We start from the raw sequence: 57671 nt of genomic DNA, 5'->3' as shown, positions 1-57671 counted from the left end.
GGCGCACTCACCGTCAAGGCCCTGCGCCAGTACGTCAAGGACCTCGCCGGCCGGCTCGACGCGATGACCGCCTGGCAGCGGTTCCGTCAGCTGTGCGCCGAGCGCTCCGGTGCGGGCATGGCCCCCTACGCGGGCATCGCCGAGGACGCCCGGGCGCTGATCAAGGCCGCCGGGCTCGACCAGCGCGAGCAGGAGCAGGCACTGCTCGCCGAGCTGCTGCCCGTCCCCGCCGTCGTCCGCGCCCCCGCCGCCCTCTGGAAGTCCTGGCGGCCGGCACTGATCGAGCTGGCCCGCCGCGACGAGACGGTCCGGGCCCGGCTGCTGGAGATCCTGCCCACCCCGCCCGGCGGCGGGGACCATGCCGCCGTCGACGAGGGCTGGCTGGCGATCCTCCGCGAGAGCGGCGCGGACCGGCTCCTGACCGACCCGGCGGCCGCGGCGGCGGAGCCCGCGGCCCGCTGGCTGCAGCGATGGCTCACCCACCTCAACCGCGGCTGGCACTCCCGCCCCAGCTGCGCGGCGACACTGGAACTCGCCGCGCAGATGGCGGACCGGCTGCGCGCCGAGGCCGTCCCGGTGGAGATCTCGCAGAGCCACCCGACCGCGCTCAACCTGCTCGACCTGCTGCTCGCCGAGCGGGTGCCGGTCGCGGACCCGCCGTCGGCCATGTCCGTCAACCTCGGTGTCTGGCTGGCGCACGGCGGCCCCGGCCGGCGCGACCTGGCAGCCGTGGCGGCCGACCCGCGCTTCTGCCGGATGCTGCAGGACGCCATCGCGCCGGTCTGGGGATCGGCCGACGCCGGCAAGCTCAGCGGGCTCATCACCCGGTACCCGGTGCTGCAGGAGCAGTTCGTGCGCTGGGCCGACGACCGGGCCGACGAACTGCTGACCGCGCGCGGCCTGGCCGGCGCCCACAAGCTGCTGCTCTCGCTCGGCCCGGTGCGCCACGCCATCATCGACGCCAGCCCGGCCGCCGCCGCCAGGATCGCCCGACTGGACGTGGCCGCCCTGCTCGGCCGCACCCTGCGGGCCGGCATCCTCGACGAACTGGGCTGGCCCGCCCTGGAGGACGGGCTGCACCGGCTCGGCTACGACCTCCCCGGGGCCGCCCCCGGCCGGTCGGCCAAGAACGAGCTGCAGATCGAGGACGCCTGGCCCGCGCTGATCCTCTCCCGCGGGCGCAAGGCCGTGGTGGTCGGCCCGGACGGCGTCCTCCTGGAGCACGAGCTGCGCCTGCCCGCCGACCTGCCCAAGTGGAACCAGCCGCGGCTGCGCTACGTCGACGGCGAACTCCTGGTCGCCTGGTACGAGGACGGCGAGCAGCGCGGCTACTGGTCCGGGCGGCCCGCCGAGGTCCTCACCCTGACCGGCGAGCGCCTGGTCGGCGGCTACTACGGCGTCCGCGAACTCGCTCCCACCTCACTGCCGCTGCCCGGCGGCGGCCGGGCCACCGGCGCCCGGGCCCTGCACGCCGGCGACACCACCCTGCCGCACGAGCGGACGATCATGGGCGACGGTACCGGGTACTGGACGCTCCACCGCACCGGCGACCGCCTCGCCCTGGCCGAGTACGACCCGGCGACCGGCAGCCACGGCCGCAGCTGCGTCCCGCCCGCGTTCGCCTCCGCCGGAGACCAGGCGGGCCCGCTCCGACCGGAGCTCTCCCGGCTGCTCCCGCTCCAGCCCGGACTCGAACACAGCCCACTGGGCACCGACGGCACCACGCTCGGCGGCTCGGTGCGCGGCGACGGCAGCACGATGACCTTCCACGGCACCGACGGCCGGACGGTCACCCTGCCGGTCACCCGTTCCCGCTACGACCGGTACCCGGCCGGCCGCCTCGTCCTGCCCGGCGGCGCCTGTCCGGCGCTGATCGCGGAGAACCGCGACCTCGCCCTCGGCCCGGCCGACGGCACCGGTGCACAGAGCGAGGTGTACACCGAGCTGACCAGCGGCGGCCCCGGCCAGCTGCATGCCGCAGGCACGTCCCTGGTGCCGCCGCTTGACCACTGGCACGCGCTGCGTCCCCGCGACGTGGAGAGCTCCCGGCTGCTGCGCGCCGTGACGGACCGGCAGGCAGCCGAACTGGTCGACGCCGCCTGGCCCGTGGACGACGAGGACGCCACCCCGCCGCACCACCCCGAACTGCTGCTGATCCAGGGCAAGCCCCGGCAGGTCGCGGGCGCCAGGGCGAGGGAGGCCACCCCGGCTGAGGCCGTCGCCCGGGTGCTGCCGGGCCTGACCCATCCGCTGCTGGTCCTCGGCGTGGCCGGCCTCGCCCGGCTGGCCACCGACACCGCCACCCGCGCGGCCCGCTACACGCCGCTGCCACAGCCCGCGGCGTCCACCCGGGCCGACGCGGCCGACAGCGCGATGCCCGCCGCCTACCAGCCGGAGCACGGGCACGACGAGCTGCTCCGGGAGGCACTCCAGGGCGTCTTCGGCTCCGTCGACGGCTTCGGCAACAGCTGGAGCGGGAACCAGTCCCGGCACTGGCACGTGCTCGCCAACCTCAGGGCCGTCACCGGACTGCTGGCCGCCGGCCGGGAGGCCGGCCCGGCCGAATGGACGGCCGAGCCCGAGCGCCTGAAGCTGCACGGCGACAGCCGGCACCACGGCTGGCTCCAGCTACTCGGCCGTACCGCTCCGCTGGTGCTGGCCGCCGCCTCACCCACCACCGGCGAGCCGGCCAGGTCCGCGCTCGCCCTGCTGCTGACCGAGCTGACCCGCGGCTGGCTCGCCGACCGGGGCCCGGCGCTCCGCCAGGTGACGCTCACCGAGAAGCAGGAAGGCACCCGCGACAGCTCCGCCCGGGTGGGCCAGGTGCTGCGGTGCGGCGAGCGCACCGTGGTCGTGGTGGCCTGCCAGCGCCACTACGGCGAGGGCCGGCAGGTGGACTGGCTCGCGCTGGACCACGACCCGTCCGGCGAGTTCACCCGGGTCGCCCACTTCGGCGCGTGCGAGGAGCAGCGCGTCAGCGACGACCTGCCGGCCGACTGGGTCACCGGCTTCACCGCCCGGCTCGAGCAGCACGGCCCGCTCGCCTGGCGGCCCGAGCAGGTTGAGGAGTTCGGTGCGGCCACCGGGATCGGCCGGGCCCGAGCAGCCCTGCTGCTGGCCAACCCGCCCGGCCTGTACGGCTGGTCCGGCGACTTCCTCGGCGCCGAGCAGCTCGGCCTGCTCGGGCTGAAGACCGCGCAGGCCAAGGCCGCCCGGCAGTGGCTGCGCGCGGTCGACCGGGCGGACCGGGACGCCGCCTCGGCGGCCCTGCTGCCCGCCGAGCCGGCCGAGCTGTGGCGCACCGGCCTGGCGACGGCCGCCGCCGCGAAGGCCTGGACGCGGCGGCGCGGCCGGCTGGTGACCCTCCCCGACGAGGCCCAGGCCACCGTCAACGGGACGACCATCGGCGCGATCGAGGACATGCTCAACGCGGCGACCACCCCATGGCTGGCCCGCACCACCACCATGCGGCTGCGCCAGGTGTACGACGGCCAGGAGCTGCTGCCCGACGACCCGCACGCCATGCCCGACGGACAGAGCATGACCGAGGCGGTCAGCGCCCTGCGCTGGCTGGCCTACCACCTTCCGTACGGGGACGGGCTGCGCCCGCTGTTGCCGGCCGCGCTGGCGGCGATCCGCAAGCGGCTCGCCGACCCGCAGCTGCTGCTCAACCTCGAACTGCACTTCACCGCGGGCAAGCCGCTCGCGGCCGTGTTGCGCGCCCACTCAGGGCTGCCCGAGCAGGGCGGTGCGGGCAGCGACGGCCTGGTGGCCTGCGGCGAGGCGATCGTCCTGGCCCCGAGTCGCTACGGCGAGACCGCCTTCCTGCGTCCGGCCGCGCTCACCGGCGCGAGTGACCCGCTGGTGGACCTGCTCTCGGGCCTGGTCGGCGGCTACTACGTCAGGCAGGAGCTTCCCGCCCTGCGCGCCCTGCTCGACGACGAGCTGGCGCAGTTGGTGGCCGCCGACTTCCCGCCCGGTGAGCCGGCCGGCTGGGCGCAGGACCCGCAGCGCAGCGCGCCGGCACTGGTCACCGAGGTGGCCGAGGCCCGCGGGCTCGGCGCGGACGCCGCCGCCCTCTACCTCCAGTTGCTCGCCCTCCCCGACCCGACCGACCGCAACACCGCCCGTTGGACGGGCTGGAAGCCCGCGAGACTGAAGCAGGCCCGCGCCGAACTCGCCGCCACCGACCTGGTCCTGGAGGCCAAGCGGGCCCGGGCCGGTCGCAGCCTCTTCCTGCCCGGCGGCTGGCAGGAGGCCAAGGCCCCCGGGCTGCCGGTGGAGACCTGGAAGTCCGGCCTGTACGACCTGCCGGCGAACCACGCGATCCTGCCGCACCTGACGGCACCGGCACTGTTCGTCCGCGCCTGGCAGCGGATCACCGAGGGCGACCTGCCCGGCTACGAAGAGCTCAAGACCGACAACCGCAGGAGAGGCCGCCGATGAGCACCCCCGCCACCCCGTCCGACCACAAGACCACCCCGTCCGACCGCAGTACCGCCAGGACCGCCCCGTCCGACCGCAGGACGGCCAAGGCCGCTCCGGCGGACGGGGCGGCCACCCGGGACCGCCAGATCGTCCCGCCCGAGCAGAAGTACGCCGCCGAACTGGAGTTCCTCGCCGCCTACGACTCGGGCCCGCGCCCGCCCGGCTGGCGGCTCACCCCGCGCGCCGTGGTGACCTTCGTCCTCGGCAGTGACGGCGGGAAGCTCAGGTGCGGCCGGAAGAGCATGGCCATCGAACCGAAGTTCGTCGGCGAGCGGGCGCTCGTCGAGCGCTGCGTCGTCACCCTGGCCGGTGAGCGCGGCCTGCTGCTGGTGGGCGAGCCGGGCACCGCCAAGTCCATGCTCTCCGAGCTGCTCGCCGCCGCCGTCTGCGGCACCAGCGCGCTCACCGTCCAGGGCACCGCAGGCACGACCGAGGACCAGCTGAAGTACGGCTGGAACTACGCCCTGCTGCTCGCCAAGGGCCCGAGCCGCGAGGCCCTGGTGCCCTCGCCCGTGCTCACCGCGATGACCACCGGCGCGGTCGCCCGGATCGAAGAGGTGACGCGCTGCCTGCCCGAGGTGCAGGACGCGCTGGTCTCGCTGCTCTCCGAGCGGCGGATCGCCGTCCCCGAGCTGGCCGCCGGCGAGGACGGCCAGCTGCACGCCGCACCCGGCTTCACCCTGATCGCCACCGCGAACCTGCGCGACAAGGGCGTCTCCGAGATGTCCGCCGCCCTCAAGCGGCGCTTCAACTTCGAGACGGTCGGCCCGATCGCCGACCTCGCCGCCGAGGTCGAGCTGGTCCGCCGCCAGTCCACCGCCGCCGTCGCCCGGGCCGGCGCGCCCTACGCGGTGGACGACACCGTGCTGGAGGCACTGGTGACGGCCTTCCGGGACTTGCGCACCGGCCGGTCCGTCGAGGGCTGGGACGTCGAGCGGCCGTCCACCGTGATGAGCACCGCCGAGGCCGTTTCGGTGGCCACCGCGCTCGGCGTCACCGCCGCCTACCTCGACGGCGACGGCGACCTGCTCGGGCGGCTGCCCGGACAGCTGATCGGCGTGGTCCGCAAGGACGATCCGGCCGACACCGCCCGGCTGCTCGGCTACTGGGACGGTGCGGTCCGCCGCCGGGCCGAGCAGGGGGCCGCGACCTGGCGCACCCTGTGGGACCTGCGCTCGGCGCTGGAGGGCTGAGCGCCGTGACCACCGACGTCCGCCCGCTGGTCGAGGCCGAGACCAGGGAAGGCCGGGACAGGCTCGCCTCCTCCGGCCTCGGCACCCCCGGGCCGTACCTGATCGGGGTGCGCCACCACGCGCCCTCGATCGCCGCGGCGGTCCCCGCTCTGCTCGACGCGGCCCGCCCGCAGGTGCTGCTGGTCGAGCTGCCCGAGGACTTCCAGCCCTGGCTCGGCCTGCTGGCCGACGAGCGCACCACAGCGCCGGTGGCCCTCGCCGCCGCCACCGGGGAGGAGAGCGCGGCCCCCGCGTTCTACCCCTTCGCGGACTTCTCGCCGGAGCTCGCCGCCCTGCGCTGGGCGGCCCGCCACGGGGTGCCCGCCGTCGCCTGCGACCTGCCGCTCGCCCGGCGCGGACCGGAGGCCCGCACCGGCGGCCGGGAGACGCGCGGCCTCGCCGAGGCGCTGCGCCGCCGGCTGACCGGCAGGCCGGACGAGGACCTCTGGGACCGCCTGGTCGAGGCCCCGGCGCCCGGCTGCACACCCGAGCAGGTGCGCCGTGCCGCGCTGCTGGTCGGCTGGGCCATGCGACAGGACGCCGGCACCGGCATCGATCCGCTGGACCTGCGCCGCGAGGCCTGGATGCGCGACCGCATCCGCGCCGCGTCGGCGGACGGACAACGCGTCGCCGCCGTCATCGGGGCCTTCCACGCACCCGCCCTGCTCGACGACCCGGCCCGGGGCCCGGAGCCCGGCGCGTCCGCCGGAAGCAGCCCCGGCCCGGGCGGCGCGGAGCCCCGGCGTACCGAGCGTCCCGGCCCCGGCGAGCGGCCGTCGCCGGGCGACGGCCCGGCGCGGCAGGTCATCTCCCTGATCCCGTACACCTACCCGCTGCTCGACGCCCGCTCCGGCTACCCCGCCGGGATCCGTGATCCCGAGTGGCAGCACACCGTGCTGGCCGCCGCCGGGGATCCGGAGCTCCTGGCCCAGGAGCTCGTCCGGACGGCCGTCCGGATCTGCGAGGCGCTGCGCGGCCAGGGCCACCCGGCCGGACCCGCGGACGCCCGGGAGATCGTGCGGCTGGCCGGCGACCTGGCCCGGCTGCGCGGCCTGCCGGCAGCGGGCCGCGGCGAACTGGTGGAGGCCGTCCAGACGGTGCTCACCCAGGGCGAGCCGCTCGGCCGGGGGAGGGCCGTCGCCCAGGCCCTGGAGCGGGTCCTGGTCGGCACCCGTACCGGCAGCCCCACCCCGGCCGCCCCGCGCACCGGCCTCGGCCCGGCCGTGGAGGCCCTGCTCGCCGAACTCGGCCTGCCGGGCCCGGCGGACACCCCCGGGCAGGCCCAGCGCGAGCTGCGGCTCGACCCGCTGCGCTCACCGCTCGACGCCCGCCGCGAGCTGCTGCTGCGCCGACTCGAGGTCTGCGGCGTGCCGTACGGCGAGCGGCTTGCGGTCAGCGGTGCGGGCGGCACCGACGCACTCGGATCGCGCTGGCGCGTGCAGTGGACACCCGCCGTCGCCGCCATGCTGACGGTCGCCGGCATGCGCGGCGTGACGCCGGACCAGGCCGCCGAGGGCGTCCTCGGCGAACGGCTGCGCCGCGAGCAGGAGGCCGGCGGTCCGACCGCCCGGCAGATCATCGACGGCCTCGCCGACGCCGCCGGATGCGCCCTCGCGACGCTGACCGCCACCCGGCTGGCACAGCTGGCCGAGGTGCTCCCGGCCGTCGCCACTCTCACCGAACTCCTCGACGGCCTCGCCCTGCTCGACCGGCTGACCGCCGGGCACATCGCAGGCAGAGAGGCGGTCGCAGACCTGCTCGGCCCGGCCGCCGAGGCCACCGAGCTGCTCACCACCGCCGCCGTACGGGGCCTGGAAGGGCTCACCGGCTCCGACGACCCGGCCGACGCCCGGGCACTGGTGGAGTTCGCCCGCCGGGCCGACACCCACGGCGGGATCCGCCTCGACCACACCCTGCGGCGCCTCGCCGACCAGGGATCGCCGCTGGTCAGGGGCGCAGCCGGAGCCGTCCGGGTGCTGCTGGGCCACCAGGGGACCGCCCGGTTCGGCGAACGGGTCGCCTCCTGGACGGACGCCGCCACCACACCCGACGGCCGGGCGGCCCTCGGTCGGGCCCTGACCGGTCTGCTGACCGCCGCCGAGGGCCTGCTCGCCACCGCGCCGGCCGCGCTCGAACCGCTGCTGGGGCGCGTCACCGAACTCCCCGACGACGCCTTCCTGGACCGGCTGCCCGCCCTGCGCGCCGGTTTCGACACGCTCAGCCCCGCCGCCCGCGACCGGCTGCTCACCCTGATCGAGGAACGCCTCGGCGAACAGGTCGACACCCTGCCCATCGAGGTTGCGCCGACAGCCCTCGCCGCCTGGGCCCGGGCTGACATGACGGTGCGTCAAATACTCGCCGAAAAGGGCCTGTTGCCGCCGATGTCGGCCGACGGTGCGATCGAGGGGCCGATGGAGGCCGCGGCCCACGTGCCGACACCCGCCCTGCCGTCGTCCCTTGCCGTGCTGCGCCCGGCGCCCGAGCCACCGCCCCGCTCACCCCAGGAGTCCGGACACCCCGCGTCCGCCCCCGCGCTCCCGCCCGCCGACCGCTGGCGGCTGGTGCTCGGCCGCCCGGGCAGCCGCGCCCTCACCGGGCGTGCGGCCCGCCTCGCCACGGCGCTCGACGAGCTGTACGGCACCGGCCGGGGTGAGGGCTGCGGCCCCGAACTGACCGGCGGCGGGCGAGGCGGCCGCGAGGCGCCGTACCCGGGGGTGCGGGAGTGGTCGGAGGAACTGGCCGCGCTGTTCGGGCCCGGGATCCGCGAGGAGGTGCTCGCCGCGGCCGCCGGCCAGGGCCGCACCGACGTACTCGCGACGCTCTCCCCGGAGGCCGCCCGGCCCTCCGTCGAACTGCTCCGCACCGTGCTCCAGCACGCCGGAGGGCTCCCCGAGTCGCGGCTCGCCGCCCTCCGCCCGCTGGTCAGGCGCCTGGTGGACGAGCTGTCCCGGCAGCTCGCGACCGCCCTGCGGCCAGCCCTGACCGGCCTCACCCTGCCCCGGGCGGGCCGCCGCCCCGGCGGCCGGCTGGACCTCGCCCGAACCATCCGGGCCAACCTCGCCACCGCACGGCCCGGCGCGGACGGCTCCACCGTCATCGTCCCGGAGCGGCCCGTCTTCCGGACCAGGGCCGCCAGGTCCAACGACTGGCGGCTGATCCTGGTGGTGGACGTCTCCGGCTCGATGGAGGCCTCGACCGTCTGGGCCGCGCTGACGGCCGCCGTCCTGGCCGGGGTGCCGTCCCTGACCACCCACTTCGTGGCGTTCTCGACCGGCGTGGTCGACCTCAGCGGCCGGGTGGACGACCCGCTCGGGCTGCTGCTGGAGGTACGGGTCGGCGGCGGCACGCACATCGCGGCCGGCCTCAGGCACGCCAGGGAGCTGGTCACCGTGCCCTCCCGGACACTGATCGCGGTGGTCAGCGACTTCGAGGAGGGCTACCCGCTCGGCGGCCTGCTCGCCGAGACCAGAGCCCTGATCGGCGAAGGATGCCACCTGCTCGGCTGCGCCGCGTTGGACGACACCGGGAAGGCGCGCTACTCGAAGGCGGTGGCCGGGCAACTCGTCGCGGCCGGAATGCCGGTGGCGGCGCTGAGCCCGTTGGAACTGGCCCGTTGGGTGGGGGAGAAGATCCGTTGACAGACTCTCAGACGCTTGCTCCGGCACAGTGGCCCGCCGTACGGGCCGAGGCGGTCGCGGAGCTGGTCTCCGCGCTGTCGCCCAGGCTGCAGAAGCGGCTGGACGGCGCCGCCGCCAAGCTCGCCGACCGGCCGGCCGTCCGGTCGTCCGTCCGCGCGGAGGACGGGACGGGTGATGGGACGGGCGACTCGGCGCGCGACGAGTGGCGCATCCAGGTCGACGAGGAGGTCGTACTGGTCCTGCACGCCCCGGACGGCGTGATCCGCACCGCCGCCGACGTGCGCTGCAGCTGCCTGCTGGCCCCCGCCTGCCTGCACCGGGCCGCCGTCGTCACGGCCGCACCGCTCGCCGCAGCCGACACCGACCTCGCCGAACCCGGCCCCGCCGCCGAACCCGACGGCGACGGCGCCGGCCCCGGAACCACCGCGTCCACGGGTGCGCCACCGGGCCCGGACACACCGCCGACCGGTACCGCGAAGCCCGACGAGGCAGCAGCTACCCCCACCCCGGCGACCGGTGAGCGCCCTGGGGAAGACCCGGGTGACCGGCTCACCCCGGCCGAGACCGAAGCCGTCCAGCGGCTGCGCCGTTCCGCTGCAGCCGCGCTGGCGGCCGGCGTCAGCGGAGCCGGCGGTGTCCCGCAGGCCGAGCTGCTGCGCACCGCCTACCAGGCCCGGCTGCTCGGCCTGCACCGGCCCGCCGTCCTGGCTGCCACCGTGGTCACCCGGCTGCGCGCGGCCCGCGCCGGCGAACCCGATCACCGGCTCGCCGACCTGGCCACCGCCTACCGCGAACTGCTGGCGGTCACCACCATCGGCACCGGGGGCGAGCTGCGCGGTACGGCTCGCCAGACCTACCAGGAGGCCGGATCGCTGCGCCTCTACGGGCTGTTCGCCGAACCGCTGGTGAGCGCCACCCACGCCGGAGTCACGGTGTGGACGGTGGACGCCGACGGCCGGCTCTCCACGGTCTCCGACATCACCCCGCACAGCGATCCGGTCGAGGCCGCGCAGCTCGCCCAGGCAGCGGCGACCCGGTCGGTACGGCTGGGCGACGCCACGCTCTCCCACCGGGAGCTGGCCCGGGCCGGCCTGGTCGTCCAGGGCGCCACCCGGACGGTCTCCGGCCGCCTCGGCGCGGGTGCCAAGGTCCGCGCGGTGCGGGCGGCCGGTGCCGACTGGCACCAGCCGCCCGTCGCCGGGCTCTGGCAGCAGCCGCCGGCGGTCCAGGCCGAACGTGCCCTGGCTGCCGAACGGACACCGTACGAACTGCGCCCCGCCGGGACCGGACTGCTCTTCCTCGACGTCACCCTGCTCGGCCCCGGGGCGGTCCCGGGCTTCACCACCCCGCAGCTGCTGGCGGACTGCGCAGGGCTGACGGTCGCCCTGCTCCCCGCCCAGGACCATCCGAAGCTCGCCTTCCGCAGCAACCTCGCGCTGCTGGCCGCCGCGCCCGGCTTGCGCCTGCGTGTGATCGGACGCCTGGAGCGCGCCGCCCACCCGCGCATCAGGCTGCTGGCGGTCGGTACCGCGCCGGGGGAGGACGCCCCGACACTCGGCCTGTCGAACGAGCGTCAGCACCGGGTCAGCCTCGGACTGGAGCGGCTGCAACGGGCGGATCTGCCGCCGGACGCCGACGCCGAGCGGCCGACGCCGTCGCAGGCCCTCGAAGCCTCGCAGCCGCCGGTCCACCTGCTCACCCGTCGGCTCGAACAGGTCGTCACCAGCGGCCGCCGGGCCCTGACCGCAAACCTCACCCAGGGCGCGGCCGAGGCCCGCCTGCTGCGCGAGGCCGGGCTCGGTACGGGCGAGCAGCTCCTCGCTGGACTCCGGTCGGCGGCGGCGGAACAGGAGCGCGACGTGTTCGGTCGGCTGCGCGCCGACGACCATGTCGGTTTCGCACTGTCATGGCTCGCCGTAGCCTGCTACCAGGAGGAGCTGGCCACCGCCCTGTGCGCGGCGGCCTGGCAGGGGCGGCCGGCGGGGTGACCGGGTTCCGGGCGGCTGCCGTGCGCGGCGGTTGTCCAGGCCGCCCGCCGCGACGGGATTCCCCTCCCGGGCCGGCTCCGTCAGGACCGTGGTTCGACGGGTGTGAGTACCCCGAGCCGTGCCTCGATCGCGGCCGCGGCCCGCAGACACAGGTCCTCCCGGTACATCCCGCCGATCACCTGGACGCCCAGCGGCAGCCCGCCTGCGATGCCGACGGGCACCCCGACCGACGGCACCCCGACGAAGGTGCTCGCCCGGCACAGCCGGGCCGCGGCGAAGGTCCGGGTGTTGTCCTCGACGTCGCGCAGCAGGGTCTTCGGCGCGGGCGGCAGCCCGGCGTACGCCGGGCCGAGCAGCAGCGGGAACCGTTCGAGGAGGTCGGCCCAGTCGCGCTGGATGCCGAGGCGGAGGCCGGGCAGCGCGATGTACTCGGAGAGGCCGACCGGCGGTCGCTCAGCCAGCGAGTACTCGATGTGCCGGCTGCTGTCATCGGTGAGCAACTGCCGCACGGTCGGCCAGATCAGCGCGAACTCGGTGTAGATCAGGTCGCGGTAGCCCTCCACGGCCTCCTGCAGCCGGGGCACCTCGACGTGCTCGACCCGGTACCCGGCGTCCGCCAGGGCGGCGGCCGCCGAGTCGAGCCCGGCGAGCACCTCGGGGGCGGGACCGGGCCCGGCCGGGTCGAGGACCACACCGACCCGGACCCCTTGGGCCGGCGGCGGGCCGTCGAGCGGTACGGGGACGGCTCGCGGGTCCTGCGGGTCGGAGCCGGACAGGACCTCGCAGACGGCGCGCAGGTCCGCCACCGTCCGTGCGATCGGCCCGTCGACGGGGAACAACTGGGAGGACAGGGAGGGATCTTGAGGGCCGATCCGGTGGTCCATCGGGAACCTGCCGTAGCTGGGCTTGAGCGTTGCCACGCCGTTGAACGCGGCCGGGATGCGCAGTGAGCCGCCGGAGTCGTTGCCGAGCCCGAGCGGTGCCATCCCGGCGGCCACCGCGACGGCGTCGCCGCCGCTGCTCCCGCCGGGAGTCAGCGCGGGATCCCACGGGTTGCGGGTGTCCCCGTACAGGGTGCTGACGGTGTGCAGGCCGCCAAGTGTCATGTCCGGCAGGTTGGTTCGCCCGATGGGGATCGCTCCCGCTGCCCGCAGGCGCCGCACGGGAGGGGCGTCCGAGGCGGGTACCAGGTCGCGGAAGCGCGGCACGCCGAAGGTGGTCGCCGAGCCGGCGACGTGGATGTTCTCCTTCACGGTGAACGGCACGCCGGCGAGCGGCCCCAGCGGCTCGCCGGCCGCGCGGCGGCGGTCGGTCTCGGCGGCCGCCCGGCGGGCGCTCTCCGTCAGCGGGCCGGTGATCGCGTTGAGGGCCGGGTTCACCGAGGCGATCCGCTCCAGATGGGCCTCGGTCACCTCCCGGGCGCTGACCTCGCCGTCGGCGACGGCCCCCGCGAGCGCCGTCGCGCTCAGTCTCCACAGTTCGGTGTCCATGTTCGCGGCAGAACGCGGCGGTCCGCCGACCGGCGGGCACCCGCGTCCGGCTTCCTCCCTCGGGCAGACTCGTATGCAGCTGTGTATATGAATACAGATCTGTATCCGGATGCGCAATCGATTACGGAGTGGCTGGAGCCCGGAGCGGCCCGCTATCCGCCGCCGTGTAGTGGCCGGAAGCTGTGCGGATCTCTCGGGAAGGCGTAGGCGATGATCTCGGAGCGGACGTTCCCGGCGAGGGTGGACAGCAGGAACTCGGCGAAGCCCAGGTCGAAGTGCTCCCACCAGTCGCCGCGGGCCTCGTTGACCATGACGGTCCAGTCGTCGGGATGCTGCCCGGGTCTGGCCAGCCAGTAGAGGAACTCCCCGTTGTCGGTCGACGCCCAGGCGATGAGGCGTGCGCCCGGCTCGTCCAGCTGGGCGGGCGGATCCTCCGAACCGTCCCAGAGGTACTCGAGGGCCTCGGCGCGCTCCTCGATGTTGTCCGCCAGATCGTAGTTCTCGTTGGCGCAGTCCGGCTCCAGGACGTACAGGTGGTCGTCGAGGTGCCCGCCGCCGATGGTGTCGATGAACTCCCGGTAGTCCCAGGGGAGTTCGGTGCCCAGTCGGCGGGCGACGGCGGGCCAGTCCTTGGGTCGGGCCCCGGTCGGTGCGCCGAGCAGCCGGGCCAGTCGGGCGAGGTCGTGGTTCATGCGGCGGCCCCGTCGGCTCTCGCCCGCCCGTCAGCGCCGGATTCCGTCATGGCCTGGGCGAGCGGGGCGAGCCGGGCGGGCTGGGCCGCGGTGGTGGTGAGCGGTACGAACAACTGTGGCTCCCGGTCGGTCGGGCCGGGTATTCCGTCGGCCGAAGGCGTGCGGCGGGCCCGCGGGCGGCCCGGGGGGCACGGTCGGGAAGAGGGCAGTGGCCTGCCGGTCCGGGGCGTCGGGCCGGACTCAGGACCCGGTGGCCGTCCGGTCCGACGTCACCGAGCGCCAGGTCCGGTCGGTGAGGACGACCCGGTAGCCGTCCGGGTCGGCCAAGGTGACGCCGCAGCGGTCCCAGTACGGGTTGTGCGAGGGGACGACCGTCCCGCCGTGCCGGACCGCCCGCGCGACGGCCTCCTCGGGCACAGGACGGCCCAGGTAGACGACCAGCAGGTCCTCCGGGGTCGGTGTGGGCCGCACCGGGTCGGCGCTGCTCGCGGTGAGTTCGAGGTGCCAGAAGCCATCGGCCGGACCGACCATCAGCAGGTCGCGCTCACCGGCCTCGGGCCGTCCGGCGATCCGGCAGAGCAGATCCAGACCCAGGCCCCGGACGTAGAAGTCCTCGCTGGCGTCCAGGTCGAGTACCGGACGCGCGATACGGATGTCGAGTTGCGGTTCGATCACGTCGGCCATCCTCGCACTCCGCACTCCGACTGGTGACAGTTGACCGGTAGTCGCCTTCGCGCTCCTCCTTCCTCGCCGCGTCGGCCGGCCCCGAGGGGTACGGCGGTACATTAGCCCGGTGGGTACACCCCTGAACGCCCTCAGGCCCCGGCCCGCAGCCTTGCCGCACGAACGACACGGGCGGCGGAGAAGCCCGCCTCCGGATGGGCGAGGCGTAGCGGGTTCCGGGACGGTGTTCCCCGGCGCGGGCCGTGGTGGCGGCCGGCACCGGACTTCCTGCAACGGAGGTGGCGATGAGTCAGGCCGACGGCGGTCCCGAGCGCCCGGTGGGCGAGGCGGCCGCGCTCGACAGGTACAGCGCCGGGGTGCTCAGCCATGAGCGGCCGACCGAGCTGAAGAGGCTGCAGGCGCTGGAGCGGATGTCCGACGGGTGGACCCGGCAGGTCCTCGCCGACCGGGGGCTGCGCGGCGACTGGCGGTGCCTGGAACTGGGGGCCGGGGCCGGGGGAATCGCCCGCTGGCTGGCCGGGCAGTGTCCGGACGGCCGGGTCGTGGCCCTGGATGTGGACACGCGCTTTCTGGATGCCGGCCGGCTCGGGAACCTCGACATCGTCCAGGGGGATCTGCGGGAGGCCGAGTTCCCGCCCGGCTCCTTCGACCTGGTCCACGCCCGCGCGCTGATGATGCATCTGCCGGACCCCGAGCGCATGATCGCCAGGGCGGCCCGCTGGCTGGCCCCGGGCGGCTGGCTGGTCCTGGAGGATCCCGTCAACTTCACCACGGACTCCTCGCCGTATCCGGCCTGGCGGCGCGCGATGCGCGCGCTGGAGGAGATCCTGGCCGCCCAGGGCGGCGATCTGACCTGGGCCCGCCGTCGGCAGACGGCCGCGCTGGCGGAGGCCGGGTTGACCGAACTCGGCCTGTCCGTGCACCCGTTGATCGTCGGTGACGGCGGAGCCGTCGACGCCTTCATGAGGCTGTTCTTCGAGCAGATCGGCCCAGAGCTGATCGCCCAGAACCGGCTCACCGAAGCCCAATTGGCCGAAGGTTTGGCGATGTTGGACGATCCCGGATTCCTGGACGTCACCCACTGCCTGTACACCGGGTGGGGGTGCCGGCCGGCTTGACGCGTACCTGTTACGGGCGGGGCGGCGGTGCAGTGGCGTGCGTGTCATGTGCCCTCAACCCGGTTCGGCCGGGACGGCGCCGCCGGGGCGTGAACCGCCGTGCCGACCCGCCCGGAGGCGGTAGAACACCCTGGGAGAGCGCCGACTTGTGGGTACGTTGGAAGCGAACCGGCGTCCGGCGCAGAGAGGGGACCGTATGGCGGCGGCAGAGCCGGACCGCCGGCGCGCAGTGGCGGTACTGGCGGCCCTGATGCTGGCGGCCTTCACCTTCAACACCACGGAGAGCCTGCCGATCGGGCTGCTCAGGCTGATCTCGGCGGACCTCGGGGTGTCACTGCCGGCGATCGGGTACCTGGTCACCGGCTACGGGCTGACGGTCGCCGTGGCCTCGCTGCCGCTCGCGCACGCCACCCGGGCCGTGCCGCGCCGGCATGTGCTCAGCGCGCTGCTGGCGGCGCTCGCGCTGGCCAGCCTGCTGCCGGCGGCGGGCTCCTCCTACCGGCTGCTGCTGGCCGCCCGGTTGGTGACCGCGCTCGCCCAGGCGCTGTTCTGGGCGGTGATGGGTCCGGTGGCGGTGGGTCTGTTCCCGCCCGAGGCCCGCGGGCGGGTGGTCGGGGCGCTGTCGGCCGCCGGGTCGCTGGCCCTGGTCCTCGGCGTCCCCGTGGGCACCTGGCTGGGCCGGCGCGGCGGCTGGCAGCTTCCGCTCGTGGTCGTGGCCGGACTCGGCCTGGTCTCCCTGCTGGTCATCGCACTGCTGCTGCCGACCACCCGCCCGGACCAGGGGCACGCCGCCTACGCCACCACCCGCGACACCCGCCGGTTCGCGATCGTCCTGGCGACCACCGCACTGTCCGTCACCGGAGCGTTCACCGGCTACACGTACCTGGTGGACCTCCTCGGAACGAGCGGCTTCTCCGACAGCGCCGTCGGCGCGTTGCTGCTGGTCTCCGGCGTCTCGGGGGTGCTCGGGGTGAGCGCCGTGGGGCCGCTGCTGGACCGCTTCCCGCGCGGCACCCTGATCACCCCGGTGGCCACCCAGGCGGTGGGCATGCTGGGCCTGTACACGGCGGGCGGGTCCAGACCGGCGGCAGTCGCGGCCCTGGTGGTCCTGGGCGGTTCGCTCGGACCGGTGTTCACGGCCACCCAGAACCAGATGCTGCGCTGTGCGCCCGGCCGCACCGAGATCGCGCTGGCGGCCAACTCCGGTGCCTACAACGCCGGTATCGCGGCCGGCGCCCTGCTCGGTGGGCTGGTCCTTCACGGCACGGCGGTACGGCAGACCTTCCTGGCGGGTGGACTGCTCACTCTCGCGGCGCTCGCGGTGCTGCTGGTCGGTGGTCAGCCGCTGCCGAGGCGGATGGCCTTGACCAGGAGCAGGACGGTGCTGAGGACGAGATAGCCGCGCAGTGCGAGCATCCCCAGCCGCAGACCCGGTGACCAGCGGACGGGTTTGAGCAGGGCCAGCGGCGGCATCCGCCAGGCGAGCTTCTCGGCGGTGGAGAGGACCGGCACCGGCGCCCGCCGGGCGCCCGGGCGGCGGCCAGCCAGCCACAGGACGGCGCCGGTCACGGTCAGGCCGGTCACCAGGGTGACGGCCAGCCAGACGGTGAGAGTTCTGACGTCGACGGCGGGGAAGAGCGTGGTGAGCATCAGGGTGCCGGAGAGCAGCAGCAGGACCGCGATGATCAGGGTGGCGACCAGGTTGAGCCAGCGCGGGTTGACCCAGGGGCCGAGTACCTCGGGGTCGTTGCAGAGCAGCAGCAGGAAGACGCTCGCCGAGGGCAGCAGGAGGCCCGCCAGCGCCTGGACCGCCTCGGTGATCACTCCCAGCGGGGCGCCGGGGATGAGCACGATCGCGGCGGCCAGCACCACCATCAGGCTGTAGGAGGCGTAGAACTGCTTGGCCTCGCCGAAGCCGCGGTGCAGTGAGTGGCGCAGGTTGAACACATCGCCGAAGGCGTAGCTGGTGGCGAGCGTGACGGCCGCCGCGCCGATGATGCTGGCGTCCATCAGCACGATGGCGAACATCACGCCGAGGACCTGGCTGTGCTGTTCGAGGGCGTACGCGACGCCCGCCGCGTCGGTGAACGCGCCCGCGAACGGCGTCCCGCGGGCGGCGAAGTCGGCGATCATGACCAGCGCGGCGGCGCCGATCACGACCACGACCGAGCCGATCACGGTGTCGGCGCGTTCATAGTTGATGAACCGGGGTGTGATCCGCTTGTCGATGACGTTGGACTGCTGGAAGAACAGCTGCCAGGGCGCCACCGTGGTGCCGACGATCGCGATGATGAGCAGGACGGCGTCGCCGGTGATGCCGCCCTGGATGCTCGGGACGACGAAGTCGTGGGCGGCGCGGCCCCAGTGGGGCTCGGCGAGCAGGGTGAGCGGGATGAGCAGCAGGCTGATCGCGATGAGCGCGAACATGGCCCGCTCCCAGCGGCGGAACGAGCCGCCGGCGGTGACCGCGATCAGCAGCAGCGCGGCGATCGGCACCACGAGGTACTTGGAGGCGCCGAGGTAGGCCGCGGCCAGCGTGACGCCGATGAACTCGGTGACGAGGGTGAGGAAGTTGAGCACGAAGAGGTCGCCGACGCTGAACCAGCCCCAGAACCGGCCGAAGCGCTCGTTGATCAGCCGGGCGTGGCCGATGCCGGTGACCGCGCCGAGGCGGACCACCATCTCCTGGTTGACGATCAGCACCGGGATGAGCAGGAGCAGCACCCACAGCAGCGAGTAGCCGTAGTTCTGCCCCGCCTGCGCGTAGGTGGCGATGCCTCCCGCGTCGTTGTCGCCGACCATGACGATGATGCCGGGGCCGACGATCGCCAGCAGGGTCAGCAGCCGGGCCCTGAGACCCGGACGCTCCTCGACGCGTTCCCGGGGAATCCGCCCGAACGCCCCTTCGATGTCGCCGAGTCGGGCCTCGTCGGCGACGGTTCCGGGGCGTGGGGAGGCGGCCGGACGCGGCCTGGGCCGGGCCGCGGGGCCGGCGGCCGGCCCGGACGGCGTCGGCGTCGGCGTCACAGCCGGTGGTCCCGGAGGCGGTGTGGGCGTCGCGCGCGGTGCGGGTTCCGCCGCCGGTGCCGGTGCCGGTGCCGGGGACGGCGGCGGGGTCGGGCCGGGCTCGGGCGGGGTGTCCGGTCCGGGCCGCTCCGGTCGTTCCGGCGGCTTCCCGGCGCCGGTCATGCGTCCGGAGCCGTACTGTCGTCGGAACGGCGCGCCGGGTGCGGGGCGGGCTCACGGCGGCGCCAGTCCTCGGGGAGCACCGTCTCCAGGATGTCGTCGACCGTGATGACCCCGAGGATGCGGTCCTGCTCGTCCACCACCGGTACGGTCAGCAGGTTGTAGTCGGCCATCAGCAGGGTGACGTCCTCGACGTCGGTGTCCGGGAGCACCCGGACCGGCTCGGTGGCCATCACCTGCTCCAGTCGGGCGCCCGGATCGCTCTGCAAGAGGGCCACCAGGGTCGCGGTGCCGATCAACCGGGCCGTGGCTCGGGCCTGTTCGACGACGTAGACGCTGGTGATCGCCTCGGGCTGCAGGGTACGGGCGGCGCGGACCAGCTCCAGCGCCTGTGCGACGGTCGCGGTCGGGGACGCGGTGACGGTGTCCAGTGCCATCAGCCCGCCCGCACTGGACGGGTTGAAGCCCATCAGCGTGAGGACCTTGGCGCGCTGTCCGGCCGGCAGCGCGTCCAGGACGGGCTGCCGGCGGCGCTGCGGCAGGTCGTTGATGGCGTCGGCGGCGTCGTCCGCCCGCATCCGGGCGAGGACCGCCGCGATCTCGGCGTCGTCCTTCTCCGCGAGCAGGCGGGTCTGCGAGTCGGGCTCCAACTCCTCGAAGACGTCAGCCTCCAGCTCGGGGTCGGAGTGGACGGTCTCCAGGATCTCCTCCGACTCGGTGCGGTTGGCGTCCTCCAGCAGGTCGGCGAGATCGGCGGCCTTGAGCCGGCCGAGGCGGCCGAACGGACCGCGCACCCGGGCCGACTGGGCGTGTCCGATGAGCGGTTCGAAGGACTTCCAGTCCCGCCAGTGCGGCTCCGTCCGGGTGGGCCAGAACCAGCGGGGGCGGTGCGGACGGGTGTCCAGGCGGTCGACCACCCAGCCGTCCGGCCGCTCGCGAAGCTCCAGGTCGTGGGCGCGGACCAACTCGACGCCGACCACGTCGATCACCCGGTGCCCGAGCACGTCCGCGCGCAACAGCACCTCGCCCTCGCGCCGTTCGAACGGCCGCAGGTCCACCACCTCGCTGGTGAGCCGGGTGCTCCCACCGTCGAAGGAGGCCACCTGCTCGATGGGCAGGAACACCTCGCGCCTGCCGATCCGGACGACCAGGCCGGTCACCAGCGGGTAGTCGCGACCCCGTAGCCGGATGATCACATCGGACAGGCGGCCCACCACCTCGCCGCCGCGCCCCACCAGTGGGCGCTGCAGCAGCTGGGAGAACGAGACGAGACGATCCACAGCGCGAAGCTAGCCGAGCCCGGTTCGCGAGCGCCGCGAGTTCCACCTTCACACCGGGGCTTCACCCGGACGGATCAGCAGGCCAGGACGAGGGGGCCGGGTCGCCGGTCCGGTGCTCCGGCCGGCCGAGGCCTCGGCAGCCCCGGCCGGCGAGGTGAGGGGAAGTCAGCCGCCGTACACGTCCTCGACGTAGCGTCCCCGGGCGATCAGGGTCTGCAGCCAGCCCTGGGCGTCGGCGAGGTCGGCGCCGGGGGTGCGTTCCAGGTACAGGGCCCGGAAGGCGTCCCGGACACCGGGTGCCATCCGGGCGCCGTCGCCGCAGACGTAGACCTGGGCGCCGGCGGTCAGCAGCTCCCAGACCCGGTCGGCGTCGCCGGCCAGCCGGTCCTGGACGAAGCGCCGGCCGTCGGCGGGGGCCGCGCTGAAGGCGGGACGCATGGAGACGGCCCCGGCCCGCTCCGCCGCGTGCAGTTCGGCGGCGTACAGGTAGTCGGCGTCGGGCGCGTCGCAGCCGAAGTAGCACAGCGCCGGGGAGAGTCGGCCGCCGTCCGCCAGGTGGGCGCGGCGGTCCGCGATGGCGCCGCGGAAGGGGGCCAGGCCGGTTCCGGCAGCGATCATGATCACCGGGGTGCCGGCGCCGTGGTGGATCCGGAAGGCTTCGCGGCACGGCTGGATCCGGGCGAGCACGGTGTCTCCGGGCCTGACCGAACCCAGGTAGCCGGATCCGGTGCCGCGGAAGGTGCCGCGGCCGGAGCGTGCGGGAGCCTGGAGCAGCGAGACCATCAGGTCGACGTGGTGCGGGTCGGTGATCGGCGAGGACGAGACGGAGTAGTGCCGCGGCCTGATCGCCGGCAGCAGCTCCAGCAGCACCGGCCAGGTCAGCGCCACCGCCAGGGCCGGGTGATCCTCGACGAGGTCCAGCAGGCTGCGGTGGTCGGCGGCCCGGGCGTGGGAGTCCTCAGCGAGCGAGCGCAGTGCGGAGCGCTCGGGCGGGCAGGGGTTCAGCTCGGCCAGTACGGTGAGCTGCTCGGCGGTCGGTCGGTCCTGCAACTCAACGTGATGGGTGAGCAATTGGCGCACCGTCAGTGGACGGTCGACGGCGAGGCCGTTGCGGCGCGGCCGGTTCTGAACGATGTTCAGCACGGTGTCCAGGTCGGTGCGGAGCAGCCGGGCGGCGCGTTCGACCAGGGTCGGGTCGTTGGCGGGCAGCACGGTGAGGTGGTCCCCGGTGCGGTAGTCCGTCCCCTCCGGCAGGGCGAGCCGGACCAGCCGCTTGACCCGCGGATAGTCCGGCCGGGTGAGGCTGCCGGTCTCGGTCACGGTCATCGCCGTCATGCCGTGCCGGGCGGCCAGTGCGTCGAGTGCCTGGCCGGTGACCTCGGTGACGGTGTACGCGGGGCCGTCCTGCCCGGCCCGCGGCCGGGCGCCGGCCGTGTCGGGATCGCCGTACTCCCGCAGCAGGGCGGTGCGCAGCGCGCCGGCGAACTCCTTGACGCTGCTGGCCAGATCGCCGGAGGCATCGGCCTCGGCCCGGTCCAGCAGACGGGTGCCGCCGAGGGCGGCGAGCCGCTCGTCGATGAAGGTCGGGACGCGCTGGTAGGTGGCGGACCAGTTGCGGTCGCCGACGCCGAGGACGGCGTAGCTGACGCCCTGTGCGGCCCCGGGCCCGGCGCTCTCCAGCCACTGGACGAAGGCGGCGGCGTCGTCGGTGGGCTGCCCGTTGTAGGAGGCGGCGGCGATGACGACCGGCCGGTCGGTGGGCAGGCCGCCGGCGTACGCGTCGAGCGGTGCGGTGGCGGTGCCGAAGCCGAGCTCGGCCGCCTCTTCGGCGAGTGAAGAGGCGAAGCCGCGGCAGGTGCCGTAGTTGGAGCCGTGCAGCAGCAGTGCGCCGGTGCCCTGGCGGGCCCGGGTGGGCAGCGCGGTGTCCGTGCCCGGTGCGCGGTCGGCGGGGGCGGACGCCGCCCGGGGCGTGCGGTCGGTGCGCGGGAGCAGGGTGAGGGTGAAACCGTTCGGCTTGATGGTCAGCGACTGCTTGAGTGCGAGCCGGTAGTCCGTGTGGTCGATCAGCCGGTACCGGTGGACCAGCATGCCCAGCAGCATGGTGGCCTCGTGCAGTGCGAACTGGCGGCCGATGCAGGCGCGTTCACCGGTGCCGAACGGCTTGAAGGCGTGCGGGGAGCGGGCCGCCTCCGCCTCCGGCGCGAACCGGGCGGGGTCGAACAGCTCCGGGTTGTCGCCCCAGGCCGGGTCGCGGTGCAGCATCGGGATGACCACGCCGATGACCTGCCCCGCGTGCACCGGGATCCGGCCGCCCAGCAGGGTGGCTTGGCGGGCCTCGCGGCCGAAGCCGGGGGCGGCCGGCCACAGTCTCAGGGTCTCGTTCAGCACCTGACGGGTGTAGCGCAGCCGGCCGACGTCCTCGAAGGTCGGCGCCAACTCCGCTCTGCTGCCCCACAGTTCGTCCACCTCGCGCTGCACCTGGCGCAGTACGGCCGGGTGCTTGACCAGGTTGTGCAGGGCGAAGGCCAGGGTGCCCGAGGTGGTCTCGTGCCCGGCGATCAGGAAGGTGATCACCTGGTTGCGGATGTTGGCCAGGTCCAGGGTGGTGCCGTCGCCCGGGTGCGTCGCGGTGAGCATCAGGCCGAGCAGGTCCCGCTGCTCGGTGCTCCCGGTGGCGGTGCGGGCGGCGATGACCTCGTCGACCACCGAGGCGAGGTAGTCGGCGTCGGCGCGCATCGCCTCGTCGCGCTCGCGGTGGTCGAGCCCGGGATCGCGGCTGAGCCGGGTCATCGCCCAGTCCAGGCAGCGCACCATCGAGGCGACGAACGGGTGCGGCTCGTCCCGCCGGAACGAGCCGAAGTCGAACCCGAACCCGGCCAGCCCGATGGTGTCCAGGGTCATCCGGGTCATGTCCTCCGGCACGTCCACCGGAGTCCCGTCGGCGGCGTGGCGGTCCCAGGAGGCGATGAGCCGGCGGGCGACCTCCAGCATCACCGGGTGGTAGGTGCGCATCGACCCCAGGGCGAAGGCCGGCATCAGGATGTCGTGCGCCCTGGCCCAGTTGGGCTCGTCGTTGTAGGCCGTGAACAGGCCGTCGCCGGTGAACTCGCGGACGTTCTCCAGCGCCGGGCCGACCGCCTTGGTGAACCGCCGCTCGTCCGCCAGCTCCGTCACCAGGTCCAGGCTGCTGACGAACAGGGTGTCGTGGCCGTGCAGGCGCTGCACGAAGGCCGGGCCGTGCCGCCGGGCCAGCTCCATGAGCCGCAGGACCGGGGTGTCGGTCAGGCCGGCGGCGGAGAGGTCGACGACGGGGACGCCGAGAGAGGGAACATCGATGACGGGAACGTCGTCACCGCCGCCGGCCCGCGCTGTCAGCAGGGTCTCGGTCATGGGTGAACTGCCCTCCGGGGTATGGGATTCCGGGCTGCCGCCGCCACGGTGCAGGCGGCTGTCTCCACCCTGACGCAGCGGGGCTTCCGTGCGACCGGTCCGTACTACATGATTGTGTAGTGGCCGCCGGAGTGTCGGGCTTGCACCGCCCGGCTCCCGGGTGTAGCAGCAGTACGAGCAGGGGCACGGAGTGGATTCCCGAGGACAGGCGGACCCCGCCGGGCAGTGCCCGGGCGGACCGGGCGACACCCCCCGGCCGCCGGAGCGCGACCGGGCGGTCACTTGGCGCAACTGGGCCCTGCTGCTCTTCGACCACCTTCCGATACCGACCGCGCTGTGCGACGCCCACGGCACCGTGCTGCTGGCCAACCCCGCGATGGCCGCCGAGTGGGGCACCCTGCCCGGCCGGTTGGTCGGCCGGGGCGCCCTGGACCTCTTCGAGCTCAAGACCCCGACCCGGCTGCACCCGATCGTGGAGGCGGTCCGGCTGCGCCGCCGGTCGCGCTACCCCATCGAGGTGTCCTGGTCCACCGGGAAGGGCGCCGAGCGGCACGGCGAGCTCACCGTCGACCTGGTCAGCGACACCCCGGACGCCCCGCCGCACCTGCTCCTGCTGTTGCGCGTACTGGAGGAATCCTCACCGCCCGCCACCGCCACCGCCCGGGTGAGCCCCGTGGAGGCGAGGATCCTCGCCCTGGCCGCGGGCGGCGCCACCACCGCGCAGATCGCCGCCGGGGTGGGGCTGACCGTCGACGGGGTCAACTACCACCTGGGCCGCCTCGCTCGCCGCTGGGGCACCGCCAACCGGACCGCCCTGGTCGCGCGCGCCTATGTGACGGGGGTCCTCGCGCCGGGCGTCTGGCCGCCGGAGCCCAGCGGGCCGGTGTGAACCCGGGCCCGGTCGGGTCGGTGTGAACCCGGGCCCGACCGGGCCGCACCGGCACAGTCGCCATGTCCGGCCGCGGGCCGGGCCGGAGCCGGCCGCCGTCAGGAGACCCTGCTGTCGCCGGCCCTTCGCTCCAATCGGCCCGGTCACCGAGGCGCGGGCGCCCGGAGCGGCTACCGGAAGGTGCGCTCCGGCCTGGACTGCTCGCGGATGGCCCGGCGCAGCAGCTCGGCGAGATGGATCGCCCGGCGGCCGCCCGCGAGTTGGGCGATCTGGGTGCGACAGCTGAAGCCGTCGGAGAGCAGGACGGTGTCGGGGCCGGCGGCCCGGACGGCCGGCAGCAGGACGCGCTCGGCGGCCGCGACGGAGACCTCGTAGTGGCCGCGTTCGAAGCCGAAGTTGCCGGCCAGGCCGCAGCAGCCGGAGTCGGGGACCTGGTTGGCCAGGCCGATCCGGGCCTCGATCCGGCGGTCGGCGGCAGTGCCGAGGACCGCGTGCTGATGGCAGTGCACCTGGGTCAGCCCTTGCAACGGCGGCCGTAGGGCGGGCAGTTCCACACCGCTCTGGTCGAGGAACTCGGCGAGGGTACGGACCCGGCCGGGGACGTCTCCGGCCGCCCGGCCGATCAGTCTGGGCAGTTCCTCGCGGAGTGCGGCCGTGCAGCTGGGTTCGAGGCCGATCACGGGCAGGCCCGGCGGCAGGGCGCGCAGGCTGCGCCGCATGACCTGGCGGGCGACACCGAGCTGGCCGGTGGAGACCCAGGTGAGCCCGCAGCAGACCGGGCCCTGCGGGAGGCGGACCGCGAAGCCCAGGTGCTCGAGTACCTCGACGGCGGCCTTGGCCGGTTCGGGGTCCAGCAGGTTGCTGAAGGTGTCCGGCCAGAGCAACACCGGTGCGGCCCCGCGCCGGGCACGGCGCACCCGGTGGCGGAACCAGCGCTCGAAGGTTTCGCCCGGCAGGTCGGGCAGCCGGCGCCGGGAGTCGATGCCGCCGAGGCGCTTGAGTACGGCCGAGCTGTGCGGTGAGCCGAGCAGGCGGCCCGCGAGGTGTGGGGCGAGCGCGGCGGCGCGCAGGGTGAGCGGCAGCCAGCCCATCGAGTAGTGCGAGGCGGGCCGTGGCCGGTGGCGGTAGTGCTGGTACAGGAACTCGCTCTTGTAGGTCGCCATGTCGACATGGACCGGGCAGTCGGCGGCGCAGCCCTTGCAGCTCAGACAGAGGTCGAGCGCCTCCCGGACCTCCTCCGAGTGCCAGCCGTCCGTCACCGCGCCGTCCGACCCGGGCACGGCGCCGCGCAGCATCTCTGCGAGCAGCCGCGCCCGGCCCCGGGTGGAGTGCCGCTCCTCCGCGGTGACCATGTAACTCGGGCACATCACACCGCTCTTGGTGTCCACGCACCTGGCCACCCCGACGCAGCGGTGCACCGCCTTCAGCAGACTGCCGCCGTCCTGCGGGTAGGGGAGGGCGAGCGGCAGGTCACGGCCGGTGAAGCGCAGATCGGCGTCGAGCGGGCGCGGGTCGACCAGGACGCCGGGGTTCAGCAGGTTCGCCGGGTCCCAGATCCGCTTGAACCGCCCGAACAGGTCGATGACTTCGGCCGGATACATCCTGGGCAGCAGCTCCGAGCGGGCCTGCCCGTCACCGTGCTCACCGGAGAGCGAACCGCCGTGCGCCACCACGAGATCGGCCGCCTCCACCATGAACTCCCGGAACTCCGGCAACCGCCCGCGCTCGGTGAGCGGGAAGTCCAGCCGCATGTGGATGCAGCCCTCGCCGAAGTGCCCGTACGGGACGCCGTGCAGCCGGTGCCGCCCGAGCAGGGCGCGCAGTTCGCGCAGGTACCCGCCGAGCCGCTCCACCGGGACCGCCGAGTCCTCCCACCCCGGCCAGGCCTCCTTGCCCCCGGGCAGCCTGGTCACGATCCCCGCCCCCGCCTCCCGGACGGCCCACAGCTGACGCTGCTCACCGGGGTCGAGCACCACACTGACGGCGGCGGACCGCTCGCGGCGCACCGCCTGGGCCAACTCCCTCGCGATGCCCAGGGCTTCGGGCTCGTCGGCACCGCCTACCTCCAGGAACAGCCAGCACTCGCCGGCCGGCAGCCGGTCCAGCGCGGGCGGGCGGCGGCCTGCGGCCAGCAGCGCGGCGATCAGGTCGGCGGCCATGCCCTCGACGGTGAGCGGGCGCAGCGGCAGCAGGGCGGGCACGGCATCGGCGGCCGCCGTCTCGTCCGGGTACCCGGCGATGACCAGTGCCCGGGCGGCGGGCGCCTCGACCAGCCGCACGGTGGCCCCGAGCAGCAGTGCCAGGCTGCCCTCGCTTCCGGTGTAGGCACGGGCGAGGTCGTGACCGCGCTCGGGCAGCAGCGCGTCCAGGGCGTAGCCGGAGGTGCGCCGGGGGAGATCCGGCATGCCCTGGCGCAGCGTGCCGAGGTTGGCGGCGGCGAGGTCCTGGAGGGCCCGGTGCAGTTCGCCCTCGCGGCCCGGACGTTCGCGCAGCCGGGCCCGTTCGGCGGGGGAGAGCGGCCCGGTGACGGTGAGTTCGGTGCCGTCGGCGAGCAGCAGGTCGAGCGAGTGCAGGTTGTCCGAGGTGCGCCCCCAGGCCACCGAGTGGGCGCCGCAGGAGTCGTTGCCGATCATGCCACCGAGCGTGCAGCGGCTGTGCGTGGACGGATCGGGCCCGAACCGCAGCCCGTACGGGCGGGCCGCCGCCTGCAGATCGTCCAGCACGGCACCGGGCTCGACCCGGGCGGTCCTGGTCTCCGGGTCCACCTCGAGCACCCGGTCGACATGCCGCCGGAAGTCCAGCACCACCGCCCCCGGCCCGAGAGCCTGCCCGCCGACACTGGTACCCGCCCCACGCGGCACCAGCGGCACCCCGAACTCCCGGCAGAGCGCGAGTGTCGCCCGGACGTCGTCGGCATCGGCGGGCTTGACGACGCCGAGCGGCAGGTGGCGGTAGTTGGACGCGTCGTGGCTGTAGACCGTGCGCTCGGCCGCGCCGAAGCGCACCTCACCGCGGACGGCCCTGCGGAGCTCTTCCCGCAGGGCCCGGGCGAGACCGTCGGAAGCAGGAGTGATCGCCATAGCGGGATCATCGCAGCGGCAGCCCGGAAGGGGGAGGGGGCGCCACGGCGGGCGGCTGACTTGCCGTCACCCGGAAGCCTCGCGCCACGCCGCCGCGGGTTCACGTGTGCGACCGGGCGGGTGCGGCGGCCACGCCGACCTGGCCGGAGCGTCGGGAGGGACCGATCGCTTCGGCGGCCGAGGCCGAGTAGCGGGACCCCGAACGCCGACGAGGCCGCCGGCGGCAAGCCGGCGGCCTCGTACAGGCATGGCTACGGGTGGAAGCTGATCTCGGGGTTGTCCGGGGTCGGCCCGTCGAGGATCGGCTGGTCGATGCCCTTCAGGTGCAGGTCGAAGAAGGCTGCCACGTACTCCCGGGTGAGCTGCACCCCGCGCTCGGCGCCGATCGTGGTGCCGGGAGGCTCGGGGAGGCCGAGCTTCTCGAAGAACAGCGGGTTGTCGGTGAACGTGCCGTGATCGGAGCCGGCGACGGTCAGCCAGCGCTTCCAGCCGTCGAGGTTGGCCCAGCTCTCCGTCCAGCTGGGGTCCTCCTGGCCGTCGTCCAACGGGTGACCGATCATCAGGAACGGCTTGCCGTTGAGCCCGGTGGCGGGCACCGGGAAGTCCATGGAGCCGTCCAGGTCCACCCCGGCCCGGATCCGGTCGTCGGTGAGCAGGGACGGAACGGTCGCGGCGCCGCCGACCGAGTGCCCGGCCATGCCGATTCGGTCACGGTCGATCATGCGGGCGTAGCGCCAGGCCGGGTTCCGGTGGGTGGTCAGCCGGTCGATGACGAAGGAGACGTCCTTCGCCCGGCTCTCGTTCAGGGCCGCCCAGGCCTCCTTGGTCTTCAGTTTGCCGCACATGACACAGGTGAGCGTCTGCCCGTCGGGGAAGGTCGTTCCGGTGTTCTCGTAGGTGTGGTCGACGAGCGCGACGACGTACCCGCGACTGGTCAGGTCCTCGGCGAGGCTGGTCAGTTCGGTGCGCGGCATGGTGAAGCCGGGGGAGAGCACCACCAGCGGGAACCGGCCGTGCTGCGGGAGCGCGTCGGACCTGGCCCACGTCCGGGTGCCGGTGACCACCTCGGTGGGGATGGTGTTGCCGGGCAACTTCGTGTCCAGCATGAGCCGGGCGGCCTCGGGGGTCATGTACGGGGCGGGGCCGCCCGTCCCGGCCTTGGCGGGGTAGTACATCGACACCATCAGCTGGCGCGGGCCCGCCGACGGGACCCACGGGTCGGGCCGGTGCTGGTCGACGAGGTGCAGGATCTCCCGGCCGACCGCGTACGGTCCCCTCGGGCGCGGGAGATCGACGTGGACGCCCGCCGGCGCGGTGGCCGAGGCGGGCGCGGAGGCCGCGGCGGTGGAGGTGCCGGGTGCGGCCAGCGCGGGAGCTGCGGCGACGACGGACAACGGCAGGGCGAGTAAGAGCGCCGCCGCGGCAGTACGACGAATTCCGGTCATGGCTAGGACGGTAGGCCACGGACACCGAAGTTGACGTCAACTCAGGGGTGTAAGGGATCCACCGGAGAGGACGTCGGCCGCTCTCAGGGGCGTTTCCGGGACACCCCTAGGCGGCGCCTTCGCACACACCGGGGAGCCGTACGAGTGGCAGCGGAGGGCGGCCGACGCGTGGGGGTTCACCCGGGTGAGGGCGCGCAGCCGGGCGTGGAGCCCGCCGCCCGCCGCCGCACGTGCGTCGGTCACGGCGTCGCGGCTCTTCGTACGGCGGACCGGTAGCCGCTTGAGAACGAAGCCGCTCGCCCCGGCGCTCGGCGCGGCGGTGACGTAGCCGTCGTTCTCGAACGTGGTGATCACCACGACCTTCGGCACCGGGCCGTCGGCCTGGAGCAGCTGCCGAGTGGCCTCGATGCCGTTTTGGCGCGGCATCCGGACGTCCATCAACGCGACCTCGGGACGGCAGTCGGGCCAGCTCCACGGCCTCGACCCCGTCGGCAGCCTGCCACGTGATACCGGGCTGAGCACCCAGCAGGGTGCCCAGGCCGTTGCGGGTCACCTCGTCATCGTCGGCGATCAGCAGTGAGACGGGCCGGTCGGTCACGCCGACCTCCGTACCGGCAGCCGGACCGCCAGTTGCCACTGCGAACCGTCCGGGCCGGCCGTCAACTCGCCCTGCAGCAGCCGCACCCGCTCCCGAAGCCCGAGCAGGCCGCGTTGGCCGCGTTGGCCGTTGGAACTATTCCCTGAAGCAAGCGAGTTGACGATGGCCAGGGCCAACTCGCCGGGCCCGGCCACCACCCGCACCGCGATCGGCCCGCCACCGCCGTGCCGCAGCGCATTGGTCAGGCCCTCCTGCAGGATCCGGTACGCCTCGCGCGACAAGGTGCACGGCAACCGTGCCCAGTCCCCTGACAGTTCCGAGTCCACCACCGCCCCGGTGTGGCGCAACCGGTCCAGAAGTTCGGGCAGGTCGGCCAGACCGCGCGCCGGCGCCGTACCGGCCGCCTCCGCCCGCAGCACGCCCAGCACATAGTCCAGATCGTCCAGCGCGGCGCGGGCCGACTGCTCGATGCCGAGCAACGCCGCCCGGGCCGCCGCCGGATCCGCCGACAGCAGCTCGCCGGCCACCGCCGCCTGGATCGTCGCAGCGGTCAGGGTGTGGCCGATCGAGTCGTGCAGCTCCTGCGCCAGCCGGTTGCGGCCGGCCAGCAGCAACTCCCGCTGCGCCGCCGCGGCCAGCCGCTCCGCCGCCGACAGCCCGAGCAACCGCGGTGCCAGCAGCCGCAGCACCGCCGCCGCCTTGGCGCAGACGGCCACGGCCGCCAGCAGGCAACCGGCGGCCACTGGCCAGACCCAGGCCCCCGGCCAGCCCTGGCGCACCCGTACCACCTGGCCGAACCAGACCAGTTGTTCGCCGCTTACCGGCTTGCCCAGCAGGCCGAGCCAGCTGCCGACCGGCACCAGTCCGGCCAGCAGCAGCATCCCGGCCAGCAGGGCGGTCGCCCAGCCCAGGGCCGCGTGCAGCAGCACCCAGAGCGGGGTGCGCCAGCGGTCCGCCCCGCGCGGCCGGCCGGCCGGGGCCGACAGCGGCACGCCGAGCAGCCGCCGTCCGGCCCTCAGCAGCACCCGCCGCGTGACGCCAGCCAGTCCGAGCACGCCGAGCAGCGCCGCCCACAGCAGCAGGAAGACCAGCGCCTTCACGGCATCCGGCCCACGGTGCCAGGCCAGGGCCGGGACCAGCGCCAGAACCATCAGCGGAACGCTCGCCGGCACGGCGACCAGCGCGAACAGCGCCCCCCTGTAGGTGGTGCCGCGCAGCAACGCCCCCGATCCTGGAATGCGGATTCCCCTCACCATGGGAGCCAGTATCGCCACGGCCCGGGCGGCCTACCTCCCCCGATCGGGGGACCGGGATCTCCCACCATTCCGCGATGTCGTCCGCGCCTTCCAGAACCAGGATCGTGCCGGAACGACTGACGGAAGGATGCTTGATGAACCCTCGGAACAGGGGCGTGGCGGTGTTTCTGGCCCTCACCTTCGGCGCCGGCTGGGCCTGGCTGTTGCTGGCCCGGCTGATACTCCGGCTCTCACTGGTGAACCCGCTGGCTCAACTGCCGTTCGCCCTGCTGCCGGCCGTGGCCGCGGTGGTGGTCCGCCGCTGGGTCACCCACGAGGGGTTCCGGGACGCGGCGTTGGCGCTACGGCTACGCCAGGCATGGCCGTACTACCTGGCTGCCTGGCTCGGCCCGCTGCTGCTCGCCGGTGCGGCCGTCGGCCTGGCCGCAGTGTTCGGCCACCGTCCGGACCTCGGCCAACTCGCCGGCGCGGCACCGGGTTTGCCAGGCTGGTCGATTCCACTGCTGCTGACCGTGCTGGCCGCCGTGCTGACACCGCTCTACTGGGGCGAGGAGTTCGGATGGACCGGCTACCTGCGACTGCGGCTGCTGCCCGATCGGCCGCTGCTCTCGGTCCTGCTCACCGGCCTGATCTGGGCCGGCTGGCACTACCCGCTGGCACTGCTCGGCTATCTGCACTTCGCCCATCTGGCTGCCGGGCTGGTGGTGTGGACGGCCTCCATCCTCTGCCAGGAGTGCCTGCTGGCCTGGCTGCGCACCCGCAGCGGCAGCATCTGGCCGGCCGCACTGGCCCACGCGGGCAACAACATGGTGCTCTCGCTGCTGATGAACCTCCTGCTGAGCGGCCGGGGCTTGGACGACGTCGCCCTCACCCTGTTCCCCGTCCCCGCGCTTGCCGTGGCCGCCTACGTCACCACCCGCGGACTGCGCCGCTCGACCGCCGCCGGAGCCACCGCGTAGTGGTCCCCGGCGGCGAAGCGTCCCTGACCATCGCGAATTTGTTGGCACCCGCAGTGCCCGCGCCGGACGCGGCGTCGGACGCGACCGGCGGCCCGAGGCGTGCGGAGCCGTGTCCCGGGCCGCCGGGCGGATCAGTCCTGCTGAAGCTGCACCGGCTGGAGCCGCACCTTCACCTTGGCGCCGTCCGCCACCGCGCCGAACAGGGTCGGCTCCGGCGCCGCGCCGTAGGTGACGGACGTCGCCAGCACCTCGCCTGCCAGGAACTCCTCGTGCGCCCGCACCGCCGCCAGCACGGTGTCGGAGGCTTCCAGGGCGAGCGCGATCCGCTCGGACACGTCGAGGTCAGCGTCGCGGCGGGCCTGCTGCACCAATCGGATGACATCCTTGGCCAGGCCTTCGGCCACCAGTTCCGGCGTCACCGCGGTGCCCAGCACGACCAGCCCACTGCTGTTCGGCAGCGCGGCGCTCTCGTCCGGGTCGCAGGCCACCAGCCGCTGCGTGTACTCGCCGGGCAGCAGCTCGATCCCGGCCGCGATCACGCGACCCTCGGCGTCCTGGCACCACTCCCCCGCCTTGACCGCCCGGATCACCTTCTGGGTGTCCCGGCCGAGGCGAGGCCCGCAGGCCTGCGCGTTGACCGCCAGTTCGAAGCGGCCGTGCGTGCTGACCTCGGTGGTGAACTCGACCGCCTTCACGTTCACCTCATCGTGCAGAAGGTCGGCGAACGGCTCGAACAGGGCCGCATCGGCGGCCGCGACGGTCAGCTTCGCCAACGGCAGGCGGACCCGCAGGCCGCAGGCCTTGCGCAGCGACAGCGCGGCCGACGCGGCCTGCCGCACCCGGTCCATCGCCGCGACCAGGCCGGGGTCGTGCGGCAGCTCGCCTGCAGCGGGCCAGTCGGTCAGGTGCACCGAACGCCCGCCGGTGAGCCCGCGCCAGATCTGTTCGCGGACCACTGCGCGTTCTCGAACGGGTAGTGCACCTGGGCGAAGGGCATCGCACCCGACTCGAACTAACAGTGTTTTGATCAGCTTTATCGTATTCGTCGCCAAGTGCATGACGCGAAATGCCCGGAAGCTTCGCATTGGCAGGAACAGTTGCGCCAGGTGAGGCGGCTCCACCACTACATGCAGGCCATCGCTACGCTCGTCACCGACGCGTGGTGCGAGTTCATCGCCGAACGCGAGGTCCGCATCGGCGTGAGCGTCGACGATCCGGACGGCCCGAATCGCGAGCGCATCGACCGGCACGGGAAGGCCGCGTTCGTGGGCGATCGACGGCTCGTGGGAACGAGTCTTCACCGCCCTGCTCCGCCCAGGCCGACGCACGCAGTGCATCGGACGCGGGCCGTCGAAGTGGTGAGGGGGTCGCTGATCGCCGGCAGCACCGATAGCGTGACCGCATGGATCAGGATGAACGGCTACTTCACGCCTCGTCGTTCGGCGCAGCGGCGGTCGCATACGCCGAGCACCGCCCCAACTACGCTCAGGCTGCGGTGCGTTGGGCGCTTGAACCCGCGCCCGGCCCGCGTGTGCTTGACCTCGGCGCCGGAACCGGCAAGTTGACCGCCGCGCTGGTCGCGCTGGGTGTCGAAGTCATCGCAGTCGAGCCCGACCCGGCGATGCTGACCGAGCTGCGCCGCTCGCTGCCGGCTGTCCGTGCCCTGCCGGGTAGTGCCGAGGCGATACCGCTGCCGGACGCTTCCGTCGATGCCGTGCTGGCCGGCAACGCCATGCACTGGTTCGACATGGCCGTCGCGGGACCTGAGATCGCCAGGGTCCTCGCACCCGGCGGCATCCTGGCCGGCTTGTGGAACCTCATGGACGACCAGGTCGAGTGGGTTGCCGGGCTCGCGCGGGTCAGCGGGAGCGCGGCCATCGGCCCGCGCGACACGCCCACCAGCTGGCGCGCCGAGACGGCGGACATGCACCTTCCAAAGTCCGCCGTGGCCGCCCGGTTCGGCTCGCCGGAGCAGGCCGAGTTCCCGCACGGGCAGCGCCGTACCGCCGACTCCCTCGTCGCGACCATCGCGACGCGCGCGGGGATGCTCGTCATGCCAGAACAGGAACAAGAGGCCACGCTGGACCGGATCCGCGCATTCCTCGCGAGCAGGCCGGAGACCGCCCACGGCGAGTTCATTCTGCCGATGCTGACCGGCGTGCTGCGCGTCCGGCGGCTGTGAAGCATCACGTCGACATCCGAGTCCGATGCACGGCTGCGAGCACGCGGGGACTGGCCGCGGCGAGCGTGTCGACGGGGGGAGACGGTCGGGTCGTACACGGCGGGCCCGAACGCGCCGGGCTGGGAAGGCAGTTGTCGTCACGCCCGCCAGTCAGTCCCCGCCCAGTGCGCCCGCGAGCGCGAGGTTGAGCAGATCCCGCCCGGGCCGTGGACCCTCCGCCGGCTTGCGCCGCGGCTCCAGTGCCGCCGACAGCGCGGCATCCAGGCCGCCTTGGCGGACGGTCTCCACCAGCAGCACCTCGCCAGCCAGCGAGATCACGGCTCGGCGGCGGGGACGACGACCTCCAGCCTCCCGCCACGGGCCGGCACCGCCTCGGCAAGCCAGGTGTCCGGGCCGTCCGCGACGCAGGACACTGCCGTCAGCCCGAAGGAGGCCAGTTCGCGCACCTCCTGGTCGAGCGGGCGCCGGACCTGTCGCTCCAACTCGCCGCTCAGCCCGCGGTGACCGGTGATACCCACGCGCATGAAGCGTCCTTCCTGCAGGTAGCGAGGCAGCTGGGGACGGCTCGACCCGGAACGGCAGGCGTCGCCGGGGACTTGGCCGGCCGGGTTTCCTGCCGTGGCCAGCGCGGCAGGGTCAGACAGTCCGCTCGATGTGCTCGAAGACGTCCGCGTCCGTCTCCTGCTGCCACTTCGGCAGGTCGTCCCAGTTGGCGACATAGCCCGGCTTCGGCGCCTCGATGTGCTTGTGGATCTGCGCAATCCAGCACAGCGCGACAAAGCGCCCCTTCTGCTCGCGGCTGAGCTTCGCGGTGTTGCCCGCGCTCACCCGGACGAAGTCCCGGACCTGGCCGAACACGGCGGCAGCGCACTGCCGTTCCCAGTCCGGGGTATCGTCCCACGGTGCGACGTAGCCGGGCTTGGGTTCGCCGGGGTAGTGCTTGGTCACTCCGGCGATCCATGCCTCGCGAAAGATCCGGCCGCCGTTCGTCATACAGGCATCCTTTTCGTGAGGCGGCGCATGGGAGGGCATCCGATAGGGGAATCTCCCCAACTACCCGGCTTTTGTTGCTGCGGCACGGACTCGACTCCAGAACCCTGTAGCGGTCGGTTCGCGAGCAATGCTCAAGACCTGTGGATCGGTTCCGAGAGGGCACGCGGAGGGCGTACCTTCCCGAATGATCCTTCGACGGTCACCGAGTAGGCCCGCGTTGCAGCGCGGGTCGGGAAGGTGCGCCCGTGCTCGGCGTAGTCACCGATGACGGCTCCACCCAGTCCGGCTCCCTGATCGACGAGATCGTCCGCGAGGGCGCCCGACGGATGCTTGCCGCCGCGCTGGAGGCGGAAGTCAACCAGTACCTAGCCGGGTTGGCAGCCGAGACCGACGAGGCCGGCCGACGCCTCGTGGTCCGCAACGGCCACCATCGGCCCCGCACCGTGGTCACCGCGGCCGGCCCCGTCGAGGTCACCGCACCACGCGTGAACGACCGCCGCGTGGACGAGGCCACGGGCGAGCGACAGCGGTTCTCCTCGAAGATCCTTCCGCCGTGGTGCCGTAAGTCGCCGAAGATCTCCGAGGTGCTGCCGCTGCTCTATCTCCACGGACTGTCGTCCGGGGACTTCGTCCCGGCGCTGGAGCAGTTCCTCGGCTCGGCGGTCGGGCTGTCGCCGGCCACGGTGACCCGGCTGACGAAGCAGTGGGGCGACGACCACGCCGCATTCCAGGAGCGTGACCTGTCGGACCGCGACTTCGTCTACGTGTGGGCCGACGGCGTGCACCCCAAGGTCCGCCTCGGGCAGGCGCACTCGTGCGTGCTGGTCCTGCTCGGGGTGCGGTTGGACGGAACCAAGGAGCTGATCGCCCTTGCGGAGGGCCTGCGGGAGAGCACCGAGTCGTGGGCGGATCTGTTGCGCGACTGCCGCCGCCGGGGCATGCACGACCCCGAACTCGTCGTCGGCGACGGCGCGACGGGGCTCCGGAAGGCGCTGGCCGAGGTGTTCCCCGCCGCCCGGCATCAAAGGTGCTGGCTGCACAAGGCCCGGAATGTCGCGAACGCCCTGCCAAAGTCCGCGCAGCCGGGCGCGACGAAGGCGATGCGGGAGATCTACAACGCTGAGGACCGGGCGCACGCCGAGCAGGCGATCGAGGTGTTCGCCCGCACCTACGGGGCGAAGTGGCCCAAGGCCGTCGCGAAGATCACCGAGGACCGGGAGGAACTGCTGGCGTACTACGACTTCCCGGCCGAGTACTGGATCCACCTGCGGACCACGAACCCGATTGAGTCCACGTTCCCCACCGTCAAGCTGCGGACCAAAGTCACCCGCGGGGCCGGCAGCCTCGCCGCCGCGTTGGCGATGGTGTTCAAGCTGGTCGAGTCCGCCCAGGCCCGCTGGCGCGCGATCACCGGTGCCCCCCTCGTGCCCGTGGTCCGCGCCGGCGCCAGGTTCGAGAACGGCATCCTGGTCGAACGTCCCGAGGCCGCCGCGGCCTGATCACAGGTCGAGCTCGAACTTGACCCGCGCCAGGTCAGAGCCTATCCACGCCGTTGCGCGGCCGAGCGGGTCTCCGCAGCCGACCTGTCCGACCTGCCCGCGACAGAGCCAAGAAGTCCACAAGCCCTGGTCCATCGTGAACGGGAACCTTCGTTGGCCCGCGACGGCCAGCGCCTCGCGGGCGCGCTTGGGCATCGGCACGTGTCAAGCGACTGGTTCTCCGCGGCGGCGCCTGTAGTACGCGTACGTCACGGCCAGGAGAAGAGGGCCCCACAGAGTCAGTGGGAGAGTGGCCACTGCTGCAAGCGCCTTCCACCATCCATTCGAGTACGGGACCTGGGCCACCCCACCGATGTGGAGGAAGCCAAGAGGCAGCGGATCCCACAGCGCGATCAGCGCCAGACCGCCCAGAGTGGCCGGGATGATCGCAGCGAGCGGTGGAATGCGCTTGCCGCCGATGACCGGGAGCCATGAGGGTGCCACTTCGCCCCACCGGGCCACCAGGCCGAAGGAGAGATAGGCCAGTCCCTCGGAGAGAAGGCTGAGTCCGAAGACGTACAGGATCACCCACCAGTGCCATGTCTTGTGGACCGCGTAGACCTGGCCCATCTCGTAGTCGAATGCGAACGGTAGACGCCACAGGCACGACGGGAGGACGGCGAGGGGTACGAGCTGGGCGCAGCGGATAGCCCACCTTGGGACGGGCCGCGCGGTGTCACCGACCGGCGGGGAGGGATGAAGCATCTTGATTCTCATGAGTCGATCTTCGTTGCTCGGTGAACGCCCGGGATCCGACTCAAGACGGGTTCGGTGGTCATCTCTGCGATGGGCATCGAGTCCCCCGCGCGGGGGACCCCAGGCGAACCGTTTCACATCACCGCTGGTCGCACGTCGGCCCCGCCGCCAGGTCGGAGAACCGCCGCTTGATCGAGCGTCCCACGACCGCTGCAGCTGATCGCACGTCACTCAATCCACAACTCTTGACAATTACTCGCCGGTTCGGTGTCAGCAGTACTGGTCGACTGTGACGGAACGGCGCCGGTAGGAGCTCATCGAACCCATGCTGCTGGAGTGGCACCGTACTCGCGCCGAGGGGCGTGAGCCCAGTTCAGAGCAGCGCGATCTGCCTGCGCGGCCGCGTCAACCGAGCACTGCCACAATGGGGGTACCCCGTCCCTCTTAGTCGGCAACAGCAGGGAGGGCGCCGTGTTGGAGGAACGCGAGACCATCGGTAGGCGGGTGCGCCGTCAGCGGCTACGCCTTGGGATGGCACAAGCCGATCTCGCCGTCGCGATGGGCAGGACCCAGGGATGGGTGTCCAAGGTCGAGAACGGCAGGGTGGAGCTGGACCGCGCTGGGATCATCAACCAGTTGGCCGCCGTACTGCACTGCCACCCGAACGATCTGATAGAGCGTCCGTACGTGGCCGGGAAGGCGTCCGAGAACCAGTGGCAGGTGTCGGCTGCGGCGATCCTCCGAGAGCTGCGCCGCTACGACCTGACGCCGGTCTTCGACGGACGGCCGCGCCCGACCATGGAGCTGTGGCAGGAGACGGTTCGGCTGCACCGCCTACGTGATGGCGCCGCGAACGTCGCCCTCCTGAAGGTACTGCCCGATCTGCTCCGGGAGACCCGCGCGCTGGCTGAGGTCTCGACCGGCCGGGAGCGGGAGGAAGCATTCGCCATCTACGCGATCTGCTGCAAGTTCGCTCACACCGCCGCACACGCTCTGGGGCATCCGGAGTTGATCGCCATGGCGTGCGAGCGAGCGGCCTGGTCAGCCCGACTGTCCCGAGCAGCACACCGAGGCCGTGTCGTGGCGTCCCTACGAGGTGGAGGCGGTTCGCTCCGCGGATGTGAGTCCCGAGGTGGGGCGGGCGCTGGTGGATCCGGGGCTTCCGGTCAACTGCACCGGCATGTTCGTGCGTGACTCCGCGCTGGAGCTCCGTGTTCGTGATCTGCCCTGTGGGCAGGCCGTCTGCCTCGGCGTCTTCGAGGACGGAGTCAACTCCTACTGGGTGCTGATCGACTCGGGCGAAGTGTGGATGGCCTACGGCTACGAAGGCGGTCCGCAACGGTTCGCCCTGGTCAACTCCTCGGTCGACGGGCTCCAACGTCTGCTCCGGCTGTGGGAGTCCTTCGTCCGGTCCGGCCGCAGCGAGGACGATGAAGACTACGAGGACTACGTCGCCGAGTTGTTGGACCGGGCCCAGCAGGAAGATCCAGCCGCGTTCGGTGATGAGGACGCCTGGTGGTCGAGGGTGTTCGAAGAGGTCGGGCTGGGTGTGCTGGGTCCCGAGTGACGGGGGCAAGCCTTGCGCCCCGCATTGTGCAGCGCCGCCCGGCCCGGGGATCCGGCCGGGCGGCGCTGTCGCGGGCGGGTCCGTCACATCCGGTCCGGGGACTCGATGCCGAGGAGGTCGAGGCCGAGGGCCAGGGTGCGGGCGGTGAGGTCGCAGAGGGCGAGGCGGCTTTCGCGGACGGCGCCTTCGGAGCGGAGGACCGGGCAGTTCTCGAAGAAGCCGGTGAAGGCGCTGGCCAGGCCGAACAGGTAGCCGGCCAGGCGGTGGAACTCCAGGCTCTCGCCCACTTCGGCGATCACGCCGCCGAAGCCGAGGAGTTCCAGCGCGAGGGCGCGCTCGGCCGGTTCGGTGATGACCAGCCGGTCGGGGCCGCTTACGGGGTCGGTTCCGGCCTTGCGCAGGATCGAGCAGATCCGGGCCCGCGCGTACTGGAGGTACGGCGCGGCGTTCCCCTCGAAGGACAGCATCCGGTCGTAGTCGAAGACGTAGTCCTTGCGGCGGTCGGTGGACAGGTCGACGTACTTCACCGCGCCGATCCCGACGGCGCGGGCGACCCGGGAGCGGGTCTCCTCGTCCAGGCCGGGGTTCTTCTCGGCGATGACGGCCGAGGCCCGGGCCACCGCCTCCTCGAGGAGGTCGACCAGCTTGACCGAGGCGCCTGCCCGGGTGCGCAGCATCCGGCCGTCGCTGCCCAGCACCGAGCCGAAGCCGATGTGTTCGGCGCGGGCGGGCGGCGCGAGCCAGCCGGCCTCCCGGGCGGTCTGGTGGACCATCTCCAGGTGCTGCTGCTGGGGCAGCCCGACCACGTACAGCAGCCGGGTGGCGGCCAGGTTCCGCAGCCGGTGCCGGATCGTGGCCAGGTCGGTGGCGCCGTACCCGAAGCCGCCGTCGCTCTTCCGGACAATGACCGGCAGCGGTTCGCCGTCCCGGTTGCGGTGGTCACCGGGGAAGACGCAGCGGGCGCCCGCGCTGTCGCGGAGCAGACCTTGCTCCTCCAACTCGTCCATCACCGAGTGGAGTTGGTCGTTGTAGCGGCTCTCGCCGACGAAGTCGTCCGCGGTCAGCCGGACGCCCAGCAGCCCGTAGACGGTCATGAAGTACTTCTTGGACTCCTCGACCAGGGTCCGCCACAGCCGCAGGGTGGTCTCGTCGCCGCCCTGCAGCAGCACCACCCGCCTGCGCGAGCGGTCCTTGAAGGCGTCATCCGCGTCGAACTTGGTGCGGGCGGCCTGGTAGAAGCCGTTGAGGTCGCCGACCGAGAGCTCGTGCGCGGCCTCCGACTCGCCGAGGTCCAGCAGGTGTTCCACCAGCATGCCGAACGGGGTGCCCCACTCCCCGATGTGGTTCTGGCGGATGACGGTGTGGCCCTGCCACGCCAGCAGCCGGACGGCGGCGTCGCCGATGATGGTGGACCGCAGGTGGCCGACGTGCATCTCCTTGGCGGCGTTCGGCCCGGAGTAGTCGACGACGACGGTCTCGGGCCGCTCGACCAGGGGGACGCCGAGCCGGTCGTCGTCGGCGATCTTGGCCAGCAGCCGGCCCAGCGCGGCGTCGGAGACGGTCAGGTTGACGAAGCCGGGGCCGGAGATCCCGACCGAGGAGCAGAGATCGTCCAGCTGGGCCTCGGCCGCCACCGCGGCGGCGAGTTCGCGTGGGTTCCCGCCGATCCTGCGGGCGAGCGGGAGAGCGGCGTCCGACTGGAAGTGCGCATGCTGCGATCGTCGGACGAGCGGGTCGATCGAGAGTCCCGAAACCGCTTCGTACGCCGTCGTCAGCCGCTGGTGCAGCAGCTCTTCCAGGTTGGTCATTGCGGAACGCTAGCCGACCCCGGAGCGGAGCGTCCAACGCTTTGGGCCGGGAAGGCCGAGGTCGGGTGGTCCGGCCGCCCGATGCCCCCGAGCGGGGCGGCCGGACCGGGGGTCATGAGCGGGCGACGGCGTTGCGGGCGATCTGGGAGAGCTTGGCCACTTCGAAGGCGGCGTAGGCGCCACTGGCCAGCAGCGAGAACTTGATGCCCTCGCGGCCCTCCGGACGGTGGTAGTTCTCGGGCAGGTACGAGCGGTAGTACTCGTTGGCGCGGTGGAAGAACTGCGGGCGCTCGGCGCGCGGGACGCAGCCGGCGAGGTCGAAGACGAACAGGAAGTTGCGGATCATCCGGGTGAACAGGAACGGCCGGGCTACGGCCAACTCCTGGTGTTCGTCGAGGAGTTCGAAACTGCGGCCGTACTGGTCGAAGATGTCGAAGTGGCTGCTGCCGGGGGAGCCGGTCGGGTGCAGGGTGTGCCGGCGGCGGATCCGTACGCAGTCCTGCTCCAGCACCGCGACCCGCTTCGCAGTGAGCAGCGACTGGTGGACCACCGGGATCTCGTCGTAGTGGCCGTCGGGGAAGCCCGGCAGCCCGGCCTCCCGGCGCAGCAGGCGGTCCCAGATCAGCGGCGGCGCGCCGAAGACCTGGGGGCGGTCCTGCGGCGCGAAGACCTCGGACCCGAGCGAGGCCAGGGTCTTCGCCGCACCGCCCGGCCAGACCCGCTCCCGGTACTCGCGCGAGTGCCCGAACAGCAGGATGTCTACCTCGCCGGTCTCGTCCAGCCGGTCGGCCAGCGCCTGCATCGCCTCGGGCTGCACCACGTGGTCGCTGTCGAGGAAGAGCAGGTACTCGCCCTTGGCGTGCGCGGCCCCCGCGTTGCGGCTGCGCCCGACGCCGACGGCGGCGTCCAGCCGCAGCACGCTCACCCGGGGATCGCGCATCTCGTACGCCTCGCTGAGGCGCTCGGGGGCGTCCGGGGACTTGTCCACGACCAGCACGACCTCGAAGTCGCGGAAGGACTGCGACAGGAGCGAGTCCAGGCAGTCCTTCAGCTGTTGGTGTTGGTCGTAGGCGGGGAGTACGACGGAGAACAGTGGGGAGGGCATGGGCGGGAGGCTAAAGGCGTGTACACGTCCGAGCAAGGGTCAAAATGACCCTTAAACCACCCAAAACCGATCAAAGTGCGGCTGGTGTGCGCGATATCTTCACCAGGCTGCCACCGGGCCCTGCGAACCTGAGAGACAGTCAGCGACGTCCGCGCGCCCGCGCGCGGAGCGCGAGGGTGTCGCGGAGGTCGCCGTGCAGCTCGCGCCCGGAGCTTCGGCAGTCGCACCCCGGGGCGGGTCGAGGTCCGCAGGCGCCCGCGCGGGGAGCGTCCCGCGCGCCCCGAGGGGCTCAGTACGCGTGGTGGACCTGCCAGAACGACCAGGCGTCGCAGGGGCTGCCGTAGACCTCGTTCATGTAGTTCAGGCCCCACTTGATCTGGGTCGCCGGGTTGGTGCGCCAGTCGGCGCCGGCCGAGGCCATCTTGCCGGCGGGCAGTGCCTGCACCAGGCCGTACGCGCCCGAACTCGGGTTGGTGGCGGTGACGTTCCAGCTGCTCTCGTGGGCCACGATGTTGTCGAAGCACTGGAGCTGGCTCGCCGGGACGATCTGCGCGGCGATCTGCTGCGGGGCCCCGGAGTAGGTCGTGTTCAGGCTGCCGCGCTGCTCGGAGCGGGATGCGGCGGCGGCCTTGGCCTGGGCATCCGCCCGTGCCTGGGCCTCAGCCTGCGCCTTGGCCTGGGCCTGGGCCTGTGCGTCGGCCTGGGCCTTGGCGTCGGCGGCGGCCTTGGCCTGCGCCTGGGCTTGGGCATCGGCCTGTGCCTTCGCCTGGGCGTCGGCCTGGGCCTTGGCGGCGGCGGCAGCCTTGGCCTGGGCGTCGGCGGGCTGCTGGGTTCCGGCGGCGCCGCTGGCGGCGGCGTTCGGTGCGGCGGCTGAGGCGGAGGTGGCGTCCTGCGGCAGGGCCAGTGCGAGGGTGGCGGAGCCTGCGACGGCGAGGGTGGCGACGCCGGTGACGATGGCGTTGCGGTGGTTCTTGCTCAGCTGCGAGAGCTGCGGGAGCTTCGGGAGCTGCATGGAGGAACTGACCTCATTCCGTCGGTGGGACCGTGCGTGGACACACCGTGCGCGGACGCACGGGTATCGCGAAGCGTGCTCGGGGAGAACAGCCCGCGTACCGTGCCGGACGGCCTCGCACCTGGCAGGGGAGCGAGCTGGCGGGCGGCGCGACGGATCAGCCTTGCGGCACGGTCCGACGACACTGCGTTGCGACCGGGACATTCTTTGCAGAGGCTTTCGACCGTTTCAACGGCTGTTGCTACTACCGGCGATCGTAGGACGGCGGAGCATCCGGCGGACGGCCAGGGTGTCGAGCCCGGAAGCCGCGCGGCCGGAACCAGGATGTGGTGACAGCCCGTAATCATGGCCCTGACCAGCAACGTTCTCGACGGTCGGGTGGCGGGCAGACGCTCCGGCAGGTGGGGCGACCCGGCCGTCGCCGGCCCGGCCACTATCGAGGGCAGTAGTCGGCAGGACGGGTGTGGGCGGCCTCACAGTGGGCGCACGGCAGTGCTTGCGCAGTGTGATCGGCCGATTGCAGGCCTGTTCGGCTGCCGATCGTGCGTGGAGTGCACGGCGAGTGGGACGGTGGCCGGAACCCGAACAGGTCCGAGCAGCCGCGGCCATGGAGGAGTGCGCACGCCGGAATCGCCGAGTTGGCGCGGTTGGCCGCTGCTTCGATTTCAAGCTGTTCAGTGCTTCGACATCCTGCCGCGATTCGCGGTCGTTCGCGGGATACTGATCACACGTCAGTCCGAAGCTCGTTCAGTCCGTGAGTAATTGCACGATAAGAAAAACAACTTGAAGGTCAGTCAACCCGGTTGACACTGGCAGGGGAGTCGGCGGTTTTTGATACCTGGCCGGTGCGCGGCACGTCCGGCGTCGGCTGGCCCGGGTGTCTGTGCGCCCGGCGGGTGGCACGGGGAGCGGGAACGGCACAGGGCCGTACCGCCGCTGCTCAGCCTGAGCGCGCTGCTCGGCGGACGGACGTCGAAACCGCTGTGTCGGACGGCCGGCTCACCTCCAACTCGCCACCCTGTGTAGCGACGCGGTCCCGCGCGCGTCGGGGGCCCTGAGCCGGGCACGAGGGTCGCGTACGCCGGCGGGAGCGGACAGGCGCAGGCTGGAAGGGGGAGAACGAGCGGATCGGAGGTCGGGCCGTGTACTTCACCGATCGACGGGACGCCGGCCGGCAGCTGGCCGCCCGGCTGACGCAGCTGCGCGGCCAGGACGTGGTGGTGGTCGGCCTGCCGCGCGGCGGCCTACCGGTGGCGGCCGAGGTCGCCGAGGCGCTGCGCGCACCGCTGGACATCTGTGTGATCAGGAAGCTGGGTGCGCCCTTCCAACCCGAACTCGGGCTGGGCGCGATCGGCGAGGGTGGCGTACGGGTGCTCAACCGGGAGGTGATGCGGCTCGCCGGGGTCAGGGAGGAGCAGCTCGCGCCGGTCGAGGAGCGCGAGCGGGCCGAACTCGCCCGACGGGTGGCCCGCTATCGGGAGGACCGCCCCCCCATCCCGCTCTCGGGGCGGACCGTGGTGGTGGTCGACGACGGCGTGGCCACCGGCTCCACCGCGCGCGCCGCCTGCCAGATCGTCCGGCGCCTGGGCGCCGCGCGGGTGGTGCTCGCGGTGCCGGTGGCGCCGACGGACTGGGTGGCCCGGCTGGGTGAGGACGCCGACGAGCTGGTGTGCGTCCGTACTCCGGTGGCCTTCTACGCGATCGGGCAGTTCTACGAGGACTTCGAGCAGACCTCGGACCGGGAGGTCGCGGACTGCCTGGACCGCGCGACCCGGTGGGCGGCGGTGGCCGCAGGAGGTGAGGACGAGGCAGGAGGCGAGGACGACGGCGGGAAGGCGCACCACGGTCGCTCCGGACGAGGTCCGGCCGGCCATTTCGGCGGGCCGGAGAGTGATGCCGACGATCCTCCGGCCACCCGCCACGGCCGCTTCAGGCTGGGAACGCACCAGAGCTCACACGGGCACTCGAACGGTGGCGATGACCCGGGTGGAAGCGACGACCCGCCTGCCACAACTGGCTCCACCGGGCCCCGGGAGGTCGAACTTCCGCTGGGCGGTGGCCGGTCAGGCGGCACTCTGACGCTTCCGGCCGACTCCGGGGCGGGTGTGGTGCTGTTCGCGCACGGCAGCGGCAGCAGCCGGCACAGCCCGCGCAACCGCTTCGTCGCCGAGCGCCTCCAGCGTGTCGGACTGGCGACCCTGCTCTTCGATCTGCTCACCGAGAGTGAGGCCGCCGACCGCGCCAAGGTCTTCGACATCCCGTTGCTGGCCGAGCGCCTGACCGAGGCCACCCGCTGGCTGCGCGCGCAGCCCGGGGCCGAGGGGCGGCCGGTCGGGTACTTCGGGGCGAGTACGGGCGCGGCCGCCGCGCTGGTCGCCGCCGCCGAGTCCGGGACGTCGGTCGGCGCAGTGGTCTCCCGGGGCGGTCGCCCCGATCTGGCCGGCGGGCGGCTGCCCGAGGTGACGGCTCCCACACTGCTCATCGTCGGCGGTGACGACCAGCTGGTACTGGAGCTGAACCGCGAGGCGCAGCTCCAACTGCGCTGCGAGAACCGGCTTTCCGTGGTGCCCGGCGCCACCCATCTCTTCGAGGAACCGGGCACTTTGGCCGCCGCCGCCGACCTGGCCGCGGAGTGGTTCGCGGAGCACCTGCCGGCCGCGGCGGGTCCGGCGGCCGCCGAGGGCTGACGGCCGCCGAGGTCGTGAAGGCCGTCGCGGGCATGGCCGAGGACGGCCATGTGACGCTGGTCCCGCGCCCCCGGGCCGAGATCGAGGAGTACTTCGCCGGCTGGGAACCGGTGGAACCGGTGGAGGCGGATGTGGCCCCGGTGCTGGCCCGGCGCCCGGACGGCGAGCCGCCCGCCGACCCGCAGGCCGCGTACTACTGGGCGGGTGCGGCCCGCAAGCCGTGACCCGCTGACCGGCGGGCGGCCCGGTGTGCTGGACTGGTCCCGTGACCGAGTCGCCGACGCCGGTGGTCTCGCTGCGCTTCGCCCCCGAGCTGTGGCTGTTCCTGCGCAGCGGCAACCGCTGCGACCCGGTCCGGGTGGCGCACGACGGAACCGCCTCGCTCGGGCACCTGGTGGAGTCGCTCGGGGTCCCGCTGACCGAGGTCGGTTCGCTGGAGACGGCGGGCCGGCCGGTGCCTCCGGGGTACCGGCCGAGCGGTGGCGAGGTGATCCGGGTGGCGGCGGTCGGCAGACCGCAACCGGTGCCGGGCGGGCCGGCCGGCTTCCTGCTGGACGTCCATCTCGGCGCGCTCGCCCGGCGCCTGCGCCTGCTCGGCGTGGACACCGCCTACCGCAACGACCTGGACGACGACGAGCTGGTCCGCCGGGCGAACGCGGAACGGCGGATCCTGCTCACCCAGGACCGGGGACTGCTGCGCCGCCGGGCGCTCTGGTTCGGCGGCTACGTCCGGGGCGCCGGGGTGGAGGCCCAGCTGGTGGACGTCCTGGACCGGTTCGCGCCGCGGGCCGCGCCGTGGACCCGCTGCACCGCCTGCAACGGGCTGCTGGAACCGGCGGCCAAGGCCGAGGTGGCGTCGGCGCTGCGCCCGGGTACCAGGCGGACATACGACAGCTTCGCCCGCTGCCGGGACTGCGGCCACGTCTACTGGCACGGTGCTCATCACCGGCGACTCGAGTCGATCGTGGCCGCCGCACTCGGCGGCAGCGGGCGAAGCTGTGGGGGGTGAGGGGATCAGGCCTGGGCCGGCGCCTCCACGGCGGCGGCCTTGCGGCGGCGGCCGACCACGAACGAGGCGGCGAGCACCACGGCGGCGGCGACCAGCGAGAGGATCATCTGGGTGAGGCCGTCGGGGTCGGTGCACATGTAGACCATGACGAAGGTGATCATCCCGATGGTGGCCCAGGTCAGGTACGGGAAGAGCCACATCCGCACGGACAGCTTCTCGGGCTCCTCACGCTCCAGGATCCGGCGCATCCGCAGCTGGGAGACGGCGATCGCCAGCCAGACGAAGAGCGCCACCGCACCGGAGGAGTTCAGCAGGAACTGGAAGACGGTGGCCGGCCACATGTAGTTGAAGAACACCGCGAGGAAGCCGAAGACGGTCGAGACCAGGATCGCGGTGCGCGGCACGCCACGGTCGGTGACCTTGGCGAAGGCACGCGGGGCGTCACCGCGCTGGCTGAGCGAGAAGGCCATCCGCGAGGCGGTGTACACGCCCGAGTTGAGGCAGGAGAGCACGGCGGTCAGGACGATGACGTCCATCGCCCGGCCGGCGCCCGGGATGCCGACGTGGTCGAGGACGGCGACGTAGGGGCTGCCCTTGACGGCGGCGGAGTTCCACGGGAGCAGGGTCACCACGATGGCGATCGAGCCCAGGTAGAAGACGCCGATACGCCAGATCACGCTGTTGGTGGCCTTGCGGACGGCGGTCTTCGGGTCGGCGGTCTCGCCCGCGGCGAGGGTGACGATCTCGCTGCCCATGAAGGCGAAGACGACGGTGAGCATGCCGGTGAAGACGGCGCCGATGCCGTGCGGCAGGAAGCCTCCGTTACCGGTCAGGTTGGTCATGCCCGGGGAGTGCGTCCCCGGCAGCACGCCCAGGATCGCCAGGGCGCCGATCACGATGAAGGCCATGATCGCGACCACCTTGATGCCCGCGAACCAGAACTCGAACTCGCCGTAGGAGGAGACCGAGAAGAGGTTGGTCGCGGTGAGCACGGTCATCACTATCAGTGCGAACGCCCATTGGGGCACCCCCGGCATCCAGCCGTTGAGGATCTTGGCACCCGCGGTGGCCTCCACGGCCAGCACCACGACCCAGAAGAACCAGTACAGCCAGCCGATCGAGAACCCGGCCCACCGGCCGAGCGCCCGGTCCGCGTAGGCGGAGAACGAGCCGCTCTGCGGGTCCGCGGCGGACATCTCGCCGAGCATCCGCATGACCATGACGACCAGGGCGCCGGCCAGCGTGTAGGAGAGGAGGATGCCGGGGCCGGTGGACGCGATACCGGCGCCCGAGCCGACGAAGAGCCCGGCGCCGATCACACCGCCGATCGCGATCATCGAGAGGTGCCGGTTCTTCAGGCCTGCCTGAAGGTGACCGTGGCCTCCGCCGTGGCCGCCCGGGGTCGCCGGGCCCTGGCCTGGTTCGCCTGTCTGCTGAGGCACCTTGGTGGTTTCCATGCTCATCAGGTGTGACTGCCTTCCCAACGCGCGGGCTCTCGGTCTGCGATGACAGAGGGGGGACAGGTTCCACGCGTTGGGTCGAAACGTAGCTACTAAAACGGACCAACGGAAGCTTTAGGCACAAATTGTTGCCCTGGTAACCACGGAAGCTTTACGTAATTGAGCGTGACAAGAGGTTACCGGCGGGTTATGGGTGCCCCGTGCGTCGGCGGCGTACGTCAAGGGCGTGCGGGCGGCGTGCGGAAGACGCAGTCGCCGCACAGGCCGCCGTTCGGCAGGCGGTAGTACAGACAGCAGGTGGAGCGGCGGAACGAGGTCTGGTGCAGCGTGCCCGTGCCGGCCAGCGGGGCGTGGCCGAGCAGCTCACCGGCGAGTGACCAGGCGGTACGACCCGCGTCCGGGCGGTGCGCGGCGAGCTGGCGTACCGCGCCGACCAGGGCCGATGCGGCGTTGCCCCACAGCAGGCGCTCCGAGACGGGGGTCGGGGTCGCCGCACGGACGGCGGTGGCGAGCGGGGCGAGAGCCCCGGTGACGACGCCGTCCCGGAGGGCGCCGGCGAGGTCCGCCGGGCGGACGGGGGCGGGCAGGCGGAGTTCGAGCATGCCGTGTGGCGGGTGGTGCCAGTAAGCACGGTCGGGGGCCAGGTCCGGCACCGTTCCGGTGAGCACGGCCGCACCGAGAGTGACCGACCAGAGCCGGGCGGCGAGGCCGAGCTGGGTGATCGAGGCGGCGACCCGGGACTCCGCGGTGCCCAGCCGTGCGGAGACGGTTGCGATCCGCTCGGCCAGAAAGCCCTCCGGGCCGCCGTCGTACAACTCGCCGAGCGGCCTGAAACCGGTTGGCCGGCCGGGCCCGACCGCGGCCTCGACCGCGAAGTACGGCCCTACGGCGGTGACTTCGCGGAACACCTCGGTGGCGGAAGGCTCTTCGGGCACATTCGACACCTTACTGTGCGCGCTCGGGTGATCCCGTGGACGGGGGCGATTCGGAGCGCCGCGGGCCGGGGCGACCTCCGAGCGCTCGCCGGGCCTCTGCGGGGTTCGACCGTCGCGGACGGACTTCTCGAGCCTTCAGTCAGGAGTCCGATGGTTCCGGGCGGGTTTGAACCGGCCGAACGAACGCCAGGATTCGGAGATGACGGAATCTTCGCTGCCTGCGGTCCGGGTCTCCGACGAGGTGCGGGAGGCCCTTGAGCGCGCCGCGCCCGTGGTTGCGCTGGAGTCCACGATCATCGCCCACGGTCTGCCCAGGCCCCGTAACCTGCACGTGGCAATCGAGTTGGAGCAGTCGGTCCGGGCGGCCGGTGCGGTGCCCGCGACCGTCGCGGTGCTGGACGGGGTGCCGCGGATCGGGCTGGCGAAGGACGGCCTGGAGCGGGTCGCCAGCGACCGGTCGCTGCGCAAACTGGGCTTCCGCGACCTCGCCCCGGCGCTCGCGAGCGGAGCGAGCGGGGCCACCACGGTCTCGGCGACGGCGTTCCTGGCCGCCCGCGCGGGGATCCGGGTCTTCGCCACCGGGGGGCTCGGCGGTGTGCACCGCCAGTGGACCGTCACCCAGGACGAGTCCGCCGACCTCGCCCTGCTGGCCCGCACCCGGATCACCGTGGTCTGCGCCGGCGTGAAGTCCGTGCTGGACGTACCCGCCACCCTGGAACGGCTGGAGACGCTCGGGATCTCGGTACTCGGCTACCGCACGGCCGAGTTCCCCGGCTTCTACCTGACCAGTTCGGGTCGGCCGGTGGACTGGACGGTGAGCGAGCCCGCCGAGGTGGCGGCCGTGATGTCGGCCCAGGACGCGCTGGGCGGACTCGACTCGGCGGTGATCGTGGCCAATCCGGTGCCGGCCGCGGAGCAGCTCGACCCGGTCCTGCACGACCGGGTCCTGGCCGAGGGGCTGGCGGCGGCCGACCGGGCGGGGATCAGCGGCCAGGCCATCACACCGTTCCTGCTCTCCTATCTGGTCGAGCACACCGGCGGCGCCTCGCTGGAGGCCAACGTCGCGGCGGTGCGGGGCAACGTCCGGCTCGGCGCGGAGATCGCCGTCCACTGGGCCGGGCAGGGGGCCGCGCGATGAGCGGGCAGGCCTTGGGCGGTGCCCTGCTGGTGATCGGGGACGTGGTCACCGACATCGTCGCCCTGCATGCGAACGCACTCGCCCCGGACACCGACACCGCTGCCCGGATCGCCTTCCGGCCCGGTGGCTCCGGCGCCAACACGGCAGCCTGGGCCGCCAGTTCGGGTACCGAGGTGCGGCTGCTGGCCCGGGTCGGCGCCAACTCGGCCGACTGGCACCGGGACGAGCTGCGCGTCGCCGGGGTGGGCGCGCACCTGGTGGTGGACCGCGAGGCCGCGACGGCGGTGGTGATCTCGCTGGTGGACGCCGCCGCCGAACGCACCCTGGTCACCGACAGCGGTGCCGCCGTCCGGCTCGGCCGCTGCGACTGGGATGCCGCGCTGCTGGACGGTGCCGCCCACGTCCACCTCTCCGGCTATCTCTACTTCACCGAACGCGGGCGGCAGTTGGCGGCCACCGTCCATGCGGCCGCCCGTGAGGCGGGCATACCGGTGAGTGTCGACCCGGCGTCCACGGGTTTCATCGAACGGCTCGGCCTGCTCGTCTTCCTGGCCGCCGTCGACGGTGTCGGACTGATCCTGCCCAACCTCGCGGAGGCCCGGCTGCTCGCCGGGACGCCGGACCAGGTGGCCGCCGCCGAGCGGCTGAGCGCACGCCACGGCGAGGCGGTGGTCACACTCGGCGCCGCCGGCGCGCTGGCCGCCCGCGAGGGCACCCTGCTGGCCCGGGTGCCCGGCGTCGCCGCCCGGGCGGTGGACAGCACCGGCGCGGGCGACGCCTTCACCGGTGGCTTCCTCGCCGCCCGCCTCGCGGGCGCCGACCTGGTCGAGGCCACGGAGGCGGGCTGCCGCACCGGCGCCGCCGCAGTCGAGGTCCTCGGCGGCCGCCCGCCGCTGCCCTGCTGACAGGGCCTCCAGAGCAGCGTTCGGCCCGGCACCGCCCGGCTGCCCGGGCGGTCGAGGCGATGCGCAGGCGGGTGGACGCACCCGGGGGAGCTGGGCGGTGACGGTACGGGCGTCGGGCCAAGTGCCGGATCCCATCGACGGTTTGCCGGTCGGGCGGCGGGAGGGTCGGGGGTGCGGCTGCGCCGGGGCCGGTCAGTCGACCGGGTGGGCGTCGGCGAGGGAGTTCCAGAACATCTGCTCGTACGCCTGGAGTTGGCGTCCCAAGCGGCGGCCGCCGTCGATCCGTTCGGTGTCCAGGCCGACCGCGGCGAGGACCTCGACGGTGAGTTCCTCCAGCTCGGGCGCGGGCTCGGCGAAGAAGTCGAAGAACGCGCAGGCCTCGTCGGGGAAGTCGTAGTGGTCGCGCAGTGCCTGAGCGACGGTGGCGCAGTAGCCGCCCCAGGCGGCGAAGTTGGCGGCGAGCGCGAGTACGGTGCCGGCCGGCTCGCCGTTGAGGGCGAGCCAGGCGAGGAAGGCGGGATAGGCCTGGCAGCCGGGGAGCGGCTCGCGGGCGGCCGTGCCGTTGGGCGTCAGGCCGCAACGCCTGGAGAACGGGCCGAGCGCCCGCAGCGCCTGGCTCTCACCTGCGGCGACCTCGGCGAACCAGGTGCCCAGCGGGCCGTCGGCGCAGCGTGCGGCCAGCACCAGCAGGCTGCGGCGGTCACTCGTGATGATCCGGTGCTGCTGCGCGGCGAGTTCGGCCAGGACGGCGACCGGGGCCCGTCCTTCGGCGATCAGCGGGAGCAGCCGGTTCTGCCGCTCGTCCGGCGCGAGCTCCCGGCGGACGGTCTGCAAGACTTCGCGTGCCTGTGCGCTGGTGCCCATCGGCTGCTCTCCTCGGCGGTGACGGTAGGTCAGGTCGTCACGGACCAGGGTAGGCAGAGACGGGCGCTTAGCCCGGCAAGCGGCGCCCGGTGAGAGCGCGCCCGTACCGCCCGCGCGCCGGCCTCGGCCTCAAGCGCCGCCGTGGGCCCGGAACGTCGCAGTCGTTCTCAAGCACCGCCGTCGGCCGGGCCGTTCGCGCCGTGGTGGCCGCAGCCGGCCGAGACCTCCAGGGCGGTCCGGTGCAGCCCGGGCAGCAGGACCCGGGCCGGGCGCGGTCGAGCACCACATCGGGTACCCGAGAGGGAGGACCGGGCCACCACGCCGCCGCCGGCGTCGCGCACCGGCGCGGCGACGCAGGAAGGTCTCGTGCTCGGTGTCGTCCACCGCGTACCCCTGTGCGGCGACCGGGGTCAGCTCGGCGACCGGGGCGGCGGCGTCGCTGATCGTGCGGTCGGTGAACCGGGTGCACTCGTTGCGCCGGGCCGCCCGCTCGCGCTCGGCCGCCGGGAGGCCGGCCGGCCGTGCGTCTCACGACAGGAAGCGGCTCGGCGCCGGGTGGGCGACCAGGTCGGGCATCGGCAGGTCCCGGCCATCGAGCTCCAGGACGCAGGCCGTCTCGCGCGCGCCCCGTTTCGGGCGTTCCAGCCGGACGGTGAACGGCCGGGCGGGGAAGCCGGGCAGTTCGCCGGAGAGCAGCCGGGGCAGCCGGCCGGTGCCGCGCTCGCGCAGGAATCCGACCTCCTTGCCGTCCACGAGCAGTTCGGTCTCGGTGAGCCGCCCGGAGCGGACGTTCACGGTCACCGAGTGCCCGTACTCGTCCCGGTGGTAACTGTGGCGGCGACGCATGGCGTACTCCTCGCAAGCCTCGGCACCCCTTCGTCCAGTCTAGGAGCGGTGTCGCCGACGGGCCGTGCCACGGCCGGGTGGTCCGGCTCATCCCTGCCGGCCGCCGGCGCCGGGCGGGGCTCGCGCAGGGCGGCGGCTTCGGCCAGTGCCTCCCGGGACAGCGGACGGGCGCCGGTCTCCCGCTGGCAGGGCGGGATGTCGGGGTGGGAGGTACGGCCCGTGCGGGCGGGGCGCTCCAGCACGATGGCCCCTCCGCTGCCGGTCAGGGTCAGCCCCGCTCCCTGGGGCGCGAGCGGGTGGCGGGCGATCACCGCTCCGCCCCCGGTGGTGATCGACAGGAACGGTTCGTCAAGGCGGCGGCAGACCTGCACCACGGCGCCCGACAGGTCGGCGGGGACGGGATACCAGTTGCCCCGGAAGGAGACCCGTCCCTGAGAAGTGACGGTTCTGCGGGTTCGGAGCCGAGCGGGGAAGGGGGTGTCCGGCAGATCCAGCAGTTCCCGGGCATCCGGTGGCGCGCCCTCCTCGTCGACCGGTCTGCGGCGGGCGTCCATCCGGCGGGCCAGCCGGTCGAGACCGTCCTGCGCGTCCCAGAGGCCGGTCCCGTCCGGTACTCCGCGCCACCAGCGCCGGACGGCCTGGTGATGGGGGCTCCCCGTCCCGTCCGCCCGGTCGGCCCGGCCGGGCGGTGGGAACTCGACCGCGACGCCGTAGTACCTGGCCACCTCCGCGAACGCCTGCGTCGGGCGGCCGGTGGTCGGGCAGCACACGGTCGGCGTCCGGTCGAACCGCCAGCGTCCCGCGGTACCGCCCAGACGTCTCATCACCTGGTCCATGGCCTCGACCAGTTCGGGGAGGTCCGTGCTCTCCGCCAGCACCCCGCGCCAGCGGCCCTGGCGGGTCAGCGAGCCCGTCAGCAGCAACGCGTGGCCTCCGCAGTCCCATCCCGCGGGCGGGTCGGGCAGCCTGAGCCACTCGAAGCGGATTTCCTCGTCCGCCGGCGGCCAGGCGCCGTCGCCCTGCTGCCGGTCGCGGCGGCAGAGCCCGCACGGCGGCCGGACCTCGCGTCTTCGCAGCGCGCGGGTGAAGGTGGAGTAGCCGCCCGGGTAGCCGAGCGCGACCACCTCGCCGAACAGGACGGACGCCGGCAGGTGCGGATCGTCCGTCAGGCGCTGCCGGGAGTACGGCAAGAACCGGGAGAACTCGTCCTGGACAGGGCTGCGGACCCCCGCGATCCGGTCCCCGTCGAGGTAGGCCCTCACCGTCTTGCGGTCGCGCCCCAACTGTCTGGCGATCGCCGAGATGGACCACCCCTGACGACGCAGTTCCTGTGCATCCGAGTATTCCTCCCTGGTGAGCATCGGCTCCCCTCACGCCCCAGACACAGTTCACGTGCGGGTGCGCAAATGGTCACGAACCCCACGCGGCGGCAAATGCTACACGATGCCGGAAAGATCAAATAAGGGAAAGCGGCGGTCCGTCCATGGCGCACCTCTGGGGAATTTCAGTGAGCAGCGCCACCGTGGCGCGGCTTGCGCCACCCCCCGCGCCACTGGGGAAAATCGCAGAGCATGGCGAGAAATTAGTACGGATCGGACGGGGGTCGGGCTGGGGGCCGGATGGGTGGTTTCCTTGATCCGACAGAGCAGCCGATCGGCTCGGAGGGGTGGTTCCCGCACTCCGGCCAGGCGCCCGCCGCGCCGACCCCGTGCCCTGGGAACGCCAGTGGACTGCCGAATCCCGCCGGCCTCGCCGCTTCGGGTAATTTCGCCGAGCATCGGGAATGCTGAATATGGAAGGACGCCCGTCTGTCGCACATGCGCGGCGGGTCGACGTTCGTTGACGGGGCATGAGTTCAATGCGCCGGCCAATGGCCGTACCACTCCCGCAACACGATCCGGTGACCAGTCTCGGAAAGTGGCTCTTCGTCCCCGACCGGAGGAATTTCGCGGGCGACGTACGGACCGGCTACCTGTCGTGCAACGGCGAGCGGGTCGTCCTGCAGCACTGCTCCCGCCTGCTGGCCGACTTCGTCCGGACGATCCGCCGGATCGAGGAGGACTTCGCCGCGCGCTGCGGCGCCGACACCGGCATGGCCCGCCGTCATGTATGACCCGATGGGCGAGTTCTTCCCGTCCTACGGGGCCACCGTGTACTGCGGCCCGGAGGACCACCCGGTGGCCGACGCGTACGAGCAGGGCGGCTGGTACGGCGGGGTCGCCGCCGGTGGTGCGGGGGCTCCGTACCCGACCGTCGAGGCGATGGGCAGCTGGGATCCCGAGGGCCTGTTCGTCCCCCATCCCCGGGTCCCCGCCGACGAGTTCGGGACGGTCGTCGCCGAGTCCGCCGTCGCACCGGTGCCGCGGCACCGCCGTCGGGACCACCCGCCCGCGGCGACCTGGTCGCAGATCCTGAGCTCGCTGTTCGGGGTGCTCACCGCCGTGACGGTCACCGCCATGTGCCTGCTGGGCTGGGCGCTCTCCTACCACCCGCTGCAGGACCTGGCGGAGTCCCGGGTGCCGCACGGGCTGTCCCAGCTGTGGCCGCTCATCGTCTACGGCCCGTGGATCGTGGGCTGCCTGTCGGTCCTGCGCGCCGCCCTGGACGGGCGCCGGCCGGTGCACTCCTGGGTCGTGGTGGTGGTGTTCTCCAGCGTGGCGACCGGGCTGTGCGTCGCCGACGTCGCGCCGACGCTCCCCGACGTGATCGTCGCGGGACTGCCCCCGATCACCGCGCTGGTCTCCCTTCACCAGCTGGTTCGCCAGCTCACCTCGGGCAAGGGCGCGCACCGGCCCACCTACCGCCGGCTCCACAAGCCGACCCGCTGAGTGCCGCCGGGCGCACCCCGGCGTCGCAGCCCGCGCCGCCGGACCTGCCGTGTCACCCATCGGCCGCGCCGCCGCCGGTCCGGGAGTGCGGAGCCCGGACCGGCGGCGTGCGCATGGCGCGCTACGCGGGTCAGGCGTTCGGCTTGGTGAGCAGCAGCTCGGTGTTGTGGTCGACCGGGTCGCCGAGCTTCGCGGTGGGGTGCCCGTAGAGGTCGTTGAACGAGAGCTCGCGGTAGAGGGCGGCGAGGCCCGCGTCCGAGGTGTCGTTGAAGTCGGTCGCGTACGGGGCGGCGGACTCGATCAGCGTGGTGAAGAGCGAGATGGTGCCGTCGCGGTTGTCGGCGATCTCGATGATGCGGGCGTGCTGGGGGAAGTCGACGTGCGAGGCGGTGTTGATCTCCCAGAAGGCGCGCTCGGGGACCGCGTGGCCGTGCGGCGTGATCCGGTTCTCGTGGGTGTGGCCGTTCACCCAGGCGACCACGTTCGGGTAGCGCTGGAGCAGCGCGACCAGCTCGTTGCCGTCGTGGCGCTTCTCGAAGATGTTGCGCGGGTCCAGGACCAGGTTGCCCATGGTGGTGCTGGTGTGGTGGCTGAAGATGACGATCAGGTCGTTGCCCTGGCCGCCGCGCACGGTGTGCCCGTCGGTGTCGTACCAGTGGCCGCTGTGCGCCTGCAGGGTCTGCTCCAGCCAGCGCAGTTGGGCGGTGCCGATCGAACCGTCCGCGAAACCGGCCTGGTTGGTGGTGTCCAGGCTGATGCCCAGGACGCCGTCGGCGATGCGGAAGGTGTAGTAGAGCTTGCCGCTGGCGACCGCGTCCGCCGTGAAGCCGTGGCCGTGCGGGCCGGGGCCGGTGACGGCGGGGTCCAGGTGGGCCTTGGCGAACTCCTTGAGGTTGAACGGGCGGCGGCGCTCGTCCGGGGTGATCTCACGGACGAAGTTGCCGTCGGCGAACAGGCGGCCGAGCAGCACGGCCGCACCGGCCGGGTCGCGCCGCAGCGCCTCCATGATCTTCGCCGCGTCCGCGTCGTCGCAGCCCTCGAGCTTGTGCCTGCCGGTGTACAGCGCGTCGAGCAGGCCGAGGTCGGGCAGGGTGCCTTCGAGGCTGTCGTCGTGGTTGCCGACCGTGCTGTACCACGGGACGTTGAGCCCCGGCGCGTCGAACGGACGCCCGGCGGCGCCGAGGAAGCCCGGGACCTGCGGGAAGCCCTTGGCCTTGTAGTCGTCGAGGAAGGAGATCTCGGGGTTCCAGTACGCGGAGCTGCCCGAGTTCTGCACGCCCTCGTAGCGCGTCGGGTCACCGGAGTTGGGGGTGATCCGGCCGCCGCTCAGGACCTTCAGGTACCAGTCGAGCTCGATCTGCTCGTGGTTGTCGGTGTTGTCACCGGTGGTCATCACCAGGTCGAGCGGCTTGCCCGTGTACGGGCCGGCGGACAGCGAGTTGACCCGCTCGACCAGCGAGGAGGCGCCGCGGACGGTCAGCGTCTCCTGCGGGCGGTGGGCGCTGCCGTTCCACCGGGCCAGGTACTCGAACCGGAACGGCGACTCGGTGTCCATCAGGTGCAGGTCGGTGAACTGGACGAACCCGGTGAGTGCGGTGCGCCGGTCGTCGCGCCCGGCCTGGGGGCCGGCGAGCTCGCCGCGGACCACCAGCGGCCAGCCCGGGCCGGCGGCCAGGCGCTGGTAGCCGGAGCCCCCGGTGGGGGCGGCGGCCTGTTCGAGCGTCGTGCCCTCGACCCGGACGGCGCGGGCCGCCGTCGCCGCCAGCGCGCGGTCGCGCGCGGCCGCCGAGGCGAACGTCCCACCAGCCAGGGACAGTGCGGCCCCGGCGGCGGTGGCGGAGACCCCGCCGACGAAGGCCCGTCTGGTCATTGCAGGCATCGAAACCCCTCCTGACGGCCCGGCAGTACCAGGAGGCACACCCGGGTCCACTCGAACGAATGGCCGAGCAGGGTCGGCCCGGGCGGATATTACCGACAGGTAGGAGGCTGATGAAGTCCCGCGGCGTAACGTGGCAGAAACATTCTGCGAAGGCGGTGGGCGGGAGTTGTGATCGTCGGACGGTGAGTCAGGAGGCTGTTACAGCAGGGAGTCGGAGTGGATGACGAGAAGTCACTCAAGCGGATGGATCGCGGCTGACATGCCCGGCTGTGGGGGATCGGCGGGATGCTGCATCGGGATGAACTCCTTCCGCTGTGCTCGGGGGTCCGTGCCGGAGCGGCGTCAGGGGTGCGCCTGCCCGGGGTTCGAAGCGGCGGTGCTCCGGGTGCGCGGCGCGGTGGAGCGCCGCCTCCGGCTGCCTCGCATCCGCCTCGACGGACCGTCCGACGGGGCGAACGTCCCTATGTGCCGGGACAGTTCAGCTCGCGTACCACGGTGGCGGCACGGTCGGGGCTGACACCCGCCGCGATCAGGGTGGCGGTGGTGGCCCTGGTCCCGTCGTCCTGCCATTCGCCGAGGTTGACGCTCTCCAGTAGCGAGAAGGTCAGGCCCTGGAGGGCATTGGAGAGGACCGGTGCGGGCAGCTGGCGGTGGAAGGCCCCGCTCTCCTGACCCTGCGCCAGGACGGCGGTGCAGTAAGCGGAGGTGGGGGCGAGCAGTTCGGCGACGCGCTCCTCGCCCAGGTCGCGGCGGGCGAGCGAGAGCAGCATCCGGTAGCGGTCGCCGATCGGCCAGAGCGCCAGCAG

At 73.2% G+C, this 57671-nt stretch carries 42 protein-coding genes and 3 pseudogenes (2 of these 45 cut by a window edge); 19 read left to right on the top strand and 26 right to left on the bottom strand.

Annotated features, from left to right (window positions below; all coding sequences use genetic code 11):
- The 4 genes in view from ABD369_RS03055 to ABD369_RS03040 are tightly spaced (at most 5 nt apart) and all read left to right on the top strand, a layout consistent with a single transcriptional unit that may run on beyond the window.
- Positions 1 to 4446, top strand: the 3' portion of a protein-coding gene (locus ABD369_RS03055; protein ID WP_344634608.1) for a hypothetical protein. It extends 624 nt beyond the left edge of the window; the window shows 4446 of its 5070 coding nt (coding positions 625-5070); the start codon falls outside the window, past its left edge; the stop codon is at positions 4444 to 4446.
- On the top strand, positions 4443 to 5681 hold the full coding sequence (locus tag ABD369_RS03050) for an ATP-binding protein (RefSeq protein WP_344634607.1): 1239 nt from the start codon (positions 4443 to 4445) through the stop codon (positions 5679 to 5681). Before ABD369_RS03055 ends, ABD369_RS03050 begins: the two co-directional genes overlap by 4 nt.
- A gap of 5 nt (positions 5682 to 5686) precedes the next feature.
- The gene (locus ABD369_RS03045; RefSeq protein ID WP_344634606.1) at positions 5687 to 9358 is read left to right on the top strand and encodes a DUF5682 family protein; all 3672 of its coding nucleotides are present in this window, start codon (positions 5687 to 5689) and stop codon (positions 9356 to 9358) included.
- Entirely contained in the window at positions 9355 to 11346 is a 1992-nt protein-coding gene (locus ABD369_RS03040; RefSeq protein ID WP_344634605.1) for a hypothetical protein, read from the top strand. Before ABD369_RS03045 ends, ABD369_RS03040 begins: the two co-directional genes overlap by 4 nt.
- 80 nt (positions 11347 to 11426) lie before the next feature.
- On the opposite strand, the gene ABD369_RS03035 is transcribed toward ABD369_RS03040, so the two are convergent.
- The 3 genes from ABD369_RS03035 to ABD369_RS03025 all read right to left on the bottom strand — a co-directional run bounded on the left by ABD369_RS03035 (position 11427) and on the right by ABD369_RS03025 (position 14203).
- The gene (locus ABD369_RS03035; protein WP_344634604.1) at positions 11427 to 12836 is read right to left on the bottom strand and encodes an amidase; all 1410 of its coding nucleotides are present in this window, start codon (positions 12834 to 12836) and stop codon (positions 11427 to 11429) included.
- A gap of 152 nt (positions 12837 to 12988) precedes the next feature.
- Positions 12989 to 13528: an SMI1/KNR4 family protein gene (locus ABD369_RS03030; protein ID WP_344634603.1), complete on the bottom strand. Its 540-nt coding sequence runs from the start codon at positions 13526 to 13528 to the stop codon at positions 12989 to 12991.
- A gap of 240 nt (positions 13529 to 13768) precedes the next feature.
- Positions 13769 to 14203 (bottom strand): VOC family protein, encoded by a 435-nt coding sequence (locus tag ABD369_RS03025; RefSeq protein ID WP_344634602.1) that lies wholly within the window; start codon positions 14201 to 14203, stop codon positions 13769 to 13771.
- A 293-nt stretch (positions 14204 to 14496) separates the two neighbouring features.
- On the opposite strand from ABD369_RS03025, the gene ABD369_RS03020 reads away from it, so the two are divergent.
- Entirely contained in the window at positions 14497 to 15330 is an 834-nt protein-coding gene (locus ABD369_RS03020; protein ID WP_344634601.1) for a class I SAM-dependent methyltransferase, read from the top strand.
- Positions 15331 to 15526: 196 nt separating this feature from the next.
- Complete coding sequence (locus ABD369_RS03015; RefSeq protein WP_344634600.1) at positions 15527 to 16729, top strand: MFS transporter; 1203 nt, start codon at positions 15527 to 15529, stop codon at positions 16727 to 16729.
- Here the strand turns inward: ABD369_RS03015 and ABD369_RS03010 are convergent.
- The 3 genes from ABD369_RS03010 to ABD369_RS03000 all read right to left on the bottom strand — a co-directional run bounded on the left by ABD369_RS03010 (position 16669) and on the right by ABD369_RS03000 (position 23186).
- Complete coding sequence (locus ABD369_RS03010) at positions 16669 to 18519, bottom strand: NRAMP family divalent metal transporter (protein ID WP_425557525.1); 1851 nt, start codon at positions 18517 to 18519, stop codon at positions 16669 to 16671. The two genes, ABD369_RS03015 and ABD369_RS03010, sit on opposite strands and share 61 nt — an antisense overlap.
- On the bottom strand, positions 18516 to 19796 hold the full coding sequence (locus ABD369_RS03005; protein WP_344634599.1) for a magnesium transporter MgtE N-terminal domain-containing protein: 1281 nt from the start codon (positions 19794 to 19796) through the stop codon (positions 18516 to 18518). Before ABD369_RS03005 ends, ABD369_RS03010 begins: the two co-directional genes overlap by 4 nt.
- 165 nt (positions 19797 to 19961) lie before the next feature.
- The gene (locus ABD369_RS03000; protein WP_344634598.1) at positions 19962 to 23186 is read right to left on the bottom strand and encodes a bifunctional cytochrome P450/NADPH--P450 reductase; all 3225 of its coding nucleotides are present in this window, start codon (positions 23184 to 23186) and stop codon (positions 19962 to 19964) included.
- A gap of 190 nt (positions 23187 to 23376) precedes the next feature.
- On the opposite strand from ABD369_RS03000, the gene ABD369_RS02995 reads away from it, so the two are divergent.
- Positions 23377 to 24075, top strand: coding sequence for a PAS domain-containing protein (locus ABD369_RS02995; protein ID WP_425557524.1), 699 nt, complete (start codon positions 23377 to 23379; stop codon positions 24073 to 24075).
- Between the two features lie 170 nt (positions 24076 to 24245).
- On the opposite strand, the gene ABD369_RS02990 is transcribed toward ABD369_RS02995, so the two are convergent.
- The 4 genes from ABD369_RS02990 to ABD369_RS02970 form a co-directional block, all read right to left on the bottom strand.
- Positions 24246 to 27155 carry an FAD-binding and (Fe-S)-binding domain-containing protein gene (locus ABD369_RS02990; protein ID WP_344634597.1) on the bottom strand — a complete coding sequence of 970 codons (2910 nt, stop codon included), beginning with the start codon at positions 27153 to 27155 and terminating at the stop codon, positions 24246 to 24248.
- Between the two features lie 251 nt (positions 27156 to 27406).
- The gene (locus ABD369_RS02985; RefSeq protein WP_344634596.1) at positions 27407 to 28600 is read right to left on the bottom strand and encodes an alpha/beta hydrolase family protein; all 1194 of its coding nucleotides are present in this window, start codon (positions 28598 to 28600) and stop codon (positions 27407 to 27409) included.
- Positions 28601 to 28636: 36 nt separating this feature from the next.
- Positions 28637 to 29026 carry a response regulator gene (locus ABD369_RS41050; RefSeq protein WP_425557523.1) on the bottom strand — a complete coding sequence of 130 codons (390 nt, stop codon included), beginning with the start codon at positions 29024 to 29026 and terminating at the stop codon, positions 28637 to 28639.
- Between the two features lie 168 nt (positions 29027 to 29194).
- Positions 29195 to 30454 (bottom strand): sensor histidine kinase, encoded by a 1260-nt coding sequence (locus ABD369_RS02970; protein WP_344634595.1) that lies wholly within the window; start codon positions 30452 to 30454, stop codon positions 29195 to 29197.
- 134 nt (positions 30455 to 30588) lie between these two features.
- Here ABD369_RS02970 and ABD369_RS02965 point away from each other — a divergent pair, with 134 nt between their 5' ends.
- Positions 30589 to 31413, top strand: a complete 825-nt coding sequence (locus ABD369_RS02965; RefSeq protein WP_344634594.1) for a CPBP family intramembrane glutamic endopeptidase — start codon at positions 30589 to 30591, stop codon at positions 31411 to 31413.
- Positions 31414 to 31544: 131 nt separating this feature from the next.
- Here ABD369_RS02965 and ABD369_RS02960 read toward each other — a convergent pair whose 3' ends face one another.
- The gene (locus tag ABD369_RS02960; RefSeq protein ID WP_344634593.1) at positions 31545 to 32714 is read right to left on the bottom strand and encodes a DUF5915 domain-containing protein; all 1170 of its coding nucleotides are present in this window, start codon (positions 32712 to 32714) and stop codon (positions 31545 to 31547) included.
- A gap of 101 nt (positions 32715 to 32815) precedes the next feature.
- Here ABD369_RS02960 and ABD369_RS02955 point away from each other — a divergent pair, with 101 nt between their 5' ends.
- A complete protein-coding gene (locus tag ABD369_RS02955) occupies positions 32816 to 33595 on the top strand; it encodes a class I SAM-dependent methyltransferase (RefSeq protein ID WP_344634592.1) in 780 nt (259 codons plus the stop codon).
- Positions 33596 to 33745: 150 nt separating this feature from the next.
- Here ABD369_RS02955 and ABD369_RS02950 read toward each other — a convergent pair whose 3' ends face one another.
- The 3 genes and pseudogenes from ABD369_RS02950 to ABD369_RS02940 form a co-directional block, all read right to left on the bottom strand.
- Entirely contained in the window at positions 33746 to 33913 is a 168-nt protein-coding gene (locus tag ABD369_RS02950; protein WP_344634591.1) for a hypothetical protein, read from the bottom strand.
- A gap of 2 nt (positions 33914 to 33915) precedes the next feature.
- Positions 33916 to 34119 (bottom strand): annotated as a pseudogene (locus ABD369_RS02945) (hypothetical protein); the annotation flags it as partial.
- Positions 34120 to 34231: 112 nt separating this feature from the next.
- Positions 34232 to 34588 (bottom strand): hypothetical protein, encoded by a 357-nt coding sequence (locus tag ABD369_RS02940; protein WP_344634590.1) that lies wholly within the window; start codon positions 34586 to 34588, stop codon positions 34232 to 34234.
- A gap of 245 nt (positions 34589 to 34833) precedes the next feature.
- Between ABD369_RS02940 and ABD369_RS02935 the strand changes: the two genes are divergently transcribed.
- Positions 34834 to 36087 (top strand): IS256 family transposase, encoded by a 1254-nt coding sequence (locus ABD369_RS02935; protein ID WP_344634589.1) that lies wholly within the window; start codon positions 34834 to 34836, stop codon positions 36085 to 36087.
- A gap of 204 nt (positions 36088 to 36291) precedes the next feature.
- Here ABD369_RS02935 and ABD369_RS02930 read toward each other — a convergent pair whose 3' ends face one another.
- Positions 36292 to 36843: a hypothetical protein gene (locus ABD369_RS02930; RefSeq protein ID WP_344634588.1), complete on the bottom strand. Its 552-nt coding sequence runs from the start codon at positions 36841 to 36843 to the stop codon at positions 36292 to 36294.
- A 450-nt stretch (positions 36844 to 37293) separates the two neighbouring features.
- On the opposite strand from ABD369_RS02930, the pseudogene ABD369_RS02925 reads away from it, so the two are divergent.
- Both ABD369_RS02925 and ABD369_RS02920 read left to right on the top strand, forming a co-directional pair.
- Positions 37294 to 37878: pseudogene (locus ABD369_RS02925) on the top strand (helix-turn-helix domain-containing protein); the annotation flags it as partial.
- Positions 37879 to 37897: 19 nt separating this feature from the next.
- Positions 37898 to 38389, top strand: a complete 492-nt coding sequence (locus ABD369_RS02920; protein ID WP_344634587.1) for an SUKH-4 family immunity protein — start codon at positions 37898 to 37900, stop codon at positions 38387 to 38389.
- 83 nt (positions 38390 to 38472) lie between these two features.
- Here ABD369_RS02920 and argS read toward each other — a convergent pair whose 3' ends face one another.
- From argS to ABD369_RS02905, 3 genes are all read right to left on the bottom strand, one after another.
- Positions 38473 to 40197, bottom strand: coding sequence for an arginine--tRNA ligase (gene argS, locus ABD369_RS02915; protein ID WP_344634586.1), 1725 nt, complete (start codon positions 40195 to 40197; stop codon positions 38473 to 38475).
- A gap of 112 nt (positions 40198 to 40309) precedes the next feature.
- Positions 40310 to 41302: a glycosyltransferase family 2 protein gene (locus tag ABD369_RS02910; RefSeq protein WP_344634585.1), complete on the bottom strand. Its 993-nt coding sequence runs from the start codon at positions 41300 to 41302 to the stop codon at positions 40310 to 40312.
- A gap of 289 nt (positions 41303 to 41591) precedes the next feature.
- Complete coding sequence (locus ABD369_RS02905; protein ID WP_344634584.1) at positions 41592 to 42314, bottom strand: aggregation-promoting factor C-terminal-like domain-containing protein; 723 nt, start codon at positions 42312 to 42314, stop codon at positions 41592 to 41594.
- Between the two features lie 1142 nt (positions 42315 to 43456).
- On the opposite strand from ABD369_RS02905, the gene ABD369_RS02900 reads away from it, so the two are divergent.
- The 3 genes from ABD369_RS02900 to ABD369_RS02890 are packed head-to-tail and all read left to right on the top strand — an operon-like array spanning position 43457 to position 46010.
- On the top strand, positions 43457 to 45001 hold the full coding sequence (locus ABD369_RS02900) for a phosphoribosyltransferase family protein (RefSeq protein ID WP_344634583.1): 1545 nt from the start codon (positions 43457 to 43459) through the stop codon (positions 44999 to 45001).
- A 14-nt stretch (positions 45002 to 45015) separates the two neighbouring features.
- A complete protein-coding gene (locus tag ABD369_RS02895) occupies positions 45016 to 45225 on the top strand; it encodes a hypothetical protein (RefSeq protein ID WP_344634582.1) in 210 nt (69 codons plus the stop codon).
- A gap of 41 nt (positions 45226 to 45266) precedes the next feature.
- Positions 45267 to 46010: a Mut7-C RNAse domain-containing protein gene (locus tag ABD369_RS02890; RefSeq protein ID WP_344634581.1), complete on the top strand. Its 744-nt coding sequence runs from the start codon at positions 45267 to 45269 to the stop codon at positions 46008 to 46010.
- 5 nt (positions 46011 to 46015) lie between these two features.
- Here ABD369_RS02890 and ABD369_RS02885 read toward each other — a convergent pair whose 3' ends face one another.
- Both ABD369_RS02885 and ABD369_RS02880 read right to left on the bottom strand, forming a co-directional pair.
- Positions 46016 to 47467: an amino acid permease gene (locus ABD369_RS02885; RefSeq protein WP_425557528.1), complete on the bottom strand. Its 1452-nt coding sequence runs from the start codon at positions 47465 to 47467 to the stop codon at positions 46016 to 46018.
- A 221-nt stretch (positions 47468 to 47688) separates the two neighbouring features.
- Entirely contained in the window at positions 47689 to 48405 is a 717-nt protein-coding gene (locus tag ABD369_RS02880; protein WP_344634579.1) for a (2Fe-2S)-binding protein, read from the bottom strand.
- A 199-nt stretch (positions 48406 to 48604) separates the two neighbouring features.
- On the opposite strand from ABD369_RS02880, the gene ABD369_RS02875 reads away from it, so the two are divergent.
- Both ABD369_RS02875 and ABD369_RS02870 read left to right on the top strand, forming a co-directional pair.
- The gene (locus tag ABD369_RS02875) at positions 48605 to 49543 is read left to right on the top strand and encodes a pseudouridine-5'-phosphate glycosidase (protein WP_344634578.1); all 939 of its coding nucleotides are present in this window, start codon (positions 48605 to 48607) and stop codon (positions 49541 to 49543) included.
- A complete protein-coding gene (locus ABD369_RS02870; protein WP_344634577.1) occupies positions 49540 to 50448 on the top strand; it encodes a carbohydrate kinase family protein in 909 nt (302 codons plus the stop codon). The genes ABD369_RS02875 and ABD369_RS02870 overlap by 4 nt, the downstream gene beginning before the upstream one ends.
- Before the next feature lie 192 nt (positions 50449 to 50640).
- On the opposite strand, the gene ABD369_RS02865 is transcribed toward ABD369_RS02870, so the two are convergent.
- The 4 genes and pseudogenes from ABD369_RS02865 to ABD369_RS02855 form a co-directional block, all read right to left on the bottom strand.
- On the bottom strand, positions 50641 to 51312 hold the full coding sequence (locus ABD369_RS02865; protein WP_344634576.1) for a thiaminase II/PqqC family protein: 672 nt from the start codon (positions 51310 to 51312) through the stop codon (positions 50641 to 50643).
- 129 nt (positions 51313 to 51441) lie between these two features.
- A pseudogene (locus ABD369_RS41045) lies at positions 51442 to 51810 on the bottom strand (hypothetical protein); the annotation flags it as partial.
- Between the two features lie 30 nt (positions 51811 to 51840).
- Entirely contained in the window at positions 51841 to 52158 is a 318-nt protein-coding gene (locus ABD369_RS02860; protein ID WP_344634575.1) for a hypothetical protein, read from the bottom strand.
- The gene (locus ABD369_RS02855; protein ID WP_344634574.1) at positions 52110 to 53519 is read right to left on the bottom strand and encodes a Mu transposase domain-containing protein; all 1410 of its coding nucleotides are present in this window, start codon (positions 53517 to 53519) and stop codon (positions 52110 to 52112) included. The genes ABD369_RS02860 and ABD369_RS02855 overlap by 49 nt, the downstream gene beginning before the upstream one ends.
- 539 nt (positions 53520 to 54058) lie before the next feature.
- On the opposite strand from ABD369_RS02855, the gene ABD369_RS02850 reads away from it, so the two are divergent.
- Complete coding sequence (locus ABD369_RS02850) at positions 54059 to 54271, top strand: hypothetical protein (protein ID WP_344634573.1); 213 nt, start codon at positions 54059 to 54061, stop codon at positions 54269 to 54271.
- The gene (locus ABD369_RS02845) at positions 54264 to 54986 is read left to right on the top strand and encodes a DUF2637 domain-containing protein (RefSeq protein ID WP_344634572.1); all 723 of its coding nucleotides are present in this window, start codon (positions 54264 to 54266) and stop codon (positions 54984 to 54986) included. The genes ABD369_RS02850 and ABD369_RS02845 overlap by 8 nt, the downstream gene beginning before the upstream one ends.
- Before the next feature lie 130 nt (positions 54987 to 55116).
- Here the strand turns inward: ABD369_RS02845 and ABD369_RS02840 are convergent, their stop codons facing one another.
- Positions 55117 to 56865 (bottom strand): TIGR03767 family metallophosphoesterase, encoded by a 1749-nt coding sequence (locus ABD369_RS02840; RefSeq protein WP_344634571.1) that lies wholly within the window; start codon positions 56863 to 56865, stop codon positions 55117 to 55119.
- A 461-nt stretch (positions 56866 to 57326) separates the two neighbouring features.
- Positions 57327 to 57671, bottom strand: partial view of a TetR/AcrR family transcriptional regulator gene (locus ABD369_RS02835; RefSeq protein WP_344634570.1) — the 3' portion only. 282 nt of this gene lie beyond the right edge of the window; only the last 345 of its 627 coding nucleotides appear in the window; its start codon lies beyond the right edge, outside the window; the stop codon is at positions 57327 to 57329.

Origin of the sequence: Kitasatospora cystarginea (assembly GCF_039533515.1) — a bacterium.
Lineage (GTDB): Bacteria > Actinomycetota > Actinomycetes > Streptomycetales > Streptomycetaceae > Kitasatospora > Kitasatospora cystarginea.
The sequence above is the reverse complement of the archived record's forward strand: the minus strand, read 5'-3'. Positions and strand labels throughout refer to the sequence as shown.

Excerpts from the sequence above, each read along its gene's own strand:
- ABD369_RS02930 (WP_344634588.1), bottom strand. The coding sequence starts at position 36,843 with ATGAGAATCAAGATGCTTCATCCCTCCCCGCCGGTCGGTGACACCGCG.
- ABD369_RS03020 (WP_344634601.1), top strand. The coding sequence starts at position 14,497 with ATGAGTCAGGCCGACGGCGGTCCCGAGCGCCCGGTGGGCGAGGCGGCC.
- ABD369_RS02985 (WP_344634596.1), bottom strand. The coding sequence starts at position 28,600 with ATGACCGGAATTCGTCGTACTGCCGCGGCGGCGCTCTTACTCGCCCTG.
- ABD369_RS02875 (WP_344634578.1), top strand. The coding sequence starts at position 48,605 with ATGACGGAATCTTCGCTGCCTGCGGTCCGGGTCTCCGACGAGGTGCGG.
- ABD369_RS02905 (WP_344634584.1), bottom strand. The coding sequence starts at position 42,314 with ATGCAGCTCCCGAAGCTCCCGCAGCTCTCGCAGCTGAGCAAGAACCAC.
- ABD369_RS02970 (WP_344634595.1), bottom strand. The coding sequence starts at position 30,454 with ATGGTGAGGGGAATCCGCATTCCAGGATCGGGGGCGTTGCTGCGCGGC.
- ABD369_RS02855 (WP_344634574.1), bottom strand. The coding sequence starts at position 53,519 with ATGCTCACCAGGGAGGAATACTCGGATGCACAGGAACTGCGTCGTCAG.
- ABD369_RS02870 (WP_344634577.1), top strand. The coding sequence starts at position 49,540 with ATGAGCGGGCAGGCCTTGGGCGGTGCCCTGCTGGTGATCGGGGACGTG.
- ABD369_RS02955 (WP_344634592.1), top strand. The coding sequence starts at position 32,816 with ATGGATCAGGATGAACGGCTACTTCACGCCTCGTCGTTCGGCGCAGCG.
- ABD369_RS02865 (WP_344634576.1), bottom strand. The coding sequence starts at position 51,312 with ATGGGCACCAGCGCACAGGCACGCGAAGTCTTGCAGACCGTCCGCCGG.
- argS (WP_344634586.1), bottom strand. The coding sequence starts at position 40,197 with ATGACCAACCTGGAAGAGCTGCTGCACCAGCGGCTGACGACGGCGTAC.
- ABD369_RS03010 (WP_425557525.1), bottom strand. The coding sequence starts at position 18,519 with ATGACCGGCGCCGGGAAGCCGCCGGAACGACCGGAGCGGCCCGGACCG.
- ABD369_RS02885 (WP_425557528.1), bottom strand. The coding sequence starts at position 47,467 with ATGGAAACCACCAAGGTGCCTCAGCAGACAGGCGAACCAGGCCAGGGC.
- ABD369_RS02940 (WP_344634590.1), bottom strand. The coding sequence starts at position 34,588 with ATGACGAACGGCGGCCGGATCTTTCGCGAGGCATGGATCGCCGGAGTG.
- ABD369_RS02965 (WP_344634594.1), top strand. The coding sequence starts at position 30,589 with ATGAACCCTCGGAACAGGGGCGTGGCGGTGTTTCTGGCCCTCACCTTC.
- ABD369_RS02860 (WP_344634575.1), bottom strand. The coding sequence starts at position 52,158 with ATGCGTCGCCGCCACAGTTACCACCGGGACGAGTACGGGCACTCGGTG.
- ABD369_RS03030 (WP_344634603.1), bottom strand. The coding sequence starts at position 13,528 with ATGAACCACGACCTCGCCCGACTGGCCCGGCTGCTCGGCGCACCGACC.
- ABD369_RS02840 (WP_344634571.1), bottom strand. The coding sequence starts at position 56,865 with ATGCCTGCAATGACCAGACGGGCCTTCGTCGGCGGGGTCTCCGCCACC.
- ABD369_RS41050 (WP_425557523.1), bottom strand. The coding sequence starts at position 29,026 with ATGCCGCGCCAAAACGGCATCGAGGCCACTCGGCAGCTGCTCCAGGCC.
- ABD369_RS03035 (WP_344634604.1), bottom strand. The coding sequence starts at position 12,836 with ATGGACACCGAACTGTGGAGACTGAGCGCGACGGCGCTCGCGGGGGCC.
- ABD369_RS03015 (WP_344634600.1), top strand. The coding sequence starts at position 15,527 with ATGGCGGCGGCAGAGCCGGACCGCCGGCGCGCAGTGGCGGTACTGGCG.
- ABD369_RS02990 (WP_344634597.1), bottom strand. The coding sequence starts at position 27,155 with ATGGCGATCACTCCTGCTTCCGACGGTCTCGCCCGGGCCCTGCGGGAA.
- ABD369_RS03000 (WP_344634598.1), bottom strand. The coding sequence starts at position 23,186 with ATGACCGAGACCCTGCTGACAGCGCGGGCCGGCGGCGGTGACGACGTT.
- ABD369_RS02910 (WP_344634585.1), bottom strand. The coding sequence starts at position 41,302 with ATGCCCTCCCCACTGTTCTCCGTCGTACTCCCCGCCTACGACCAACAC.
- ABD369_RS03050 (WP_344634607.1), top strand. The coding sequence starts at position 4,443 with ATGAGCACCCCCGCCACCCCGTCCGACCACAAGACCACCCCGTCCGAC.
- ABD369_RS02845 (WP_344634572.1), top strand. The coding sequence starts at position 54,264 with ATGTATGACCCGATGGGCGAGTTCTTCCCGTCCTACGGGGCCACCGTG.